The organism is Paraburkholderia caledonica (genome assembly GCF_000383275.1).
Classification (GTDB): Bacteria; Pseudomonadota; Gammaproteobacteria; order Burkholderiales; family Burkholderiaceae; genus Paraburkholderia; species Paraburkholderia caledonica.
Genome location: NZ_KB911035.1, coordinates 57,672 through 113,325, shown reverse-complemented (window position 1 = coordinate 113,325; position 55,654 = coordinate 57,672). Strand labels below are relative to the sequence as shown.

The following is a 55,654-nucleotide window of genomic DNA, read 5'->3' as shown; positions in this document are numbered from 1 at the left end:
TACTTCGTTCACGATGGCTGTCTCCTTTGCATGCTTTTCCCGTGCTGCGCGCAGGTGCGGGCAGCACGGGATCAATGTTTACCTGCTCGTCACTCAGTGCGCTTATACGCCTGAAGGCCAGGCTTGATCGATTTCTGGTCGAGGAATTGCCGCAATCCTTCTTCCCGTCCTTTCTCGGGATCGCGCAGTTGCGCCTGGTCGAGCTTCGCATACAGATAGTCTTCGTTCTGCTCCCACGTCAGTTCGCGCGAGCGTTTGAAACCGTGCTTGGCGGCGCGCAGAACGACAGGGTTTTTCTCGAGCAGCTTTGCGGCCAACGCGACCGTTTTGGCACGCAGTTGTTCGAGCGGCACGCTGCTGTTGACGAGTCCCATTGCAGCGGCTTCTTTCCCGTCGAACGTGTCGCCCGTCATGATGTAGTACAGCGCCTGACGATGCCCGACCGTATCCGCCATTGCCTTGCTGACCAGATTGCCCGGCGGAATGCCCCAGTTGATTTCGGAGAGGCCGAACACGGCTTCGTCGGCCGCGATAGCCAAATCGCACGCGACGAGCGGTGAAAAGCCGCCGCCGAAACACCAGCCGTTGACCATGGCGATAGTCGGCTTCGAGTACATGCGCAGCAGTTTCCACTGCCATTGGCATGCGTCGCGGCGAATCTTTTCCTGCAGAATCTCCGGACCTGCATCGACTTCGCGGAAGTACTCCTTCAAATCCATGCCCGCCGTCCATGCGTCGCCGGCGCCTGTCAGCACCAGTACCTTTGCGTCCGCGTCCAGTTCCAGCGTCTCCAGTACCTGGATCATTTCGCTGTTGAGCGTGGGACTCATTGCATTGCGTTTCTCGGGTCGATTGAACGTCACCCATGCAATGCCTTCCTGGACTTTCACGTCCACCGTCTTCCAGCGACCCTCATAACTTGCCATTTCGTAGCTCCAGCGCGCCTGTGCGCGTATCGATGTTTGTCGTGATGTGCGAGCACCCGACAGCGTTTGCTTTAAAGCTTCAATGCACGCGCCGTATCAGGTAGCCTGATACAAGTCTATTATCAAGCGGCTTTGGACACAATCGCCGCGTGATCGGTGAAAACCCTTGCGTTGAATGTACCTGGGGTATTCACCAAAGACGCTCACCTTGTTTTGTCAGGTCGCCTGATATTTAATATGCTCCATCGCGACTGACCGTAGCGCGTTCTCATGAACGCGCTTTTGTTCAACCATGATGTCAGGAAGCCTGATACATGAGGCGATAAGGATGCATCGGCGGCCATCGACACAATAAACAGCAATCAACTTGCATTGACCGGAGCAGGACGCGAAGCGGCGGCTCCGGCCGACAGGAGACAGACATGAAATCCACCAGAACAGCACTGCCGGCAGACGGCATGGCGCAAGCCACCGCGCGAACGGGCGCCGCCGTCACGCTGAGTCTTTGTTTTGCGGTTGCCTTGCTCGAGGGGCTCGACCTTCAATCGGTGGGCGTCGCGGCGCCTCGCATGGCACGCGAATTCGGCCTGAGCGTCGCGCAAATGGGACTTGCGTTCAGCGCGGGCACCTTCGGCCTATTGCCGGGCGCGATGTTGGGCGGAAGGCTCGCCGACCGGATTGGTCGCAAGCGGATACTGATTCTGTGCGCGTGTCTGTTTGGTCTGCTGTCTATTGCGACTGCGTTCGTCAGCAGCTTCGGCATGCTTGTCTTTGTCCGCGTGTTGACGGGTATCGGGCTGGGCGGCGCGTTGCCGAACCTGATCGCACTATCGTCGGAGGCGGTCTCGCCGAAGTTGCGCAATACCGCCGTTAGCGTGATGTATTGCGGTATTCCCTTCGGCGGAGTGATCGCCTCGATTGTCGGCATTGTCAGCATCGGCGATACGCAATGGCGACACATCTTCTATGTGGGCGGCGCGGGGCCACTCATTCTGGTGCCGCTTCTGCTCGCATTCCTGCCTGAGTCCTCCGCGTTTCGCCGCGTGTCACACGGCATGAACGCGAAGCCCGCGCCCGTCGGCGAAGTGCTGTTCGGCGGGAGCCGGGGGCTCTCAACGCTGCAAATCTGGATCAGCTACTTCTGCACGCTGATCGTTCTGTACTTCCTGCTGAACTGGCTGCCGTCATTGATGGCGGCACGCGGACTCGCGCGCGCGGAAGTCGGTTATGTGCAGATCTTCTTCAACATCGGCGGCGGCCTGGGCGCGCTTTTCATCGGCATGTTGATGGACCGTTTGCGCGGCGGTGTGGTGGTGTCAGGCATGTACATCGGCATTATCGCGTCGCTCGCGGCGTTGTCGATCGCGCCGGGTTTCGCGGCGCTGATGGTATCCGCGTTCTTCGCAGGGATGTTCGTGATCGGCGGCCAGTCGGTGCTGTATGCGCTCTCTGCTGCGTTCTACCCGACAGCGATGCGAGGCACCGGTGTCGGCGCAGCGGTCGCGGTGGGGCGGGTCGGCTCGGTGGTCGGCCCGCTTGCGGCCGGCCAGTTGCTGGCCATGGGCCGCAGTTCGTCGACGGTGATCGGCGCGAGCATTCCGGTCACGCTGATTGCCGCGGCGGCGGCTCTGATGCTGATTCGCCGTCCGCGCGCGAACGACTGATTAGACATCCTTATCAAATCAACTGAAAAAGAAAACACAACGTTTGGAGACGACAACGATGCAAACAGTCACGACCCGCCTTTTTATATCCGGCGCCCTGTGCGCGCTGAGTACGACCGCGCTCGCGCAGTCGAGCGTCACGCTGTACGGGATCATCGATACCGGTGTGGAATACGTATCGCATGCGAATGCCGCAGGCGGCCATGTGTTTCGCATGCCGGCGGTAACGGGCGAGCTGCCTTCGCGTTGGGGCCTGCGTGGTGCCGAAGATCTCGGCGGCGGCTATAGCGCCGTCTTCACACTGGAAAGCGGGTTCAACGTTCGCGACGGCAGTTCCGGCCAGGGCGGGCGGCTGTTTGGACGGCAGGCGTTTGTCGGCCTCAAGGGGCCATACGGGACCATGGCATTTGGCCGGCAATACACGATGACGTATCTCGCGCTGCAAGGCGCCGACATCATCGGCCCGGACATCTACGGCATGGGTTCGCTTGACGCATATGTGCCCAATGCGCGTGCCGATAATTCGGTGACGTACATGGGCACGTACAAGGGCTTCACGCTCGGCGCCGGGTATTCGTTCGGCCGCGATTCGGCCGGCACGGGCAACTCGCCAGGGCAGGGCACTTGCGCGGGTTCGGTAGCGGGCCACCCGACCGAGTGCCGCGACTGGTCGGTAATGCTCAAATACGACGCGCCGAACTTCGGCGTCGCAGCTTCATATGAGGAGCAACGCGGCGGCACAAATGCGCAGGCGAACTTCTTCGACGGCGTCGCTCCCACGCCGCTTGGCAACGCCGCCGACAAGGACGCCCGCACGCATGTGAGCGCCTATGCGCAGTACGCGGGCGCGAAGCTCGGCGCGGGCTGGCTTGGTCGGCGCGTCGTGACGGACTCGCCGGCGGTGCCGAACGTGCGCTCGGATCTGTTCTTCGTCGGCGCGTCGTACTTCGTGACGCCCGCGTTCCTGGTCGACGGCGAAGTGTTCCGCATCGTCAACAGTGTGCACGACTCCCGCGCGACGATGGGCGCGCTGCGCACCACGTATCTGTTGAGCAAGCGCTCGTCCGTGTATGCGCAGGCCGCCTATCTGGCCAACAGTGCGAAGGCGCGCTATTCGGTAAGCGGCGGCGGTGGCGGCACGACGCCCGCCGCCGGCATCGGTCAGACAGGTGTAATGGTCGGCATCAAGCACGCGTTCTAGGAGACATTGAATGAGAAAGTCTGTAATTGCGGTATCCGTGTGCGCGACGCTCGGAGCATGCGGCGGCTCTTCCGATAACACATTGACGTTGCCGCACCTGAGCGCGGCGACACCGGCAACGCTGGTTGGAAGCTGCGCGGCGCTGGCGAGCAAATTGTCCTTCGCCAACACCACGTTCAATTCCGTGCAGGACGTACCGGCCGGAACGCTGACCGTGGCGAGCAAGCCAATCGCCGAGCATTGTGTCGTTCAAGGGCAGATGAATCAGCGCGTGAGCGCTGTCGACGGAAAGACCTACGCAATCGGCTTCGAGATGCGTCTGCCCGTTGCATGGAACGGAAGGTTTTTCTATCAGGCCAACGGCGGGCTCGACGGCAACGTGGTGACGGCAACCGGCGAGATCGGCGGAGGCGGACCGCTCAACGACGCACTGAACATGGGGTTTGCCGTGATCAGTTCCGACGCGGGACACTCATCGTCGCAGAATCCGCTATTCGGCCTCGATCCGCAGGCGCGTATCGACTACGGCTATAACGCGGTAGCGACGCTCACGCCGATGGCCAAGCAGGTCATTCGCACCGCCTACGGCAAGGCGCCGGATCGCAGTTATTTCGACGGTTGCTCGAACGGCGGACGTCACGCGATGGTGGCGGCGGCGAGATCGTCGGCCGAATACGACGGGATCATTGCGGGCGATCCGGGCTTTCATTTGCCGAAGGCGGCCATCGGCGAAATGTGGGGCGCGCAGCAATTCGCAAAGGTTGCGACTGCGACAACCGCGAATGGCCTGCCCGACATCAAGACCGGCTTTACTGCCGCCGAACGCCAACTGGTGGCGTCGAGGATCATTGCAAAGTGCGATGCACTAGATGGTGTTGCCGACGGCATGGTGCAGGACATTAAGGCATGCCAGGCGAATTTCAACCTGGCCGCGGACTTGCCGACCTGCTCGGGCAACGTGCGTGATGGAACGTGCCTGACTACCGCGCAAAAAGAAGCGATCGGCAATGTGTTTTCGGGCGCGCGCAACAGCGCCGGCACCGCGTTGTACGCGAGCTTTCCCTACGATGCGGGCGTGAGCGGCGCGGGCTGGGCGGCATGGAAGCAGAGCAACTCCATCACGCTCGATCCCGCCGCCGCTGCATTTACGTTCACGACGCCGCCGCAAAGCGCTTCGCTGCTGAGCCAGTTGTCATCGTATGCATTGAACTTCAGCATGGACACCGACGCACCGAAGATCTTTGCGACGAGCGGCGCGTACACGGAATCGTCGTGGTCGTTCATGACGCCGCCCGACGAGGCCAATCTCAGCGCGCTCAGGCAACGCGGCGCGAAGCTGATGGTGTATCACGGCACGAGCGACCCGGTGTTTTCGTCGAACGATACGACCGACTGGTATCAACGCGTGATGGCGGCCAATGGCGGCGATGCGAGCAGCTTCGCGCGGCTCTTCACGGTCGCGGGAATGAACCATTGCTCGGGCGGCCCCGCAGCCGATCAGTTCGACATGCTCACGCCGATGGTCGCCTGGGTGGAGCAGGGCAAGGCACCGGATAACGTCATCGCGACCGCTCGCGATGCGAGCAATGCGATCCCGAATAGCGAAGTGCCTGCGCAGTGGGGAGCGGGCCGCACACGGCCGCTGTGTCCGTATCCGAAAGTCGCGCGCTATAAGGGCGGCGATGTGAATTCAGCGGCGAGCTTCTCGTGTAGTTGATGCATACGCGAGCCGCGGTTCCACGGCCCGTTACTGGTGACGACAGTAATGATGTTTGCGGTCTTGCGGCGTCGGCTGGACGCGTTGTTAAGCGTCACCGCCGTCGCCGCTATTGTCCGCACATCGCGCATGCCGCGAACGTTCCAGTTATTGCGACTCGTACCACGAGTATGTCGGAAGCGAGCTGATTGGCGGCGTGCCGATCTGCAATGTGACGTCGCGCAACGACGTCAACTCGATATTGCGCAGATCGCCCATGTAACGGCGCGAATCCCCGTTGTCGTTGATATACGCCACTACGTTCCCGGTGATGCCCGCGACGTTCGTGCTGGAGAGCGGCTGCCCCCAGATGTCGAAGAACTGACCCAGCGTGAACGTCTTGAGGGTCGGCGTTTCGATATGAATGATGCCGGTCTGGTCGTGCGTGTGCATTTCATAGTTGCACTGCGAAAGTATGCCCACGTTCGCCGGCATGGCGAGCCATTGGCCGTCCTTGATGATCGCGAGATGCGCATGCACGTGGTACAGCTCGCTCATCCCGGCGGCACAGATCAAACCGTCGACCGTGGCGCCGTTGCCGCCGGTCGCCGTATTGCCGGCTGGCCAGTACTGGCTTCCCACCACGCCCAGATAGGCGAGCGTGACCGGATTCGGGTCGAAGGGCGGCGGATCGGTCCACGTGTAGGTGGGGATCTGCGTCAACGGCGTGCCGGTCATGATGGTGACTTCGCCATGCGGCGGAAGTACGAGACTCGCGGGATCGCCCTTGTATTGCGAAAGCGTGCCGCCGTCGTTCACATAGATCGTAACGGGTGATCCGCTCAGGCCCGCGACGTTCGACGCACCGAGCGTTTCGCCCCATATCGCAAAGAACTGGCCGAGTGTGTACGACGCGCCGGTGGTCGTATCCATGCGGATTTTGCCGCTTGCGTCGACGGTGTGCAGCGGATACGCGCAACCTGTCTGCGCCGTCATGGTCGGGCCGACCGTGCCGATGTTGGCGGGCACCGAGAGCAGGCGGCCGTTCTGATAGATCGACAGATGCGTGTAGGTATAGGCATTGCTGCGCAACCCGCAGTTCAGCCCGCCGACCGGCTGTCCGAGGCCGCCCGACGATGTCGAGCCCGTGGGCCAGTTTGCATCGCCAAGCGTCGTGCCGTCGATCACAGGCGTAGCGGCGGCCAGTGTCGGTGTAGTCGCGCTCGTGCCCGATGCGCCGGATGCCGGTGCAGCGGCGCCCGTGTTCGAGGCACCCCCGCCGCCTCCGCCGCCGCAACCCGCGACGATCAGTAAAACACCAATGGCGACAAACCGTGAGCCCAGCCGTTCCAACATCGCTTACTCCATGCGGTGGTTGAAGATGAATTCGTAGAAGTAGATATCGCGCAGACTTCGCGGAGTCGCTTCGTTGCGTGGAGCAGCTGCGAAAGAAAGGCGGCGATGAAGCCGGCGCATGCTCGCGAGCCCGCACGAAATCGGCAGGTTGAGGGTAGCAGATGCGGTTAAAAAACGAATCCGATGAATCACAACGTTTTGCGACTATTTCTGTCGCATTTAGGGGTGTCGGGCGATGCATCGATGCGATTCACTTGAAATGCACTTATGGTTCAGCGGCACTTCGTCGAGTGCTTTTTAGGCGCAGTGGTTAATGGCGCATTGAGTTATCGGCAAGCTCCCAGAAAAGAGTGCATGCCTCCATTAGCGGAGCACTTCGTTCCGATACAAGTAAAATGCCGCAGTCGCCGCATCCTGCCGGCGTGGAACTGTCCGGTCAGCGATGCATGTCGATCTCCTCACCCTTTACCTGCTTTTAATCGGAACGCTATTCGCCAGTTCCGGAATGACGCTTTGGGAACACCAAAGCCATCCGCGGCGAAGCCGGGAGTTGCGAGTACTGGCAGCGGGATATGCGACGCTCGCAACCGGTTGCGCAGCGGCCGTGTTTCGTCACGATCTGCCCGCCCCGTGGGGCTCCGCGCTGAGCAATCTGGTCATTCTGACGGGCTACCTGCTGGTCCTGCACGGTGCCGCGTTGCTAAACGGGCGTCGATACCCGGCCGGTTCGCTCGCGTTGCTCCTTGTCATGGCGCTGACATGGGCAGTGGGCGGTGCGCGCTGGGAGAGCACCGTGTGGGCTTACGTGAGCGCGGTCGCAATCGCGGTGGCGAGCGGCATGACGTCCCGCGAGTTCCTTCGAAGCGACGACTTCAAAGCCTTCCAGTCACGGCGTATCGCAGTGGCGGTGACGGCTATCCACGCGCTTTTCTATGCCTTTCGGGCTCTGGTTCTGCCTTGGCTCGTGACGCGGTACGGAATGGGCCTGCTGCCCACCATCGGCGCAATCACGATGTACGAGGGCGTCCTGTATTCGGTCATTCTGCCGATGACCGTGCTGAAGATGATCCGCGAGGAAACGCATGGCCAACTCCTGCACGAATCGCAAACTGACTACCTGACCCGTCTCGGGAATCGCAGATGGTTCTTCGAGGAAGGGATGCGTGTGCTCGGTGAGGGTCATGAAAGCGGTTCCGTGTCGCTGCTTGCGCTCGACCTCGACCACTTCAAGAAGCTCAACGATCGCTACGGTCACAAGACCGGCGATGAAGTGCTCAAATCATTCGCGGATGTCGCGCGCAGCGTGGTGGGGCGCGAGGCTGTGCTTGCCAGAATCGGCGGAGAAGAGTTCGCTGTGCTGTTGCCGCGCCATGACGAACGCCGCGCGCGCGAGGTGGGCGAGGCTATCGTCAGGGGTTTTGCACAGACCGTTTCGCACAGGGTGGATGGCATTGATATTCAGGCTACGGTGAGCATCGGCCTCGCGCATTCCGGCGACGCGGGGCAGTCGCTTGCCGAACTGCTGGCCGCAGCCGACGAGGCGCTATACCGCGCCAAATCGTTGGGCGGCAACCGGCTCGAATCGGCACAGAATGCTGCGCGCCTCAGAGTGGTTAGATAGCGATCTTTCCCCAACGGCAACGTGCGTTTCACCGAGCACGAGGTCTTTCCACCGACGCCCAGTCAGCCTGCCGCCTTTGACCGGCTGAGCCATTCTTCCAGCCCGATGCGGCCGAGGCGCGCCTCGCCCAATGGCACCAGCGAAAGCTCCTCGACGCGACCGCCGAAGTAGCGCGCCTCCGGATCGCGCACCACTTCGCGTGGATCTCCGATTGCCTTCAGGTAGCTCGCGACGATTTCGTCGAATGGGGCTCGTTGCGGACCCGCGATCTCGACAATGCCGTTGCGCGGCGCAGCAAGCGCGACATCGGCCACAAAGGCCGCGACGTCGTCGGATGCAATGGGCTGGAAGAGTCCGGGCGAGAGCCTGACCGTGTTGCCCTCGGCGCTCGACGCGGCAATGCCGCCCAGAAATTCCAGGAACTGCGTCGAGCGAATGATGGTGTAGGGAATGCCCGAGGCCTCGATCAGCTTCTCCTGTGCGACCTTGGCGCGGAAATAGCCGTTCTCCGGCGTCCTGTCGGTTCCCACGATAGAAAGGGCGACATGATGGCCGACGCCGGCAGCGGCCTCCGCGGCGTGAAGGTTGCGACCGGAAGTCTCGAAGAATTCGAGCACTGCGCTGTCTTCGAACGACGGCGAATTGGCCAGGTCGATGACCACTTGCGCGCCTTGGAGCGCCTCCTGAAGGCCTTCTCCTGTGAGCGTGTTGATACCGCTTCTGGGCGACGCAGCGAGCACGTCGTGACCGGCGTCGCGCAGAATCGTGACGGTCTTCGAGCCGATCAGGCCGGTGCCGCCGATAACAACGATCTTCATGATCGAGACCCCTCGTAATTGACGGCAAGACGCCGCATAGCTTCATGGTAGGCGGACGCCGGGCGTGACGCCATGCGCGTGCAGGCACTCACGGTGTTGTCTTTCCCGCACCAATCGCGATCTGGCACCGCGCGCATCCGTCTGACGAACTTGCGGTTCACTCGACCGTCGATAAAGCCGGCGCCGACGTCACCGTCGTGTCGCATGGCGGGTTCATCGCGCGCGTTTGCTCGATCATGTAGTCGACGAACACGCGGATGCGGGCCGGAAGATGCTGGCGGCTCAGATAGCAGATGTAGTGACCTTCGTCGTCGGGCGCATATTGCGCGAGGCAACTCAGCAACTGGCGGTCGCCAAGCAGATCACGCACCTGATAAGCCGGCAATTGTGCGATCCCGAGACCGTCGAGCACCGCCTGCAGGATCAGGTCAGGGTCGTTGTACGTGTGCTGCGCGGCGGGCTGATGCCGCAGCGGGTTGCCGTCCACCTTGAACTGCCAGTCCTTGACGCGGCCCGAGGCGTTGCGAAGGTTGATGCAACGATGATCCGCAAGGTCGTCGACGTGGCGCGGCAGACCGTGCTGGCGCGCATAGGCGGGCGATGCGCAGACGATCATCTGCATCGCAGTGAGTTGCCGCGCGACGATCCCGCTGTCTTCCATGCGCCCGTCGCGAAACGACACGTCCACGCGGTCGGCGGTGAAGTCGGCGGGGCGATCGTTCAGTAGCAGTTCGAGCGTGATGCCGGGATAGCGTGAGTGGAAGTCTCGCAATAACGGCGCGACGATCTTGCGCCCGAAGCCGGAGGTCGACGCAATGCGCAAATGCCCGCGCGGCGGCCCGCTGCGCAGATCGCGCATGCCGTCGAGCGCCGCCACGATACGCTCGATGCCAGGCTGGCAGCTCTCGTAGAAGAGTTCGCCCTCGCGTGTGAGCGACGTGCTGCGGGTCGTGCGCAGGAACAGGCGCACTTCGAGTTGCGCCTCGAGCTTCTGCACATTGCGGCTAACCGAGGAGCGGCCGATGCCGAGGCGATCGCCCGCGCGGGCGAAACTGCCTTCATTGGCGACGGCCAGGAATGAAACGACGCCGGCATAGGTGGTCGCAAAGCTGCTCGCGAACGGGTCCTGGCTGCCGGCTACAGGGCGAGGTGATCGGTAATCTGACATGCGGCGCGACTCGTGAGGTCTAAAACCGGCTAGACGTATCAGTCGCGCCGTTTGTGACATCGCCCGCGGTTTTGCGTCGCCGGCGCCGCGCGCCGCATGTGGATTCAACCGTTCGGACAGGCCGCGGCAAGGCGCGCGAGCTTCTCGGGATTGCGCTGCACGAGGATGCGGACAATGCGCTCATTGTCCGTTTCGACCGCTTGTGCCGATTCGAGCTTGCCTTCGAAAAAGCGCAGCAGCGCCCACTCACCGTTGAGCACCACGAGCCTCATACTGAGCTCGCTGCCATAGCGGCGCGACGACGCGTAGAACAGCTGCGCGATTCTACGGCCGCCGAGCATCGGCTGGGGCGCGCTCGGCACTTTGCCGCCGCCGTCGCCGATCAGCATGGCGTCCTCGGCGAGTAACGCGTTGATCGCGGGGAAGTCGCCGCGCTCGACGGCCTGCGCGAACATCCGCAAAAGCCGATGATGCGTTTCCTGCGGCACGGCATTACGCGGACGCTCTTCGCGAAGTTGGCCTTTGGCACGGCTCACGAGCTGGCGGCAGGCCGCCTCGCTCTTGCCGATTGCGCGGGCCACTTCGTCGTAGTCGGCATCGAAAACTTCGCGTAACAGGAAGGCGGCGCGCGCTTCGGGCGTCAGCCGTTCCAGCAGCATCAGGAACGCGACGGACACGTCGTCGCTGCGTTCGACCGCCTCCTCGGGCGTGGCGGGCGAGCCGGTCATTTGCGGTTCGGGCAACCAGATGCCCGTATAGTGCTCGCGCTGCGTTTTGGCAGCGCGCAAACGGTCGATGGACACGCGCGTCGTGACCGCGACGAGCCATGCTTCCGCGTTGTCGATTTTTTCGCGCGCGGCCGCATGCCAGCGCAGCCAGACGTCCTGCACGATGTCTTCGGCTTCCGCTACGGAGCCGAGCATTCGATAAGCGATTTTCTGCAAGCGCGGGCGCAGGCCGTTGAAGGCGCTGACGTCGTCGTCCATGGAGGTTTCCTGTTGCGTTGATACAGGCCTCGCTCGAAGAGCGGGCCGGCAACCGAATATTGCCATGGACGATCTGTCTTGCGAGCGACAGCCTTAAACGCCTGGGCGGCTCGACGGGAATCCGGGCAGGATCGGACTCCGGCGCGTGAGCGATGCAGCAGTCGCGCTCACGTGCCGCCTCTCGACCGGTTTCAGCCGAGCGCCACCACGGCGATCTCCACCAGCAATTCCGGCGCGGCAAGCTGCGCTTGCACGGTGGCGCGCGTGGGCGCGCAGCCTTGCGGAACCCACGCGTCCCATACCTCGTTCATGCCGCCGAAGTCGCGCGCAATATCCGCGAGCCATACCTGGGCGGAAACGAGTCTCGTTTTGTCGATGCCGGCCTTCTCCAGGAAGCCGTCGATCTTCTCCAGCACCTTTGCGGTCTGCACTTTCACGTCCGGCGCGTGATCCGCGGAAGTCTGGCCGCCGATGAACACGAGGCCGGCAGCCTTAACGACGCGGCTCATACGTTGATTGGTTTCGATGCGAACAATATCGGTCATGACAATGTCTCTGGTTGAGGTCGAACGAAGCCGCCGCGCGCGCTCATGAAACGCGCGACGGAGCAAAAAGGGAACCGCTTATTGCGTAACGAGATGCGCCGCGCTTGCAGACGAAGCCGCAGACGAAGAAGAAGCCGCGCCGCGCTCGAACCGGTCGATTCCGAACGCATCCAGCGAAATGGACGGCGTGCCGTCGAGCATCAGCTCGGACACGAGCTTGCCGCAACCGGGTCCTAGCTGAAAGCCGCTGCCGCAATAGCCGAACGAGTAGTACAGGTTCGACGCCTTGCGGCTTGCCGAAATGACTGGCAGTTCGTCTTCGGTGAAGGCCTCGACGCCGGCCCACGCACGGTTCACGCCGAGATTGCGCAGATGAGGAAAGAGGTCGGTCACCGTCCGTGCACTGCGCACGAGCCGCGCGAAGTCGACTTCGCCGTGACGGTTCGACAGATCGGCGATACCGATCAGCTTGCCGCCGATCACCACGGTACCGTTGTCGAACTGCTTGAACGACAACGGACGGCCGGTTGCGCCGAGCGTGGCACGACAGAACGGCGCGACGCGATGCGTGACCATCAGCATCAGACCTTCCGGGTGCACCGGCACGGGCTCGCCCACCTGCTTCGCCAGTTCGCCGGACCACGCGCCCGCGGTGACGAGCAGCTTCTCCGCGCTGAAGGTGCCGCGCGGCGTGAAGGCGAGCCAGCGCGCGCCGCGTTGTTCGATGCGTTGCACGGCCGTGCCTTCCAGAAAACGGGCGCCGAGGCGCTGGGCCGCAAGGCGGAATGCCGTCGTGGTTCGAAAGGGCAGTGCATAGCCGTCGCGCTCGACCCAGATTCCGCCTGTGACGTGCCGCGCGAGCGCCGGTTCGAGTTCGAGCACGGTGTCGCGGTCGATCACTTGCTCGTGTGTGAATCCGTGCGATTCGAGCAGCGCAACACGCTCGCGGCATGCCTGCAGTTCGTCGTCGGTCTCGGCGATCTTCAACTGGCCTGAAGGCACGAAGCCGCCGTCCTCGCCGAGCAGGTCGGTCATGCCATGCCAGATTTCGCGCGACATCAGCGCAAGCGGAATCTCGGGCAAAGGACGGCCCAGCGTTCGCACGCCGCCCGCGTTGACGCCCGACGAATGACGCGCGACGTAATCGGCTTCGAGCACGATCACCTTCGCGCCGCGGCGCGCGAGATGAAGCGCGCTGCTCGTGCCGTGCAGCCCGCCGCCGACCACGAGCACATCGGCTTCCTGGATGACGGTCGTGTCATTCACCGGCCAGTTCTCCAAGCGTGAGCGGCTTGATCGGCGGACGGATGCGGTAGTAGCCGACTTCGGCGGGCGAGACGCGGCGCGCATCGGCGATCACCTCCGTCACCGTCAGGCCGCACATGCGCCCCTGGCACGGACCCATGCCGCAGCGTCCGAACGACTTGGCCTGATTCGGCCCGACGCAGCCCAACTCGACGAACTTGCGCAACTCGCCTGCGGTGACTTCCTCGCAACGGCACACAATCGTCTCGTCGCGCGGAATACGGTTGATGTCGCGAGGGCGGTACAGGCTGTCGAGAAACGGCCGGATACGCATGACGCCCGCGAGGTCGCGGCGGTGCTCGACGGCTTGCGCATCGCGTGCGGCGGCGGTGATCGCGCCGAGTTGCGCGGCTGCCGCGAGGCCGGCGAGTGCGCCCTGCAAGGCTGCCGCCTGCGCGCCGCCAATGCCCGCGCCATCGCCCGCGATGAAAATGCCGGGCACGTCCAGTTCGCCCCACGCGTCCACTTTCGGGGTGAAGCAGAGTTGGTCGTTGTCCCAGCGGTGCGACGCGCGCAGCGCCTGCGTGAATTGCGTGTTCGGCACCACGCCCTGATGCAGAAGAATCACGTCGGCTTCAAGACGATGCGCGTTGCCTTGGGTCGTGAAGTGCAGCGCGGCGGCGCGCTCCACATGATCTGCGCCGACGCGCGCTTCCACGCGCAAGTCGTCGGCCGCCTCGAAAATGGGCACGCCGGCATTGCGCAGCGTTCGGATCAGTTGCAGGCCTTTGCTCAGGAACGGCCACGCGCGCAGCGCCGAAAGCATGTGACGTTTCGCGCGCCAGCGATCCTCGTGGCGCGTGGTATCGACGAGCGCTCGAATCGGCACGCCGGCGCGGACGTATTGCCAGCCGAGCAGATACAGCAGCGGTCCGCAGCCCGCCAGCACCGGCGGTGCGGCAGGCACTTCGCCCGCGCTCTTCAAAAGGATCTGCGCGGCGCCCGCCGTCAGCACTCCCGGCAGCGTCCAGCCGGGAATCGGAAACGGGCGCTCGAGTGCGCCGCTCGCGAGAATCACGCGCTGTGCGTCGAAGCTGCCGATCTTGCCGTCCTTCAGATAATTGACGCCCCGCTCGCGCGTGACTTGCCACACGGTTGCGTTGGTCACGTGACGCGCGCCGGAGGCGGCGAATGCATCGGCGATCGCCGCGCCCGCCGCGTAATCGGGTCCGAGTATCTCCTTGCGGCGCGCATCGGCGCGGCCGATGCCGCGATAGATCTGGCCGCCCACGGCGTCCTGTTCGTCGATCAGCACCGTCTTCAGTCCGGCGCGCGCCGTGCGCGTGGCCGCGCTCATGCCGGCGGGACCGGCGCCGATCACGACGACGTCCACCGCTTCGGAAACAAAATCAGCGGCCATGGGCGTTCTCCAGAGGTACATCTGTCAGATCTGCGGGCGGCAGATCGCGCGCGCCTTCCTGCGAGCGGATTCGCATGCCCGCCTTGACCTCGACCATGCAGGCCTGGCGGCTCGGCACCCCGTCTATCTCGACGAGGCATTCGAAGCACGCGCCCATCATGCAGAACGGTGCGCGCGGAGCGCCCGACACCGGCGTCGCGCGAAACCGCGAAACGCCCGCGGCAAGCAGCGCTGCCGCGACGGAGCGGCCATCCGGCACGGTCAGCGGCTGATCGTTGAACCAGATTGCGACGGGTGTGGCGGCCGCGCCTTGCGCGCCGTCGAGCGGCTTGAAAAGGGCGTGAGTCGGCATTTGAGTCGATTGAGTAGTCATGTCGAATTCAATGTGCGGGAATCAGCTCTCGCGCGTGCTCGAAGCGTCGCGCGGAGAAGGTGGGCAGTTCGCCGGGCATCGGCGCGCCCATGATCCACGGCGCGACCCGCAGCGCATGCGCGGCTGCCAGCGTCACGCCGCTATGGCAAGTGACGACGAACGCGCCGGGATGCGCCTCGGACTGGTCGTAGATCGGAAAGCCGTCGGGGCTGTAGACGCGCAACGCGGCCCACATGCGCACGAGCCGCACGTGTTGCAGCATCGGGAATGCACGCACGCCACGCCGGGCGATGTCGGCAAGCACATGGGTAGTCGTGAAATCGTCGAAGCCGACTTCTTCCATCGAATCGCCGAACTGCAGGCTGCCCTCGTCGGTCTGGCGCACGTTGAGCGTCGGATAGTGGAGAAACGGCGCAACGCGCTCGCTCACCAGCACCTGGCCGCGATTGGGCGCGACCGGCGCGTCGAGCCCGACGAACGGCGCGAGCACGCGATTGCCGAGTCCCGCCGCAAGCACGACCTTTGCAGCACGATAGGTCCCGCGTTTTCCGTGCACGACGAAGCCGTGCGCTTGCGGTTCGATGCGCTGCGCCCGCTCGCTCGACACGAGGCGCACGCCGCGAGCCTGCATTGCGGTGTGCAGCGCGCGCAACAGCTTGAGCGGGTTCACGTGGCCGTCCATCGGCGTGTAGCTCGCGCCGATTACTGCAGGCCCGACTTGCGGAATGCGCGCACGGACTTCGGCGGCATCGAGCATCTGATACGGGTAATCGCCCAGTTCGGCTTGCAGGGTAGAGAGGCGCTTGTCGCGTTCGGCGAGTTCGTCGTCATTGAAGCAGAAGTGGAAGCCGCCCGGCTGCTTCAGGGCGACGTCTATGCCGCTCTCCTCCAGCAGCGCCTGCGCGAGTTGCGGCCAGCGCGTGGCCGAACTGCGCGACCAGCGTGCGTATGGAGACAGGCCATAGCCCTTGCCCTGGATCCAGACGAGGCCAAAATTGCCGCGTGACGCGCGAAAGCCGCCGTCGTCCTCGTCCAGCACGGTTACGCGAGCGCCTTCGCGGGCAAGTCCGTAGGCCACGGCCGAACCCACGAGGCCGCCGCCTATGACGACCACGTCCGCGAGCGTATCGGGACTCGCGGCGGTGCTTGTCAATGTCATTGCGCTTCTCCGATCAGAATGCGGTCCAGTCCGACCATGCGGTCGAGCAGAACCATCAGCAGGACCGTGCCCACGATCAGCACCGCCGACACCGAAGCGACGAGCGGATCGATCGTCTGCGCGATCTGGTTGTACATGGCGACGGGCAGGGTGGTTGTGCCCGGAGTTGCGACGAAGATGGTCATCGTGAGTTCGTCGAAACTCTGGATGAACGAGAGCACCCAGCCGCCCGCTACGCCGGTGCGGATCATCGGCAGGACCACGCGGCGAAACGCGGTAAAGCGGCTTGCACCGCAGGAGAGTGCGGCGCGTTGCGCATCGCGATCGAGTCCGACTGCCGACGACAACGCGAGACGCAGCGCATACGGCAGCACGATGACCACATGCGCGCACACCAGCGACCAGAACGAGCCCGACAGATGCAGCAGCGACAGAAAGCGCAGGAACGCGATGCCGAGCACGACGGCGGGAATCATCATCGGTGAGAGAAAGAAGCTCGTGAGCGCGGCGCGGCCAGGAAAGCGATAGCGCGCGATGGCGAGCGCGGCGGGCACCGCGAGCAACACGCCGATGGTCGCGGCCGCGAACGCAAGCCGCACCGATAGCCAGAAGGCCGAGACAATGTCGCCGTTCTCGATGATCGCGCGAAACCAGCGCAGCGACGCGCCGTCGAAAGGCATCGAGATAAAGCCCTTGTCGGTGAAAGCGACGAGCATCACCACGACGAGGGGCGCAAGAATGAAGCTCAGGAAAAACGCGTTGTAGACGAGCCCGAGAATGCCGTTCTGTTTCATGATCGCTCTCCTTCGCTCAATCGAAGATGTGCCGGAAACGGCGTTCGGCGACTCGACTGCAGCCCATCACGATGGCCACGTTGGCGATCAGCAGCAGCACGGCGATGCTCGCGCCGAGCGGCCAGTTGAGCGTGCCGAGGAATTCGTCGTAGGCGGCGGTGGCGACCACCTTCAGGCGCCGCCCGCCGATCAGCGCAGGCGTGGCGAAAGCGGATGCCGACAGCGCGAACACGATGATCGAGCCCGACAGCACGCCCGGCATGATCTGCGGCAGCACCACGCGGCGAAACACCGCGAACGGAGAGCCGCCGAGCGAGCGGCCGGCCCATTCCACTTGCGGATCGAGCTTCTGCATGGTCGCCCAGACCGACATCACCATGAACGGCACGAGCACATGGGTGAGCGCGATGATCATGCCCGTCATGGTGAATACCAGACGGATCGGCTCGCTGGTGACATGCAGCGACTGGAGAACGTTGTTGAGCACACCGTTGTTGCCGAGCAGAATCTGCCAGCCGAGCGTGCGCACCACCACCGAAATGAGCAGAGGCCCCAGTACGACCAGCAGACACAGCGACTGCCACGGACGCTTCATCCGCGCGAGCACGATGGTCTCGGGCACGCCGAGCACGATGGACAGCAGCGTGACGGCGAAGGCCAGCCCCGCGGTGCGCAGGAAGATCGTGCCGTAGTACGGGTCGCTGACCACCTCCCAGTAGTTCTTGAGCGTATAGGCTGCGGTGACGCCGGCCGTATCGCTGAACACGCGGAACGACAGCATCAGTGTGAGCAGCAGCGGCACCAGTAAGAGACCGACAAAGAGCAGCAGCGCCGGCCCCGACAGCAACCACGGCGCGGCGCCGGGGCGATCGTCGTCAAGCGTGGCCATGAGCGCCCTCCGGACGGTCTTGCGTCAGCACGCGCAGGTCGTCGTCGGTCCATGCGAGGCCCACTTCATGGCCTTCCTCGGGCGGCGGCACACCGTGATTCGGCTGCGCGACCCGCAGTTTGCCGAGTTCGGTGTCTACCTCGAGCAGCCACTGATTACCGACGAACACACGTGTTGCGATGCGCCCGCGCAGCCGGGCATCGCCGTTGGCAAGGTGCACTTTCTCCGGCCGGATATACACATGCACTGCGCCGTCCACATGGCGGCCTTCGTGCGGCACATGCAGTGTCGTGCCCGCGACGTCGACCTCCGCGCAACGTGGATTACGGCGCAACACCTCGCCGGAGAACGCGTTGGTGCGGCCGAGAAACGTGGACGCAAAAGGCGTGGCGGGGCGCTCATAGGCGTCGTAGGGCGTGCTCAGTTGCGCAATGACGCCGCGATGCATGACGGCGATGCGATCGCTCATGGTCATTGCCTCGACCTGGTCGTGCGTGACCAGAATCGTCGTGATGCCGAGGCGCTTCTGGATCGCGCGCAGTTCGATGTGCATCTCTTCGCGCAGCTTGGCGTCGAGATTGGACATCGGCTCGTCGAGCAGCAGCAGTTCGGGTTCCATGGCAATGGCGCGTGCGATTGCGACGCGTTGCCGCTGGCCGCCCGACAGTTCCTTCGGATAGCGATGCCCGAGGCCCTTGAGGCGCACGAGAGACAGCGCTTCGGCAACACGCTCTTCGCGTTCCTTGCGCCTGACCTTGCGCATCTCGAGCCCGAAGCCGACGTTGCCTGCCACCGTCATGTGCGGAAACAGCGCGTAGCTCTGGAACACGACGCCGATGCCGCGCTTCTCAGGACGCTCGTTCGTGATGTCGCGTCCATCGAGCAGAATGCGGCCGGTGGTCGGCGAGACGAACCCGGCGACCATCTGCAGCGTGGTGGTCTTGCCGCAGCCGGACGGGCCGAGCAGCGCAAGCAGCTCGCCGCGTTCGACGTCCAGATCGATGTGCTCGATCGCGGTGAAATCGCCGTAGCGTTTCGAAATGCCTTGCAGAGTCAGGAAGGCCATACGCCTCGCTCCTTCATCAGATCGCGCGCCGCGCGAGGGACTTGCCGGTGCCGCGCATCAGCGCTCGACCGAACGGTTCCAGCGCTCCGTCCATTCCGTGCGATGCTGGTTGATGGTCGCCCAGTCCATCGAGGTCAGCTTCGAGATCTGATCGGGACCATAGGGCACGCGGGCAGCGATTTCCGGCGTCAGCTTCACTGTCTTGTTGACCGGACCGAGACCGATGCCTTGCGCCTGCACGGTTTGCACTTCCGGGCTCAACAGGTATTGCACGAACTGTTGCGACAACTGCGGCTGCGCATTCTCGGCGACGACGCACGCCGCTACCTGCAACGCGACCGCGCCTTCCTTCGGGTAGATGAATTTCAGCGGGAAGCCGGTGTTCTGCAATGCCACCGCGCGGCCACTGCCATACGGCGCGAGAATCACGTCGCCGGATTGCATATGGCCGTCCATCTCGCCGGGCGTCGGCGCCCAGGACAGCACGTTCGGCGCGACCTGTTTCGTCATTGCGGCAAAGCCCGGATCGATATTCTTTTCGCCGCCGCCGGACAGACGCGCGAGCATCACGAGCGTGTGCAGGCCGTATGTGTTGGTGATCGGCGGCACGCCAAGCTTGCCTTTGATGCGACTGTCCGTGAGCGACTTCCACGAGTCGGGCGGCGGCAGGCCAGCCTTTTTAAATGCTTCCTCGTTGTAGCCAATGCCCGTTGCGACCATGCCGACGCCTATCGCCGTGGGGCCGAGCCTCGCGAGCGGGTAGACGTCCTGCATCACGGGCGCGTCGTCGAGCTTCGCGCACAGATTCAACTGCATCGCCTGATACATGGGGCCGTCGTCCATTACCGCGACGTTGATCTGCTGGTGGCCTTTCTGCGCCTGGAGCTTGGCGAGCGTATCGCTCGAATTTCCCGCGACGTAGACGATCTTGACGTTATGCGCCTTTTCGAACGCCGGAATGATTTTTTGCCGGTAGACCTGCTCGTTCGAACCGCCAACGTTGGCGACATAAAGAGTGGTCTCGGCTTGCGCGAGAAGCGGCGCGGCGAGGCTCAAGGCGAAGGAAACGGCCGCGATTGCGGTGTGGGACGGGGCGGACAGACGGCGATGCAACGCTCTTTTCATGACGACGATCTCCAGTTCCGATGTGTGGGGGCGGGCTTCGCTGCCCTCGGTGAAAAGCAGTGTCGCGCCGGCTGGTCATGTCGTCCAATACGAATAAAATACCTATCCATGCATGGATGATATGGATTGGCACGCATTAGCCTGGGGAAAACACGCATGAATCTGAAGCATATCGAGGCGTTTCGCGCGGTGATGGTGTCGGGGTCGATGACCGCCGCGGCCAAGGCTCTTTTCACGTCGCAGCCGAACGTGAGCCGCCTCATCGCACAACTGGAACGGGATACCGGCTTGCAACTTTTTCAGCGCAGCGGCGTGCGTCTGATTCCGACGAGCGAGGGCGAGGCGTTCTTTCGGGAAGTCGACCGCGCTTTCGTCGGCTTGCAGGGGTTGGCGAATGCGGCCGCGCAGATTCGCAACCTCGGCAGCGGACGTCTGCGCATCGCAGCCATGCCTTCGGCGGGCATGACGCTGGTGCCGCATGCGATCAAACGCTTTGTCGAGCTATTTCCCGACGTGACCGTGTCGCTTCATGTGAATACGTCGGCCACGGTCAATCATTGGACGGCTTCGCAGTTTTGCGACCTGGGGGTGGCTGTGTACGTGAGCGAGGCATCCGATTGCGAGGTCGAGCAGCTTTCGGACGTGGCCGCCGTTTGCGTGATGCCGGCTGCGCATCGGCTCGCGGCAAAACGCATCATCAAGCCGGAGGACCTGGAGGGCGAGTCGTTCATTTCGCTTTGTCACGGTGACGGCACGCGCGCGTTGATGGACGAAGTGTTCCTGCGTGCGGGCGTGCAGCGCGTGCTGGCAATCGAGGCGCAATACACGGCAATGTGCTGCGAGATGGTCCGTCACGGCATGGGCGTGACGCTCGCGCATCCGATCGTCGCGCGCGACTATGCCGGGCCGGACATTGCCATTCGCCCGTTCGTGCCGGCCACGCGCTTTCAGACCTATCTGCTGTTTCCTCCGCACAGGCCACGGGAGCGGCTCGCGTTGGCGTTCGTGGAAGTCTTGCGTGGACTGCATGACGAGCTGCTCGCGGAGGTTGTGCCGCCGGCGCGCAGCGGCGCGCCGCGCGCTCGGGCAAAGCAGCGAGTGGGAGTTTGACGGGCTTCGCCTTCAGGGGCGCGGGTCAACCGTTCGTGTGACAAAGACTAAAACAGCTTGCGCCACTGATCGTCCTGCATGTCCGCGCGAGTGTTGACCTCGATCAGCAGGCCGCCAGGCGCGCGGCAGAAGAACCGCGATCCGCGTGTGTTATTGAACACGCCCGTTTCCATTTGCACGCCGCCTTGAAGGAATTCGTCATGCAAAGTGTGGAGATCGTCCAGACTGGCAACCTCCAGCCCGAAATGGAAGTTGTTCGGCCAGACGGGTGCTTCGCCGGTGGTGTGCTCCAGAACAATGTCGAAACCATTGCGCTTGAGCAGACGGTGCTCGCCGGCGGCGACGACTTCGCAGCCCAGGTATTTTTCGAAAAAGGCAGCGGTTTCGGCTACGTCGGTAGTGGGAAAGCTCAGGTGGTTGAGCTTCGCTTCTTTGTGGAGATTCATGATGGCGCTCGCAGAATACGTTGAAGATGTCGTGGATAACGCGGCGTCCGGCCTATAACCGGCAGCCCCGACTGTGTTGCTCCCACGGAATCTATTTTGCGAGTGATCGCTCGGTTTTGAAACTCGCATTGCGTTGCGCGTTTTCACGTCTGCTACGGCCGGCACTGGCAAGGGCTGCGCAGTGTTAAGACGTTTTCAATCCGAGCGTTTGCTCGTATTTGAGCGCGTTGTTCATTTACGGGATCGCGGCTTCTCAGGCTGTCGATCCACGATACCCAAATATCCGCTCAATGCCCGGCCGACCCGTGCTTCCAAAGCCGCACGATCCGACTCTCCACGTTCGCCCGCACCGTCCACGATTGCACGGATGATCGCAACGAGATCGTCCGTGGCGATCTGCATGTCGGTCTGCGGCGGAATATCGTCGCGCGCCAGAATCTGCTCGATCACCTCGCGAAACGCTGCTTTCGACTTGGCGAGTTCTCTTGCGATAGCAGGGCGGTTTTCTTCGAAGTCGAGCACACGGGCCAGCGCGGGGCGACGTAGCTGCTGGCGCACGGAGACGGTGACCAGGTGCTTCAACGCGCTCTGCCCCGTCGGCTCGTGCAACGCGCTTGCGCTTCCGCAAAGAAGACAGCCAGCTCCCGTTTGCTCAGCGCAACGATAAGCGCGTCCTTGTTGGGGAAATACTGATACAGCGTGCCGACACTGACGCCCGCGCGCTGCGCGACGAGATTGGTATTCAGACCGTCCGAGCCTTTGACTTCGAGGACGAGCGCTGCCGCTTCGAGAATGGTGGCGACGGTTTGCTGGGCGCGGGATTGCTGCGGAACCTTGCGCGGTTTGAGTGACTGGCGCCTGCTTGTCTTCACGATGCGGCCTGGTAAAAGCGAGTGTAGGCTCGGATTTTACCGTGCAGCAGTCCGCGTGCAAGTTGACCCCGGACCGCTGGCGGCTTTCCAATTGCTCGCGCCGCGTGTTGACGAAGCGCGCGTTGCCTACGTGAGTTCGGCTTCTGTCGATACGGGCTCGAAACGGCGCGATCCGTCATGCAGCGGGTTCTCGGCCGGCGCGAACGCGTGGAGCGTGAGCCATTCGCCATACCCGGCGACCAGAAAACCTCCGGATCGCTGGATGTATTGATCGCGTGACGCTTGATAGACTGTTTTCAGCGCGAACCACGGCACATGCGGCAAGTCGTGATGGACCAGATGAAAATTGTTATTCAAAAAGAGCAGCCGCCAGAAGAGGGCCGCCTCGTTCAAAACCGTGCGATGTTCAATATCGTTTGCGGCACGGTGCTCGCGAAATGAACGAATCGAGCCGAGCGACATCGACCCATACCCCACGCCGACGATGAACACCCACGCCGGAATAGAGCACACGTAGTGCAGCCACGCGGTGAGCGCGGCCAATGCGATGACGTGCGCGAGCCAGGCGGGCACGTCGCGCCAGTCGCCGAGCTTTACCTTGCGCAATGCATCGACGCCGGTTGCCGCAATCGCAAACGCCGGTCCCACGACCAGGCGGCCTACAAACGTATTGCGCCAGATGATCAGCGCGCGCATCGCCCAGCCTGCGCGGTGCCACACACGAGCATCGACGAAATAGCTCTCCGGATCGCGCCCGGGCTGCGTCAAATGCGCGTCGTCATGATGCTGAAGATGCGACTCGCGATACACGCGATACGGGAACCACACGGCCAGCGGCGCGAAGCCAAACAGTGCATTCACTCGAGGTGAGCATGTCGGGTGGCCGTGGAGCAGTTCATGTTGCAGCGACATGTACCACGCGCTGACCAACGCGAGCAGGGCTGCGGTCAGTGGCAAGCCCAGTACGCGCGCATGGGTTGCAACGCCGAACCATGCGCTGTAGATCGCGACGATCAGTAGCCATGTGGGCCATTGCGTGCGCCAGGTCCAACTCGTTGCCAGCCTTGCGATGGCTTTGCGTTGCGTGTCGTCGAGGTAGATCGCCATCGGCTGAATCGGTCGGATGCATGTTTGAAGCGATCCTACCGAGCCATGCGCCGCCTCAGAACCAATTTGTTCAGGATTGCATTTTCGCCGCGACGGGTAAGGGCGGCCAGGGTCGGGCCCGACTGCGACCGGGCAACGACCGGGGCAAATTCACTTTGTCGCAATAGTGAACGATCCTTCTGGATACTGGCTGCACATGAACTCCACGAAGGCCCGCACTTTGGGGCTTTGCAAACGACGGGACGTGTGCAGGACCCAAAGCTCGACGTCGTTGCCCGCGATTCCCCATGTCACCAGTTTGCCGCCCTCAAGCAGACCGCCGATGATCGACTCCGGCAACATGGCCGCCCCGGCGCCGGCGGCAATGGCGTCGCGGACCATCAACAGCGAAGATAGCCGAAGAACAGGTTGCGGCTCGACGGTGAATTGACCATTGCCGACAGACCAGACATCTCCGTCGCGATAGCTCGGCATGACGACGGCCGGAACCGGGACAGGTTTATCGCCGCTGCCTTGCGGCATTTGAACCGATGGTGCAGCGGCAAGTACCAGCCGGTCCTTGGCGAAGCACCTGCCGACCAAGGTGCTGTCGCTGTGTGGATTGATGCGGATGGCCGCGTCGAAATGTTCGTCGACGAGATCGACGGGGCGATCGTCCGCAACCACTTCGAGTTCCACTTCGGGATAGCTGGCAATGAACTGAGCGGCGAGGTGTCCCAGCGCCATCTGCGAAAACAGCAACGGTGCCGCGACGCGTAGGCGGCCTCGCGGCGTGGCGAGCCCGTCTCGTGCCGCCGCGACTGCTTCGGCTACCTCGTGCATCGGCCCTTCGGTTCGGGTCAGCAGCAACTGGCCGGCCTCGGTCAACTCCAGGCTACGAGTGCCTCGCTCGATGAGCCGAACGCCCAACGCTTCTTCGAGGTCGGCGACGCGGCGCGACAGCGTGGCTTTGGAACGGCCGCTGGCGCGGCTCGCTTTGCCAAAACCGCCGCGAGCGGCCACGAGTTGAAAGTCGTCTAGCGCGTTCAGGTCCATGGTGTCTCAATTGTGATACGAGGAGTCTCGATTTTATGGTCTTTGTTTTGAATGTGAAACTCCTTATTGTTGGGGTGTACGGCAACCAAACGCTCAAAGGAGTTTCTTATGAACAACGTTCGCGCAGTCGTCCTGACTAGATACGGCGGCCCCGACGCCATCACGATTTCTTCCGTCGCCGCACCGGTGGCGGAAGCTGGCCAGGTTCTCGTCCGTGTGCATGCCGCCGGTGTCAATGGACTGGATTGGAAGGTTCGGGAGGGTTACGTGAGGGACGCTTTTCCGCTGGAGTTGCCGACCGTTCTCGGCATCGAGCTGGCCGGCGTCGTGGAGGCAGTGGGCCCCGGCGTCACCCGGTTGCGCAAGGGCGACCGCGTCATGGGCGCGCCGGGCGCGCTGGGCGCCTACGCCGAGTGGGTGGCGGTGAACGCGGCCAACCTCGCCACGATGCCCGACTCGATGAGTTTCGTGGAGGCAGCAGCGTTACCGGTCGCAGCGGTGGCGGCATGGCAAAGCCTTAACTTCGCCGGACCGATACGTGCCGGACAGCGCATCCTGATTCAGGGCGCGGCCGGCGGTCTGGGCGGATTCGCGGTGCAGTACGCGCATCAGGCCGGCGCCGAGGTGTTTGCGACCGCCCTAAGCAGCGATGTGGACTATGTCCGCAGCCTCGGCGCGGACCATGTCATCGCCTACGACCAGCAGCAGTTCGAAACCTTGGTAAGCGGCGTAGATCTTGTTCTCGACTATGTCGGCGGCGACGTGCTTGCCCGCTCGTGGTCCGTGCTTTCTGCAGATGGGGTCGTGGTGAGCACTGCGTCGCCGGACATTCTGAGGAGCGCCCCGGCCGGGCGTCGCGGCTTGTGGTTCGTGAACACGCCGGATGCCGCGCGGCTGCAACAGATCGCCGACGACGTGTCGCACGGGCGTTTGCAGTCCAAGGTCAGTGCCGTCGTGCGCTTCGAAGAGTTGCCCACGGCGATCGAACGCAATCGGACCCAGCCACAGGTCGGCAAAACCGCGGCGGATTTTTTCCTTTAAATCGACTTTCCAGAATTGGAGCAAATCATGAGTATTCTCGTCACCGGTGCATCGGGCACCGTAGGTATGCAGATCGTCCAGCGCCTCGCTTCCAGCGGGGTCGAAGTCAAAGCGCTGGTTCGAGCGCCGGGTAAAACGGCGCTTCCGTCGGGCGTGGCGGAAGTCGTCGGCGACATGAGCAATGTGAGTTCGATGCGCGCGGCGTTGTCGTCGGTGCGCACGCTGTTTCTGCTCAACGCGGTCGTCCCGGACGAAGTCACGCAGGCATTGGTCACGTTGAACCTGGCGCGAGATGCGGGCATCGAGCGCATCGTCTATCTGTCAGTGATTCACGCCGACCTCTATACCAATGTGCCTCATTTCACAGGCAAGCACACCGTCGAGCGGATGATCCAAAGCCTCGACATGCCCGCGACCATTCTGCGTCCCGCCTACTTCATACAGAACGACGAACGCATCAAGTCCGTCGTCGAGAGCCACGGCATTTATCCGATGCCTATCGGCCACGCTGGCGTGAACATGGTCGACGTGCGGGACATTGCCGACACCGCCGCGGCCGAACTGCTGGCGCGGCACCGCGCAGCCGATGCACTGCCCGGCCGCACGCTCGAAGTTGTAGGCCCCGAAGCGTTGACCGGCGAGTCGGTCGCGCGCATCTGGAGCGAAGCGTTGCAGCGCGAAATCCGCTACGCAGGCGATGACCTGGACGGTTTCGAGCAGCAACTGGCGGGAAATGGGCCCGACTGGATGGCCTACGACATGCGCCTGATGATGGCTGGTATCCAGCGCCACGGTATGCGCGCGGATGACAATGCAGTGGATGAGCTCTCGAAGATGCTGGGACGGCCATTGCGGACCTATCGTGATGCCGTGCACGAGATGCTTGGCTCGAGTGAGTAGTCGGCGGGTGACGGAGCGTGATGAGTGGGCGGTGGAACGGCCGACGGGGCGGGTAGTGGCGAAACGCGTTAGCGAACCGGTCGCACAGCGCATATCGTTATGTGATGGACACGCGTCCGTTAGCGAGCCCGCCTCCCGGCGTATCGTGCAGTACGCCGGCCTGCTGCTCATCCGGCGAATGGGCGCGACCAAACGTGTGAAGAGAATGCCGATGATAGGCAGCTAGCGTCCGCGACGGGGCATCGACCGGAAACACATCATGTTAGTCGAATGGAAGCAACGCCTCAGGCTCTTCGTCCGGCGATTCTGGCAGCCGACCAGTGCATGTATGACGTGCATGCCCGGGAGTTGGGGCAATCTGCTGAGCCTCGGGCATTGGGCGATTGCACTGCAGACGGGGCTGTTCACCGGCGTGCTCGCCGTACTGCTGACTTTCACGCCGGCGAGGAAACTCTATGCGCACCGATACGGCAATGCATTGGTTGTCGGCTGCCTGACAGCGATTGGCGATGCCTATTCGCATCCGAGTCACTACCGCATCCCCGTCGTCGAGCACGTGTTGACCGGCATCATTTCAGGTCTATTCGCGCTGGGCGGCTCATATCTCTTCGAAGATCGCGGGCGGCGCATCCGCGCGGCCTGGGCGCGGTTTTTTGGTTAGCTCGTGCGCGGCCTGCGTGCTTCGCAGGGTAAGACGTCGAGGCAATTTCTCCACTGATCATATAAACGCGGCGCGCAATGCTGGCCTACACAGCGCCGCGCAACGACCACGCGTGGCCGCCCACAACCGTAACGGCCCCCAATTTTCACGTTGCACCGCATCCAAAAGAAGCCTATAACCATCCCATTGGATGGTATTCGGATGGAAACATGGAAAACTCGACAGCGAACCTCGCGACTCGTCCGAAGGGCGGTGAGTCGGAAAAAATCACGATCAACCTTGGCCCCGTTGACTTGGGGCAAATCGATCTGCTGGTACAGGAAGGTTTCTATTCGAACCGGACCGACCTGATCCGCACGGCTATTCGCAACCAGCTTGCGCTGCACGCGCAGGTTGTTCAGGAGACCGTGAGCCGCCGCGCGCTCGTGCTCGGCCTACAGCATTTTTCGCGAGAGGATCTCGAGGCGGTTCGGGCGGCGCATCAGCGTCTCACGATCCAGGTGCTCGGACTGGCCAGCATTGCTGCCGACGTTACCCCTGAACTTGCGCTTGCGACCATTGACAGCGTTGTCGTGCTCGGAGCGTTTCACGCATCCGCTGCGGTCAAGACGGCGCTCGCCGGCAGAATCCGCTAACTGCCGACGCACGACACTCAACACTCAACACGTTTACCGGACAAAACAGATGAAACTCGATGAAGGTTTTTTGACCTCGATGCGCGAAGCAATGACCTTGCTGCGCACCCGTGGGCCCGCCGAAGCGACTGAAGCAATACAACGTGCTCTGGGCGGCAACGCCGAGGGCTCTTCGCATGGAACAGCGTCCTGGCATGCCACGCCGGAAGCGTTCACCGTTCCGTTCGAGCGGCCGGCGGCAAAGCACGCCGAGACGGTCAATGCGCGCGAAGCCCGCGCCGATATCCAGGACCGGGGACACTTCAGCACGCACGCGTTTTCGAACGCCGCCGGTCGCCGGCAATATCGGCTGTATGTGCCGGCGGAAAGCCAGGGCGAGCCGCTTCCGTTGATCGTCATGCTGCACGGTTGCACACAGAACGCCGACGATTTCGCCGCGGGCACACAGATGAACGCACTTGCGGAGCGGCATCGATTTCTGGTCGCTTACCCGGAGCAGCCGCAGCAGGCCAATCCGTCGAAATGCTGGAACTGGTTCAAGCCCGGTGACCAGCAATGCGAACGCGGCGAGCCCTCGTTGATCGCCGGCATCACGCGCGAGATCATTGCGGAGCAGAACGTCGATCCCACGCGCGTGTACGTCGCGGGGCTCTCGGCCGGTGGCGCAATGGCGGCGATCATGGTTGCCGAATATCCGGAACTCTATGCGGCGGCCGGCGTGCATTCGGGTCTTCCGGCACGATGCGCGCACGATCTTCCGTCCGCACTCGCAGCGATGAAAGGCGGCAAGCGTCCGGTACAGGCGCGGCGCGGCGCGCACGGCACCGCTTCGTTACCGAAGCGGCCGGTGATCGTCTTTCACGGTGACGCCGACGCCACGGTTAACATACGCAATGCGGCGCAACTCGTCGACGGCTTCTCAGCGCGGCCGCAAGGCGACGGCGAGCAGCGTCGGACCGATGCAGGCGGACGCGCGTGTACCGTCTCGCGGCTCGTGTCGGCGGACGGTATCGACGCAGAACTGTGGACCATTCACGGCGCCCCGCACGCATGGGCCGGCGGCAATGCGCGGGGCAGCTATACGGATCCCGCAGGTCCTGACGCGAGCGCGGAAATGCTGCGATTCTTTCTTGAACATCCGCAGCGGCGATAGTGCGGTTGGTTTTCGGTTGGCGCGCGGTTGGCGTGCGGTTGGCGCGCGATGGGCGATCGCGCCGACCGATGAATTGCTGTCACTCTGGATAAAGGCAACATGAGACGACTACTAGTTGCTGCGCTCGCAGCCACCTCTTTAGCCACTGGCGTTCATGCGCAAAGCAACGACTCGGGCCCGCTCGATACGCCGTCGGGCAAGCTGCAATTCGTTCGCGCAGGGCATGATTTCACGGCGATGCTCGACAACGAAGTATTCGATCGCTTCGGTGCGAATACGCTCACGCATTTCGACGACGTGGGCAACGCCGATGACGCGGTCAGACGCATGCTCGTGCAGACCGATTCGGGTCCGGTGCTTTACGACTTTCGCCACCGTCCTGCACTTGTGCAGCGCGTTGGCGCGCGTATGACGGTCAAGCGCGTGTTCTGGCAAGGCGAGGAAGTCGTGATGCAAGGTTCCCAAGGCTGGTTCGCGTTCAGACGCGGCGTGCTGACGAAACTGCAGTCGTCCACGACTACTTACCACTGATACCCGCAGCAGCAAACAACACAGACGCAAAGGTACTTCGATCCTTTAGCACAGAACGTCTCTAGCTTTTCACTAAACCTTGGTTGGGCGGCGAATTACCGGTTGCTACCATCTCGCGCTCAGACAACCACGGCCGATACAACAATGAAGAGCTCGAGTTCGCATCCGGCGGCGTTCCCCACCATTCCCAGGCTGCGGGCACTCGGTGCCGCCGTTGCCAGTATCGTTGCGCTCGCATCGTGTTCCGGCGAGGTTTCTCCAACACCGCCGGCTGCTACGCCGGTGGCCGCGAAACGCCCGAACATTCTGTACATCATGGCGGACGATCTCGGCTACTCGGACATTCACGCGTTCGGCGGCGACATCGACACGCCGAATCTCGATGCGCTCGTGCAATCCGGACGCATTCTCACGAACCATCACACAGGCACGGTTTGCGCGATCACGCGAGCGATGCTGATTTCGGGCACCGACCACCACCTGGTCGGCGAGGGCACGATGGGTGTGCCGACCGACGAACGCAAAGGTCTGCCCGGCTACGAAGGCTATCTGAACGATCGCGCGCTGTCGGTCGCACAGCTACTCAAGGACGCCGGCTATCACACGTACATGGCGGGCAAGTGGCATATCGGCTCGGGCATTGTGGGCAGCGCGACGGGCAGTGGACAGACGCCGGACCAATGGGGCTTCGAGCACAGTTACGCGCTGCTCGGCGGCGCCGCCACGAATCACTTCGCACACGAGCCCGCCGGCTCGAAGAACTACACCGAAGACGGGCAGTACGTTCAGCCCGGTCAGCCGGGACAACCGGGTGGCGCGGGCGGCAGCCCGGCCGTGTTCTATTCGACCGATTTCTATACGCAAAGACTGATCTCGTACATCGATTCGCACAGAGGCGACGGCAAGCCGTTTTTTGCGTATGCGGCGTACACGTCGCCGCATTGGCCGCTGCAGGTGCCTGAACCGTATCTGCACAAGTATGCGGGCAAATACGACGCCGGCTACGACGCGGTTCGGGCGGCGCGCATCGCGCGACAAAAGGCGCTCGGTATCATTCCCGCCGATTTCAACCCGTATGCAGGCGCGCCTGAAACGCTCGCGGCTACGCCGGCGACCGCGGGCAACGGCACCGTCAACGCGAGATACGTCAGCGCCGTCCATAGCGCCGCGCAAGGTTATAGCGACTACGGTCCGGGCAATGTGAACAAGTCGTGGGCCAGTTTGTCAGCCGATGAAAAGAAAGCGCAGGCGCGCTACATGGAAATCTATGCCGGCATGGTCGACAACCTCGATCACAACATCGGCCTGCTGATCCAGCATCTGAAGGACATCGGCGAGTACGACAACACGTTCATCATGTTCCAGTCGGACAACGGGGCCGAAGGCTGGCCGATCGACTCCGGCGCGGACCCGACGGCGACGGATACGGCGAACGCGGCGGAGCCGGTCTACTCGACGCTCGGCACCGACAACGGGCTGCAGAACGCGAAGCGCTTGCAGTACGGCTTGCGCTGGGCCGAAGTCAGCGCGGCGCCGTTCCGTCTGACCAAGGGCTATTCCGGCGAGGGCGGCGTATCGACGCCGTTGATCGTGCATTTGCCCGGGCAGACCGTGCAGAAACCAACCTTGCGTGTCTTCACGCACGTCACCGACAACACGGCCACGTTCCTCGCCGTCGCGGGCGTGACGCCGCCGACGCAGCCCGCTCCGCCGCTGATCAACTTGCTGACGGGCGTCGATCAGAACAAGGGCAAGGTGGTCTACAACAACCGCTACGTGTATCCCGTCACGGGGCAATCGTTGCTGGCGGTTCTGAGCGACCAGTCGAACAGCGCCGTGCATACCGCGTCGTTCGGCGATGAAGCGTACGGTCGCGGCTATCTGCGCAGCGCCGACGGCAAATGGAAGGCGTTGTGGACGGAGCCGCCGCTCGGTCCCGTCGACGGGCACTGGCAGCTGTACGACATGACGTCGGACAGAGGCGAGACGACAGACGTGGCGGCGCAGAATCCGTCGATCATCGACGGACTCGTGCAGCAGTGGAACGCATACATGTCCACCGTCGGCGGCGTCGAACCGCTGCGGCCGCGCGGCTACTACTGAGCGGAATTGCCACGGTCATGAGCATCAGAGCAAGAACGCTTGCCGGCTTTGGCGGCCTGTTCGCCGCCGTTTTCTGCGTCGCGTTCGCGGTCGCGGCGTGGCCCGCGCGAACGGCGGGCTTCGACGATATGAACCGCGCGCGCCCGCTTGCGCCGCTCGGCTCAGAAGCGCAGTGCGAGCGCTACGCGGGTCTGCCCGCCGGCTGGCGCGATGACGCGAAGGCCGGCATGGTGCATCTGCACGGCGGCACCTTCGTGCTCGGCAGCACACGCGGTTATGCAAACGAGCGGCCGGTGGGCGACGGTCTTACGCGCGTCGGCGGTTTCTGGATCGATCAGACCGATGTGACGAATGCACAATTCGCCGAGTTCGTCCGCGCGACCGGCTACGTCACCGACGCTGAAAAGCAGGGCGGCGCGGCGGTCTTCCACATTCCGACGCGGGAAGAAATGAACGCACGCGACCTTGCGTGGTGGAGCTGGGTCAAGGGGGCATCGTGGCGGCATCCGACGGGCGAGGGCAGCAACATCGACGCGCAGATGAGTCAACCGGTGACGCTCGTCACGCAAGCCGATGCGTTCGCGTATGCACGGTGGCTCGGCCGCGACTTGCCGACCGAGGCCGAATGGGAATACGCGGCGAAGGGCGGGCAGGAGGGCGCGGACCTCGACACGGCGCCGCGCGACGCGCAAGGCAAGCCCGCCGCAAATTACTGGCAAGGCGTGTTCCCCGTTCTCAATACGAACGAGGACAAGCATGTGGGTCTGTCGCCCGTCGGCTGTTATGCGGCCAACGGGTTCAAGCTGTACGACATGATCGGCAATGCATGGGAGTGGACCAGGGACGTCTACACGGGCGAACACCAATCGCATACGAATGGCGATACCGCGGCAATCGCACCAGCCGCGCGCAGACACGACACGCCGATGGTCATCAAGGGCGGCTCGTTCCTGTGCTCGCGAGATTACTGCGTGCGCTACCGGGCGTCCTCGCGCGAGCAACAGGAAGCGGATCTGCCGGCATCGCATATCGGGTTCAGGACCATCTTGCGGGACACCAAAGGATGAATCCGCGACGTGTTGTTAACGCAGCGATCAGCGCGGTATTGATCGGCGCGGCGGCTATGTGCGGATCGGCAGTTTTCGCGGATGCCGCGCAGCCGGCCGTGAAAGTAGGCGTCAGGCGCGGCACGCATGCCGAAATCATGAACGAAGTGCGGCGCGTCGCAACCGCTCGCGGACTCGACATCGACGTGGTGACGTTCGATAGCGGTGCGCAGATCGACGCGGCGCTTGCCGCGCATCGTATCGACGCCGCAAGCTTCGAAGACGGCCCAGGTTTTGAAGCGTCGCGCAGAAAACACGGCTTTCCGCTTTATGAAGTGGCGACGACGGTCACCCTGCCCATGGCGCTCTACTCGCGCCAACTGACGAGCCTCGCGCAAATCCGGCGCGGCGCGAGTGTCGTCATTCCTGACGACCGGGAAGGCATGGCGCGGGCGCTAGTCCTGCTGCAGAACTACACGCTGCTAACGTTCGACGACAGCGCCGGCCTTCACGCGACGTTGCGAGATGTGACGGGCAATCGCCTGAACCTGACGCTGCGTGCGCTGCCCCGCAACCGGCTCGTCGCGGCGTTGAATGCGGCAACGATTGTCGTGATGGACAGCGAGAGCGCGCAACGGGCCGGACTTTATCCTGCACGCGACAGCATCGGCATTGAGGACGCCCGCTCACCGTACGCCGGCGTGCTGGCGGTGCGCGAGGCCGAGCGGGGCGAGCCGTGGGTCGCGCAACTGGTGTCGGCCTATCACTCGAACGATGTAGCGCATTTCATTCTGACGCGCTATCAGGACTCGGTGCGCCGGCCATGGTGAGCGCGATCCCGCTCGCATCCTGCGCTGGCCCGGGATCGCCCCTCGAATCCGCTGCTGCTATGAGGCGTCGGCGACGTGGCATGAGTGATCGAGCAGACCTTCGGCGGACCCGCTGCCATTGTCTGCATCGAGGCCGCTGTTCACGACTAGCCAGCCATCTTTCTCTGCCGATGGTCCCGCACCCGTGACAAGGATGGTTTGCAGCGCCATTGCATCGGCGTTACGGTTGTCGCGCGAAACAAGGCGAAACGGATCGCTCGTGCCGTTCAGCGCGGTAATTCGCATGATCCGGTAACGGTTGCCGTCGAGCGTGTCCCAATGCCATTCGCCGGGCGCGTCTTTCGCGTGGCGCGCGAGCGCGTCGCTGATATCGCGGCGCATGCAATCGATATGAATATGCAACTGGTTTTGCGAGCGGCGGAACTGGGAGTTGATTTCGAGCCCCAACTGATCGTCGCGCAGCGTCCGCTTGACCGAGCGATTCACGTAGTCGCGTGAGGTCCACGCGTCGGCCCAATAGCTCTGCGCATGTGGCGCGAGCAAGAGCGGACTTTCAATGCCACTGATACGGTCGGTCGGAATCAGCAGATACTGCGAGCGGCCGACGATATCCTTCAGGATTGCATAGCGTTTGTCGAGATCCACGAACGTGCATTGACCGGGCGTGCCGGTGGCCTGTTGCGAAGGCACGCAGCGCATGTCGACGATCTTCCATAACGCATTGGAATCGACGGCCGCAAGACGCGCGCATCCGGCGGCGGCAAGCGCGATGCCCAGCGCCGCAACGACGCGCCGGAAGTAACGTGTGCGTGCCTCCGTTGGTCGGCGACCATCGGATCCGGAAAATCGAGGCGTATCTGGAGGTGTTCTTATCGGCGCTTGAGCCTGAACGTGAGCATGATCTTGAGCGTGAGCTTGAGGGCGAGTTATTTCTATCGGCATGTTTTATTTTGCTTAAAGCACGGGCGGCGGCAATGTGCCCAGTAACTGTTCGAACGCCACGCCGATGGCGAGCAGACGCCTGTCGCTGCCAAGCGGTCCATCCAGTTCGAGACCGACCGGCAAACCGTGTGCGCTCATTCCCGCGGGCAAGGACAGTCCGGGAATGCCTGACGTGCTGGCCGGATCGGTATTGCGCAGGAACGCTTCCATCGTATCGATGGGCGGCGCGCCGTCGATGGAGACTGTCGATGAACCGTTGATCTCGTCCATCGGCACCGCAGTGAGCCGTGTGGTGGGAAACAGCAGCGCATCGAGACGTTCGTCGGCGAAAGTAGCAGCGATATAGGCCTGCAGCAATGGCCGCCAGTGATTAAGCGCCGCCTCGTAGTGCGCGTCGAGCGAGCCTGCGATCACCACGTCATAAATTGCACGCACATCGGGGCTCGCGATGCGAGCCGCCAGTTCGCTGACGGTCTGCACCGGCGCCTGGTTGGCGACGAGCCAGGCGTTCACATCGTCGCGCGCTTCGTGAATAGCGATCGGGCCGCCGACCATGCCGTTGAGGTCGTTCAGTTCGCTCATCGCCACCGGCACGAAAACAACGCCCGCTGCTTCGAGCCGATTCAGCGCGGCGCGCGCCACGTCCTCGACCTGCTGCGCGAGACCTTCCCACAGCGGCGCCGGCAAGCCGATGCGCAAGCCGTTCAGCGCGACGGTGGGCAACGCACCCTCGCCGGTAATCACGCCGTCGAGCAGCGCGATATCGGCTACTGTGCGCGCCATCGGTCCGACGGTGTCGCGGGTATGGCTGATCGGCACCACGGCGTCAGGGTCGTGATAGCGCCGCTCGGTGCCGCCATTGCCAACCGACGGACGAAATCCCGCGGTGCCGGTCAACGCGGCGGGGATGCGAGTCGAGCCGCCGGTGTCGGTGCCGAGCCCCGCGGGCGCAATGCGTGCAGCGATTGCCACCGCCGTGCCGCCCGACGAGCCTCCGGGAATCAGCGTGGGATCGTACGGATTGCGCACCGGCCGGGCATGCGTCGCGAGATTGGTACTCGTTATGCCGAACGCGAGCTCGTGCATGTTGGCCTTGCCGAGAATGATCGCGCCGGCGTCGATGAGACGTTGCACCGAACGCGCGTTGGTGCTGGGCACGAAACCTTCGAGAGCGGGCGTGCCTGCGGAGGTCTGCAGTCCCGCGGTATTGATGTTGTCCTTAACGACGATCGGCAGTCCGGCAAGCGGCAGTTGCGCTCTCGCCGACGCGGGCAGCGCGTCGATGCGCCGGCCGGCGGCAAGTGCGCCGTCGAGATCGATCACGGTCAGCGCGTTGAGCGTGCCGAGCGCCGCCGCTCGCGCGAGAAGTGTCGCGACGTAATCTGTTGCCTTGAGCCTGCCCGACTGGATCGCGGCGACTGCGTCGGTTGCACTCAACGCAAGCTGTTCATCGACGGTCCATGTCATGGACGTGCTCCTTATCATGCAGTGTTTGTTCGACGCGAACGGGTGATGAAACGCAACGCGAATCGCGCGAGCGTGGGCACGAGCCGCGGACGCAGCAGCCGCACGTCATAGCCGCTCATGCGGCGCTCGTTCTCCGCGAGGCATAGCTCGATGAGTTCGGGCGTTTCGAGCCCTTTGCCGATCACACTGCTGTTCGCGGGCAGGAAGTTCGAGTCGTGCGCGACGCCGTTCGCGTCGATGCCTCTCGCAATGGCTACGCGCTCCCAGATCAGCACGGCCCAGATCGCGGCCACGCGCAACGCGTGCCACGGCCTGCGCCACAGCGGCATGTTATGTCGATGCCACGCGACCCAATTAACGAAAAACAGGATGTGGCGCGCTTCTTCCTGGATCACGGGCTCGAAAGTTTCGACGAGCGCTTCGGGAAAATAGCCTGACTGCTGCGCGGCGCGAAACAGGCCGAACGCAAAGAAACTGTCGATGCACTCGCTGTAGCCCGTGCGCATCCATGCCCATTCGGGATCGCGCGGCGGCGGATAGTGCGGTTCGGGCGCGATCTCGATGCCGTATGCCGCAATCAGTTTTGCAAGCACGCGTTTGTGACGGGCCTCTTCGTCGCCGTCCATCGTGATGGCTTCGCGAAGCAGCGGGTCGCTCAGTCGCTCGGCGTAAGTGTGAACGTTGATCGACGCGCGGCCTTCGGTCTGCACCGCAATGTCCCAGATGGGCAGCGAGCACAGCCGCTCGAGGGCATCGGGCGACAGCGCAGGCCAGTCGATCACGGCGGGTTTGTAGGGATCGTGAGTCTCGAGCAACATGCGGCAGAACATGTGCTTGTGCGCCTCGGAGCCGATCTTCACGCGGGCGGTGCCGGTGAAGGTCCAGTGGCGCAGGCTGTGGTCTTCGGCTACATCTATCAATGAGTCGGACATGGCAAGCGTACAGAGAGCGAACTCGATGTGTCGCCTATTCTGTCACATTGCCCCGGGATACGGCGCCTGCGGTGCACTGCAGGCGCCCGATGATCGTGGCCACTGGGCGGCACTGCGGGTCACTGCGGGGTCACTGCTGATTATCGACCCACATGCGTCCCCAGCGAAACGCGTAGTCGAGCGCGTGTTCTTCGTCAAAGAAATAATCGAGCGCGTCGAAACAGTATGCCTGGCTGCGGCTCGCGCTGGCTTTTTCGATGGTCAGGTTGGCGGCGAACAGCCCATTGGGCAAACGTTGCGCGGCCGGTGCAACTTCGTAGCCCTTGTAGCGAATATGTGAATTCATAGTTGTGGCAGTGAAGATGCCCGCTTATGTTGCAAGGAGCCGGTGCATATGACGCCACGCGTTTGCGTGGGCATCAGGCGGCGGATGAGTCGGCGGGCAGGCTCAAGCGTAGGCCGCACTGAAGGGCCCGTGAACCAATCTTTCTTCGCAAGCAAATTAGCGGAGGTCCGGAACGCTTGTCAGAAGACCGGGTAACGGCATGTTTGCCGGGTTCGGACACACTATCCCGCGCGCAACGTTATTAGTCTGTTATGTGGCGCACGGTTCGTACAAGCGCGAGTGCCCCCGGTCCGCGAATGCGGCCCAGGGCGTCGTAGGCGAGGGATTAAACCGCGTGCAGCAGACGTGCGGGTTGCGCGTGCTGCTGTGAGGTACCCGATGCATTCGGGCTTGCCGCGCGATGCGCGTTGAAGGCCAGCGCGAATTGCGCGGCTTGCTGGCCGACGGTAGCGAGTTGATCGACCACCTTTGCGTCGGAACAGGTGTCGACACTATCGAAGCGTGTTTCGAGCGTGTTGATGCCGGCCCCGAATGGCGTCGGCCAGCCGCGCAACGCGTGCACGATCGAGCGCAGAGACGTCAGCACAGAACCCGCGGCTTGCCAGCCATAGGCGGTCACGATGCAGCCGACCGCGCGGCCGTCCAGATACGGACGCTCGTCGGCGCGTAGTTCCTCCAGCGTGTCGAGCGCGTTCTTGACGAGTCCGGAGACGCCGCCGTGATAGCCCGGCGTCGCGATGATCAGCGCGTCGGCGTGGCGCACGGCTTCGATCAGTTCGAGCTGTTCGTCGGTGCGTTCGCTGTGTTCCGGCGCGTAATGCGGCAGGCTATGCAGGAACGTGCCGCCGAACAGCCGGGTGGTGGCACCCGCCGCCTGAGCGCCGCGCAGCGCAAAGCCGAGCGCTCGCTCGGTCGACGAGGCCGCCCGCGTCGTGCCGCCAATGCCGACAACGAGCGGCCGGCGGTTATGGTCGAAACTGGTCAACGAAATGCTCCTTCTGTAGCGGATCACGGCGCTTTCGCGCGAGTCCGCGCTGAGGCGGGCCGGGCTAAACCGGACTTTGAAGCACCATCTTAATGAGCGCGAGGCCCCGCACGAAGCGACTTTTTGTTCTAACCATATAACCGCGAGCCGTGGGTGTGCGCTTGGGTGGCTCCGCCCGTGTCGATTTGCGCCGATCGCATCTGATTGTCCGCACTTCACGGGCCCCGATAAGCATATGGCGAACAATTGGTTGGGGGCGCAAGTGGTGGCCGCTATGATCGAAGCGTCTCCTCCATGACACTCCTTGACATGGGACTCGGCCTCGCCACGTTAGTGGCGGGGCTTTTTTTTGTCCGTCGGTTCGCACGACGCGCAGACGCCGCGCGTTCACGGTCCAGCCGTTTATCGCGTGCTACGATGGTCCGCGACACGATACCCGGCGAGTTCGAGCAGGCAAATGGCAACCCTCTATGACACCCTCGGCGTGCCCATGCACGCCACCGGCGAAGAAATCAAACGCGCGTACCGCAAGGCCGCGATGAAGTGGCATCCCGACCGCAACGTGGGCGCCGAGGAAGTTGCGCGCGCCACCTTCCAGGAGATTCGCGACGCCTACGCGATTCTGTCGGACGCGCAGCAACGCAAGGTGTACGACGCGGTCTACGCCGAGCAGATGCGGGAATGGGAGCGGCAGCGCTCGCGTCATCAACAGGCACAGGCGGAGCGCGAGGCAGCGGCACGCGCGGCAGAAGAGGCGGCTTACGCCAGAATGGTCGCACTTGCAATGCGTTTCGCCGACGAAGGCCATAACCGCGATGTCGTGTTCGGCGTACTGCTCGGGCGGGAATGCGATCCCGCGCGCGCCGCGCAGATCGCGGATAGCGTGGCGGCGTTGCAGGCTTCGCGGCGCGAGACAACGGTCAACCCAACTGCTACTGAGGCCGCGTCCGTCGAAGCGGGCGCCGACAGGTCATTTGAACCGGCAACGGCGGGCGCTCATAGCGAAGAACCTGCCGATCGCGACGCGCATGCCGCTCGCGCAGCCCACGGCAAACGCGAGGAAGCGGCAGGGGAGACACATCCGGCCGGAGGCTTGGGCGGGCTGTGGTTTCAGTTCCTCAATGGGCTGAAGTTCTGATTATCTGGCTTCGCTCGCCCACTTCAGGGCGTTTCCAGGGGCAAATTCCCGTAGCGCGCGGATTAAAGACATCGTACTGTCACGGGGGCGCAAGACTCAGCGGGCACAATCGCACCTAGAAGATACAAAAACAGAGTACGGGGTAAGCGTGACCAGGAAATATAAAGTGCTGTTTCTCTGTCGTGAGAATTCAGCACGCAGCATCATGGCGGAAGCTTTGCTTCGGGAACTGGCCGGGCACCGGTTCGAGGCATTCAGCGGAGGGCCCGAGCCGGCCTTGCGGGTTCATCCATTGACGGTCGCGCAACTGCGGCCCGGCGTGTCGGACCTCGGCGTGCTATGCCCGAAAAGCTGGCTTGAATTCACCGGCGAATGGGCGCCCCGCATGGATCTCGTGGTCGCGCTCGACGCGAGCGTTGCGGTTCCGCATGCGCCCGCCTTTCCGGGAGACCCCGAACTCGCTGCCTGGCATTTTGCCAATCCGCTCGCCGACGGTATATCCGAGTCAGAGCGCGTTCGCGTGTTTCAAAAGGTGTTCTGGCAAATCGTGCGTCAGTTAAGCGCCTTTATTGAAGCGCCGCAAGATGCGCTGCTGTCGCGAGCGATGTCGGCCCGCGGTGCACGCACTCGTGCTCCTGCCAGTTTGCCCAACCTGTAACGTATAGCGATAGCGCGGCGCCGGCCACTCAGTGCTCGTTCGAGCGCGCGAGCGGACTGCCTGCAAATGGATCGTTCTTCCAGTCGACGCGCTTTTTCGGCTGCGGCGCGGGTGCGGGCGGAGCCGATAATTCAAAATGGTCGATTGATTGGCCTGCGCTGATTGCCTGCTTGAGCCATTGGGGCATTTCCCCCTGGCCGTCCCAGCTGTCTCCTGTCGCGCTGCGGTAGCGTGCGTTCTTTTGCGCGGCAGGTTCGGATGCTAGCAGGGCGGCAAGGTCTTCCGGTTTGATGCCAAACTCTTCCATGCGATGGCGGAGATACGCAATCATGCTATCTCGCTTCCTTTCGTCCATAAGATATTAGTCCTTCTAAAGCGTCCAGCGTTCTGTCAAATGCAGATTGCGAGGAAAACCCGCGAGAGCTTCGAGTCCAATTAAATGGCGCCGGTCCGCGGTGAGGTTATTGATCGAAATTGGAAACAACGATGATGACGATGCACTGATTTGGGCGGCTGGTCTCGCGTCCACGCACTGTCTTACGACGGCGTTCCGCGCGCGGCCCTTTCTTGTGGTTATGACAGCATCATAACGCACTGCGCGCGCAATGCACGCACCGTTTTAACTGATTTTGTCGCATTTGAACGCTCATGCGAAGGTTGTTCGCTCCGCCCCCAGTATTGTTCACCCTTTCCGTGCGCCAATTTGAATTCCGTGGCGGCCGAACTATAAAAGAATAGCGGAGAGAACAATCCGTGTTTTCCAGCCTGAGGCGCCTGATCCCGCATCGTACTAGCGTAGCCGGCGCCGGCCAGGGCGCGGGCGACTCGTTGCTGGTTGCATTCGACGGGTCGACGCAGCGGGCCCGCGTCGCTATTGGCACTTGCGTCGGCCTCCATCGGCCAGAAAGTTTTTTACGCAGATCGATTATTGGGGAGGGGCGATACTGCTGCGCCGGATTCAAGGAGTCTGGACCATGAAACTTCGTTTATTGATGGCGGTGGTGACCGCCATTCTTTTCCTCGCGCCGCGAGCCGCAAACGCCGACGACGCGCCAACTCAGCCGGGCGCCGGCACAACTTCCGGCCACAGGCTGATGCAGCACGCGAACGAATCGGCACAGGCAACGACCGACATGTCGTTGATAGAACCCGCGGGAACGGCTTCTCAGTCCGTTCAGAATGTCTCTTATGGCGGGACGGCGGCAGGGCGCTCAGAATCGGGAACCCGGCAAAATATGCCCTGTTCGGGCGGCCCGCAATGCAGGATTTACTTCGGGCGGTAAGCCGCGCAATACGTCGAGGTGGCACGCTCCCAGCGGGCGCACCGCCTCGCGTTTCCGTTCATGCCAGCGCGGGTTGCGCGGTTGTGTCTTCGGAGCTTTCGACGATGCGGCTCACCATCGCCTCGACTCCCGGTCCTTGCATCGCGGCGCGCTCGCCGAAGCGGCGAAACTCGTCGAGCAGCGAACGCCACGACGCATGCCAGCGCGTTTCCTTGATACATGTACCCGACGGATCGGCGATCCGCAATATGCCGCTGTCGGGATAAAAGGTCAGGGTGACCGGCATGCCGTCGATGACGCAGGTCGCGGTGCAGGGGCGGGTGCTAACCATGTTCGAATTCCTTTGAGTGAGCGATGAGTGCGCTAGATGCTGTCCGCGCATTCAGCAAGCGTCATGCCCAACGCTGCCGTGCGTCGCCGTCGCAGGAAAGGTGAGCGCACAACGACGCTCGATTCGCTCGAATAACCCCACCCGCAACTGCAATTTTTCGCAGGGCTCAGCGAGCGATTTAATACGATGTTAAGGTGTGTTCCGTCCAGCATGCACCCACCACTTCGTCGATCGAAATTCAGAGCAGGCCAATATGGCCTGCTTTTTTACTCGTGCCGTACAGCTTGCGAGTCGATCTTCGAAGGTGATTAGCAATGTGCAGTTGCTCTAATCCCATTCGTTGTTAATAACTCGCAAACAATACTATGTTAAGAGAAGATAATCTGCCGGCGAGCGCCGTCGCGCCCGGCGATGCGCCATCGTCGTCGCTACGTTCGTGGCTCGCAGTCGTGGCCGTTGCGATCGGCGCCTTCGCGTTCGTCACCACGGAGTTTTTGCCGGTTGGCCTGTTGCCGCGCATCGCCGCGGATCTCGGCGTGTCTGCCGGTACGGCCGGTTTAATGGTCACTGTGCCCGGCGTTATCGCCGCGATCTCGGCGCCCGGCTTGATGCTGGTCGCCGGTCGAATGGATCGGCGGCTCGTGTTTCTGTTACTCACGGCCTTATTGCTTGCGTCGAATCTGATTTCCGCGTTTGCGCCGAACTTCGGTTTGATGCTGGTGGGCCGCGCATTGCTCGGCGCCGCGCTGGGCGGTTTCTGGACACTCGCGACTGCGGCGTCCGGGCGCCTCGTGCAGCCGAAAGATTCGGCCCGCGCAATGGCCACCATTCTCACCGGCGTGACCTGTGCGACGGTGATCGGCGTGCCGCTCGGAACCTTCATTGCCAGCTTCGCGTCGTGGCGCGCGTCGTTTATGGCAACGGGCGGTCTCGTCGCGGCTGCGCTCATCGCACAGTTCCTGTTCGTGCCGTCTTTGCCGTCGAGCGTCGCATTGCGGCTGAACGATCTGGTTTCGCTGCTGCGCAGGCCCTATCCGCGCCGGAGCATGGTGATGGTCGGGCTTGTGTTCGGCGCGCATTTCTCGTCGTACACGTACATCACGCCGTTCCTGCTGCGCAATGCAAATCTCTCGATGGCGACTGTCACCTGGTTGTTGCTTGGCTTCGGCATCATCGGGTTCTTCTCGAACTTTGCGGTTTCGTCGACGGTCACGCGCAGCCTGAAAATCTCGCTCGGCGCAATGATCTCGCTGCTGATGTTCGCGCTCATTCTGCTGCCCATGTTGCAGCATTCGTCGATCGGCGTCGTCGCGCTCGTGCTCGCGTGGGGCGTTTCTTTCGGCGCGTTGCCGCTATGCTTCAGCATCTGGATTCAGCAAGCCACGCCGGATTCACCGGAAGCGGGCTCTGCGCTTTTTGTGAGCATCATTCAGGTGGCGATCGCGGTGGGCTCGCTAGTCGGCGGTATCGTGGTCGATCAGGTCGGCATTTCCACCGACTTTCTGTTCGGTAGCGGCCTCGCGTTGCTCGGCCTGGCGGCGCTCGTGAGCTTCGGCCGAAGCGGCGCGGGCAAACTCGCGCCGAAAGCGGTAGCTTGCGCCGAGTGCAGTGCGGCGTGTGGAGACTAGTCACGCAATCAGGTCTGCGGGCGTCGATGTGGTATTGATTTTCAAGCGCGCGCCCGCAATTTCGTTTGCTGACTATCTATACATTTGACACGCCCGGCGAGTGCTGATGAACGAAGCACAAGCCGTAAGCCAGGCGAAAGCCGGACGCCACCCACGCAAAAGACAAGCGGATGAAACACACGGAATCGACACGACCCTCTGCCACGCGCGCGGAACTGCTGTGCTTTCTCGTAGCGATCGCAGCGGCCTCCTATGCACTCAGTGCGGACTGGCGTGTGGATCACGTCGTCCAATGCTGCCGCCAGTGGCTCGCGAAAAACAACATGAGCATGGACTGGCTCGAACGCGTGAACATCGGGCAGCTCGCTTTGAAGATCGCGAGCCGGGATCTGAAGGACGCGGGCGTTGCCGTGCGACTGTCGAATGTACAGGCGCTCTTCACCAGCGAAATGGAGCTGAACGAAGCAAGCACGATGGTTCAGCGAATGATGGCGCTTTGCCAGGAAGCGCTTTGATGTGGCCTTATTGATTCACGGTCGCGACGGCGCTCGGCCAGACCTCGCAGTTGCCGTAACCTTTCCCCCAGTCCTTTCCCAAAGTCCTGTCGCATTGGCGCCTTGTGCGCCGCCACGCCCCGATCCGCTTTTGTTATCGACCTTTCCAATTCTCGGATTGTTGAGGCATCGCGTCGCTCGTATATTGGCGTGAAGCGCAACACGGACGCTAACGGCTACAACAACTTGGGCGCGCGTGAACCGTGCGACAGGAGACACAAATGAATCGAATCGATCTGGACGGACGCGTTGTCGCCATTACTGGTGGCGCTCGCGGCATCGGCTACGCGGTGGCGCAACGGGCGCTGCAATCGGGCGCGTCGGTCGCCCTATGGGACGTCGACGCCGAACGTCTCGCGCGCAGTCAGCGCGAACTCAGCGAATTCGGCAAGGTGACGGCAGTGACCGTCGAGCTCACACAGGAATCGGCGGTGGCGCAAGCTGTCGAACGGACCGTCGCCGATCACGGCGCGATCGACGTACTCGTCAACTGCGCGGGCATTACGGGCGGCAACGGCACCACGTGGGAACTGGAGCCTGATGTCTGGCGCCGCGTGATCGACGTAAATCTGATCGGCCCGTACCTCACGTGCCGCGCGGTCGTTCCGCAGATGCTGAAGCAGGGCTATGGACGCATCGTTAACATCGCGTCGGTGGCGGGCAAAGAGGGCAACCCGAACGCCTCGCATTACAGCGCGTCGAAGGCGGGGCTGATCGGTCTAACAAAATCGCTCGGCAAAGAGCTTGCGACGAAGAACATTCTCGTCAACGCGGTCACGCCCGCTGCGGCCAAGACCGAGATTTTCGATTCGATGTCGCAGCAGCACATCGACTACATGCTCTCGAAGATTCCGATGAACCGTTTTCTGTTGCCCGAGGAAGCGGCGTCGTTGATTCTGTGGCTCGCATCCGAAGACTGCGCGTTCAGCACCGGTTCGGTATTCGACCTTTCGGGCGGACGCGCCACTTACTGAGCATTCGCGCGGGCGTCGCGCGGATATACGGCGCCCCGAAAAATACGAGCCGCAAGCAGCACGATATACAAGAACCGCGCAGCCACCAACGCGAGTTGCGCGAAGGAGACGACATGGACCCGCATGCGAGCGCTTCACTGGAGGCGATCAACAGCAAGGTAATGCGCCGGCTGTTGCCCTTCCTGCTGCTGATGTACGTGCTGGCGTTTCTCGACCGCGCGAACATCGGCTTCGCGCAAAAAGCGCTGCAACACGACACGGGGCTCTCGAACGCGGCGTTCGCATTCGGCGCGGGCGTGTTCTTTGTTGGCTATGCATTGTTCGAAGTGCCAAGTAATCTGCTGCTGCATCGTGTCGGCGCGCGTGCGTGGATGTGCCGCATCATGGTGACATGGGGACTCGTATCGGCAGCAATGTGTCTCGCTCATACCGCCACCACGTTCTACACACTGCGCTTCTTGCTGGGCGTTGCCGAGGCAGGCTTTTTCCCCGGCGTGATCTATTACCTGACGCACTGGTTTCCGCAGCGCGCGCGTGCACGCGCCGTCGGCATGTTTTATTTCGGCGCACCGTTGGCGTTTATTTTCGGCAGTCCATTGTCGGGCTTGCTGCTCGAACTGAATGGCGCGCTGGGTCTCGCGGGCTGGCAGTGGCTTTTTCTCGTCGAAGGCATTCTGGCAACGCTCGTCGGCGTCTGGGCGTTCTGGTACCTCGACAATCGTCCGGAAAACGCCCGCTGGCTTAACGAGCAGGAGCGCACAAGCCTGCGCTCGGCTCTCGACGAAGACGCGCGTGCGGCGTCCGCGCATGGGCCGCATCGCCTTCTCGCCGCGCTAGTAGATCGTCGCGTGCTGCTGCTCTCGCTGATCTATCTGCTGATTCAAATGAGCGTGTACGGCGTGATCTTTTATCTGCCGCAACAAGTCGCAGCTCTGTTCGGCACGACAGTGGGATTTCATGTCGGCCTCGTCGCGGCATTGCCCTGGCTCTGCGCGCTCGTGGTGACCTGGTATGTGCCGCGCCGCGCGGATCGCACGGGCGGACACCGTCTGTGGGCGTCGGCGTTGCTTGTCGTCGCGGGCCTTGGCATCGGCGTGTCGGGTCTCGCTCATGACCCCGCGATCGGGCTTGTTGCGTTGTGTTGCGCGGCGAGCGGTTTCATCGCGGCTCAACCGCTTTTCTGGACCTTCCCGACACGCCTGCTAACCGGTGCGGCCGCCGCGGGCGGCATCGCGCTGATCAACTCGCTCGGCAGCCTCGGTGGCTTTATTGCGCCCAGCTTGCGCACCGCTGCGGAACACGCGTTTTCCTCGACATCTGCGGGACTGGTCGTGCTGGGCGCGTCGAGCCTCATCGCCGCGCTGCTGATCGGCACGCTGCTGCGTGGTCACGCACAGGCACCAGGCAAAACCCACGACTTGCTGCACCGCGCCCGCTAAGGGCACATTTCCGGCGACACGTTCGACGCCTATCACGGAGCCCCTCTCTCATGGCCATGCCTACTATCCGGCACGTGCGTGCCTTCATCGTCCGCGGCGGCGGCGCGGACTATCACGATCAGCCCGGCGGACACTGGATCGACGATCACATCTCCACGCCGATGGCGCGCTATCCCGAGTATCGCCAGAGCCGCCAGTCGTTCGGCATCAATGTGCTGGGCACGCTGGTGGTCGAGATAGAAGCAAGCGACGGCACGGTCGGCTTCGCGGTGACGACGGGCGGCGAAATCGGCGCGTTCATCGTCGAGAAACACCTTGCGCGTTTTCTTGAAGGTCAGCTCGTGACCGACATCGAGAAGATGTGGGATCAGATGTACTACGCCACGCTTTACTACGGGCGCAAGGGCGTGGTTCTCAATACGATCTCCGGCGTCGATCTCGCCTTGTGGGATCTGCTCGCAAAGGTGCGCAAGGAGCCTGTGTATCAGCTATTGGGCGGTCCCGTGCGCGACGAACTCATGTTCTATGCGACCGGCGCACGTCCCGACCTGGCGAAGGAGATGGGTTTCATCGGCGGAAAACTGCCGTTGCAGCATAGCCCGGCAGAAGGGGAAGCCGGGCTCAAACTCAACCTCGAAAAGCTCGCGGACATGCGCAGCCGCGTGGGCGACGACTTCTGGCTGATGTACGACTGCTGGATGAGTCTCGACGTGCCGTACGCAACGCGCCTCGCGCACGCCGCGCACGAGTACGGGCTCAAATGGATCGAAGAGTGCCTGTCGCCCGACGACTACTGGGGTTACGCCGAACTGCGCCGCAACGTGCCGCGCGGCATGATGGTGTCCACGGGCGAACACGAGGCGACGCGCTGGGGCTTTCGCATGCTGCTTGAAATGCAATGCTGCGATCTGATCCAGCCGGACGTGGGCTGGTGCGGCGGCATCACCGAACTGATCAAGATATCGGCACTTGCAGATGCTCATAACGTGATGGTGGTGCCGCATGGTTCGTCCGTGTATAGCTACCATTTTGTCGTCACGCGTCATAACTCGCCTTTCTCCGAGTTCCTGATGATGGCGCCCAAGGCCGACGAAGTGGTGCCCATGTTCACACCGCTCCTGCTCGACGAACCGGTGCCCGTCAATGGACGAATGAAGGTGCCGGACACACCGGGCTTCGGCGTGAGGCTCAATCCGGAATGTGCGCTGGTGCGGCCTTATCCGCGTTGAGGGGCCGCAGTCAGGGATCACCCAGCATAGGAGAATGACGTGCTTCTCAAGGACAAGGTCGTGATCGTCACAGGCGGCTCACGCGGCATTGGCGGCGCGATTGCCGTCGCGTGCGCAACGGAAGGCGCGGATGTGGCGATCAACTACTGGGGCGATAACGACGCGTCGTACGGACGCCGTTCCGCGGTCGCCGAAGTGGTCGAGCAGATCGAAGCGCTCGGGCGGCGCGTGATCGCAGTGGAAGGCAACGTTGCCGCGCGCGAAACGGGTCAGCTACTCGTGCGCCAGACCGTCGAAGCGTTCGGCAAGGTCGACGTGCTCGCAAGCAACGCGGGCATTTGTCCGTTCCATGCGTTTCTCGACATGCCGGCGGAGGTGCTGGAGTCGACAGTCGCGGTCAATCTGAACGGCGCGTTCTACGTCACGCAGGCGGCCGCGCAGCAAATGAAAGCGCAAGGCACCGGCGGGGCGATTGTGGCGACCAGTTCGATCAGCGCGCTAGTGGGCGGCGGCATGCAGACGCATTACACGCCGACCAAGGCAGGCGTTCATTCGCTGATGCAGTCATGCGCGGTTGCGTTAGGACCGTACGGCATCCGCTGCAATTCGGTCATGCCCGGCACGATCGCAACAGATCTGAACGCCGAAGATCTCGCCGACGAAGCGAAGAAGGCCTACTTCGAAAAGCGCATTCCGCTGGGCCGGCTGGGCCGTCCCGAAGACGTGGCCGAATGCGTGGTGTTCCTCGCGTCCGACCGCGCGCGTTATGTGACGGGCGCGTCGTTACTGGTGGACGGCGGCCTGTTCGTCAATCTGCAATGACGCGCGATGCCGAAATCAACTGACCGGAGCGGAGGCAGCAGCGGCTTGCGCGGACGCAGCGGTATCTTCGCGTGCGAGAAGCCGCGAGAAGCCGCGCAGCAGTTCGATGAAGCGCAGCGCGGGTTCGGCGAGCGTTTCTTCCTTGCGCGTAAGAATACCGAAGCCCGCAAGGCTCTTGCCGATCTCGAGCGGCAGCGCAACGAGCAGCTTGCCGCGCAAATGATCGCGCACTACCGACTCCGGCAGCATCGCCACGGCATCGTAGTTTTCCAGCAATTGCAGTGTGGCGAAGATCGACGCGCATTCGGTGAGATTGACCGGCGTGGCAAGTCCTGCACGCGCGAGTTCTTCCTCGAACAACACGCGCGCCGGACTGCTTACCGGCTGTGCAACCCAAGGCCAGTCGATCAGTTCGCGCAGCGTCATGCGCGCCCGGCTCGCAAGCGGATGCACCGAACGCACGACGAGCAGCAAGGTCTCGCGCGCGAGGGGCTCGAAACTGAAATCGTTGTGTTGCAACGGACTCGTCAGTCGTCCAAGCGCAAGGTCGACTTCGCGGCGATGCAGCAATTGCACCACCTGGTCGCTGGTCTCGCCGAGAATGCGGACGTTCAGCAACGGGCTTTCGGTTTTCAACGCGGCGACGGCCATTGCCAACAGATCGGGCGCCGCGCCCATGATCGCGCCAACGGTCAACTGTCCATGTCCGCCGCGTCGTTTGACTTCCAGGTCTTCGGCGAAACGCGTGAGTTCGGCGAGCGCACGCCGTGCGTAGGCCAGCGTGACGACGCCCAGCGGCGTGGGCGTCATGCCGCGCGCGTTGCGCTCGAACAGCAGAAAGCCGAACGCCTCTTCGATATCGCCCAACATGCGGCTGGCGCTCGGCTGTGCAACGTTCACTGCTTCGGCGGCCTGGTGGAGGTTGCGCGCGTCGTCGAGCGCGACGAGCAGCGCAAGGTGCTTGAACTTGAGCCGATTGACGAGTGCGACAGTTGCTGAGAGTTGGCTCATGGTTGCCGTGCGATTCGGTTTGTGGATCGCCCAATCCCAACTACGGATTGAGATGCTATCGACGCACGAATTATAGTCTTTGCAGGCGCTTCGCCGCGAAGGCGCCAATAACGACGAGACAGCCGCAATGGAGACAATCGCTTTCCGGATGGTGCTCAACCCCGGCATGCGCGAGGAGTACGAGCGCCGTCACGCCCAGATCTGGCCAGAGCTTGTTGACGCGTTGCACAACGCGGGCGTGCGCGAGTACCGGATTTTCTTCGACCCCGGCACCGATCATCTATTCGCCGTGCTCACGCGAACCACGCATCACACGATGGACGCGCTCCCCGAACTCGAAGTCATGCGCAAATGGTGGGATTACATGGCCGACATCATGCATACAGCGCCGGACCACACGCCGCATCAGCAACCGCTCGAACAGGTGTTTCGTCTGAGTTCGCTCGGCTGACGTTCACGCTGAATTGCACGCTTGAAACGACGGAGGCATCGCATGCAGGTTGTCGATTCGCATATTCACTTGTGGGACCTGAAGACGCATCGCTATCCGTGGCTTGAAAATCCCGGCGTGTCGTTTGTTGGCGATGCGCGCGACCTGAAGCACGACTATCTGCTCGCCGATCTGCTCGGCGAAGCCGGGGATATCGATGTGAAGAAAGTCGTGCACGTGGAAGCGAATCACGATCCCGCCGACCCCGTCGAGGAAACGCGCTGGCTGCAAGGCATTGCGGATCGTCATGAATCGCGCGGCATGCCGAACGCGATTGTCGCCGCGGTGGATCTTTCTTCAGCGGATGCGCCCGCGTTGCTCGAAGCGCATGCGTCGTTTGCCAATACGCGCGGCATCCGGCAGATTCTCAACGTGCACGAGAACAGGCTGTTCGACTATGTGGGCCGCCATTTCATGCGCGAGCCGCAATGGCGTGAGAACTTTGCGTTGCTGCGCCGTTACGACATGTCGTTCGACCTGCAACTTTATCCGTCGCAAATGGAAGAAGCAGCGGCGTTGGCGCGTGCGCATGGCGACACGCACTTCGCTGTCAACCATGCCGGCATGTTCGTCGATCGCGACAGCGTCGCCGGTTACCGGGCATGGCGCGACGGCATGGGCATGCTGGCGGATTGCGAGAACGTCTGCGTGAAGATCAGCGGACTTGCGATGTTCGATCATCACTGGACTGTGGAAAGCTTGCGGCCCTACGTGCTCGAAACGATCGACACGTTTGGAGTCGAGCGCGCAATGTTCGCGTCGAACTTTCCCGTCGATCGCTTGTTCGGCTCCTACGCGGGTTTGTGGCATGCGTATGCAACGATTGTCGAAGGTGCGAGCGCTGCAGAGAAAGAGGCGCTGTTTTGCGGTAACGCCGAGCGTTTCTATCGCATCTGAAGCGGGTCGCGTGGACACAAGCAGGACGGGCACGCCATAACGTAAAAGAAGGAGACACGCAGTGCAGCAACCTACATCCGCCGTGCCGAGGCTCGAATTGCGGCACGCGAGCAAATCGTTCGGCCGGGTCCGCGCGCTATCGGACGGCGATCTCTCGTTGTGGCCGGGGGAAGTGCACGCGCTGCTCGGCGAGAACGGCGCGGGCAAGTCGACGCTCGTGAAGATTCTTGCGGGCGTGCATCAGCCGGATAGCGGGGAACTGCTGGTGGACGGCGTCGCGCGCCGCTTCGCCACGCCTGCTCAAGCGCGCGATGCCGGGCTCGCGGTGATCTATCAGGAACCTACGCTGTTCTTCGACTTGTCGATCGCGGAAAACATTTTCATGGGACGGCAACCGGTCGACCGGTTCGGGCGCATTCAATACGACGCGATGCGCCGCGAGGTAGACGGACTGCTCGCCTCGCTCGGCGTCGATCTGCGCGCGGATCAACTGGTGCGCGGCTTGTCCATTGCAGATCAGCAAGTCATCGAAATCGCAAAGGCGTTGTCGCTGAACGCCAATGTACTGATCATGGACGAACCGACAGCGGCCTTGTCGCTGACGGAAGTGGAACGTCTTTTTGCAATCGTGCGCAAGCTACGCGAGCGCGATGTGGCGATACTCTTCATCACGCACCGTCTCGACGAAGTCTTCGCGCTGACGCAACGCGTTACGATCATGCGCGACGGCGCGAAGGTGTTCGACGGCATGACTGCCGATCTGAACACCGACGCGATCGTGTCAAAAATGGTCGGCCGCGATCTGGAGACGTTCTATCCGAAAGCGGAGCGACCGCCTGGCGAAGCGCGCCTGTCGGTGCGAGGGCTCACGCGCGTGGGCGTTTTCAAGGACATTTCTTTCGACGTGCGGGCAGGCGAAATCGTGGCGCTGGCGGGGCTGGTCGGCGCGGGTCGCAGCGAAGTCGCGCGTGCGATTTTCGGCATCGACCCGCTCGACGCCGGCCAAATCCAGATAGGCGGCAAACCGCTCGCGGACGGCAGTCCCGCTGCCGCCGTGCGCGCCGGCCTCGCGCTGGTACCGGAAGACCGCCGGCAGCAAGGACTCGCGCTGGAGTTGAGCATCGCGCGCAACGCGTCGATGACAGTGCTCGGCCGTCTCGTCAGACACGGTCTCATCACGACACGCAGCGAGACGCAGCTCGCGAACCAGTGGGGCACGCGCCTACGGCTGAAAGCGGGCGATCCCAACGCGCCGGTCGGCATGCTGTCGGGCGGCAATCAGCAGAAAGTTGTGCTGGGCAAGTGGCTCGCCACGAACCCGAAAGTTTTGATCATCGACGAACCCACTCGCGGTATCGACGTCGGCGCGAAAGCGGAGGTGTATAGCGCACTTGCCGAACTGGTGCGCGACGGCATGGCAGTGCTGATGATTTCGAGCGAATTGCCGGAAGTACTGGGCATGGCCGACCGCGTACTGGTCATGCACGAGGGGCGGATCAGTGCGGACATTGCACGGGCCGAGGCCGACGAAGAACGCATCATGGCCGCGGCGCTGGGACAACCGATTCCACCGTTAGGGAACGCGGCATGATGCGCCATTCTTCGACTCACCCCGCGCCGGTCCAGGCGCCGCCGCCTTCCAAGCGCCCGCCGGCCACAGCGGGTGGCTTCGCAGCGAACCTCGCGAAGAGCCGCGAGACGACGCTGTTCGTCGTGCTGATTCTACTGATCGTGGGCACCGCTCTCGCGAGGCCGCAGTTCCTGAATCTGCAGAATCTGCGCGACGTGCTGCTCAATGTGTCGATCATCAGCCTGCTGACCGCGGGCATGACGGTGGTCATTCTGATGCGTCATATCGATCTGTCGGTGGGCTCGACGGTCGGCATCAGCGCCTATGCCGTGGGCAGCCTGTACGTCGCATATCCGCAGATGCCGGTGGTCGTCGCCCTCGCGGCGGGGCTCGGCATCGGTCTCGTGGCAGGCGGCATCAATGCGCTGCTCGTGGCGGTGGGGCGCGTGCCGTCGCTCGTTGCAACGCTGTCCACACTTTATATATTTCGGGGTGCAGACTATGCGTGGGTGCACGGCGGACAGATCAACGCCACCAGTCTGCCCGATGCCTTTTCGCGGCTTGCGACCGGCACCTTCTTCGGCATACCGACGCTTGCGCTGATCGCGCTCGTCGTGCTGCTTGCTCTCGCTATTTACCTCAAGCAGTTTCGCGGCGGCCGTGAGCATTATGCGATCGGCTCGAATCCCGAGGCGGCGCGTCTCGCGGGCGTCAACGTCGAACGACGGGTCATGGCGGGTTTTCTGCTGTCCGGTGCAATTGCTGGCTTCGCGGGCGCGCTGTGGCTTGCGCGTTTCGGCACCGTCGACGCCAGCACCGCAAAGGGCATCGAGCTGCAGGTCGTCGCGGCTGCCGTGGTCGGCAGCGTCGCGATCACGGGCGGCGTCGGCACGATACTCGGTGCGACGCTCGGCGCGCTCGTGCTGGGCGTGATCAGCATTGCACTGGTCGTGCTGCACGTCTCTCCATTCTGGGAGCAGGCGATCGAAGGCGCGCTGATCGTCGCGGCTATTACCGCCGATACGTTGCTCGCCCGCTCCGTCGCCAAACGCATGATGAGGAAACGCGATCATGGCTAAACCCGATTCCGCGCTGCTCACGCGCAAACGCGAAACGCCGCTGCAATGGGAAGTATTGCTCGTGATCGTACTGATTCTGTCGATCGCGCTCGGGCGAGTGCTGTCGCCGGTCTTTCTGACCGGTGCGAATCTCAGCAACGTGCTGGCGGATCTCACCGAGATCGCGTTGATGGCACTGCCGATGACGTTGATTATCGTTGCCGCTGAAATTGACCTGTCGGTGGCTTCGGTACTCGGTGCATCCAGCGCGTTAATGGGTGTGCTGTGGCACATGGGCTTGCCGATGCCTGTCGTGATCGCGCTCGTACTGGTTGCCGGCGCTTTGGCGGGCCTGCTGAACGGGCTTGTGATCGTCAAGCTGAACCTGCCATCGCTCGCGGTGACCATCGGCACGCTCGCACTCTTTCGCGGGCTTGCCTACGTGCTTCTCGGCGACCAGGCCGTCGCCGATTTTCCCCCGGCCTATACGGCGTTCGGCATGGATACGCTCGGCGGCACTTTTGTCCCGTTGCCGTTTGCGATCGTGATGGTCGGCGCAGTGCTGTTCACCGTGTTGCTGCAGTCCACAGCGTTTGGCCGCAGCCTGTACGCAATCGGCGCCAATCCGACTGCCGCCGCGTTCTCCGGCATCGAAGTCACGAAGATCAGATTGCGTCTTTTCGTGCTGTCCGGTCTGATGGGCGCGCTCGCGGGCGTGGTCTACACGCTGCGTTTCACCAGCGCGCGAGGCGACAACGGCGAGGGCTTCGAGTTGTCGGTGATCGCAGCGGTACTGTTCGGCGGCGTGAGCATTTTCGGTGGGCGCGGCTCGATGATCGGCGTGCTGCTGTCGCTGCTGATTATCGGTGTGCTCAAGAACGCATTGACGCTCGACGACGTTTCGAGCGAGACGCTCACCATCGTCACCGGCGTATTGCTCCTTGCATCGGTGCTGATACCCAATCTGGTTGCGCGCTGGCGCGCGGCACGTGACCGGCGCTTCATCGCGAGGTCCGCTTCTTCTCAATAACGTCATCATCAAACCCGGACAGTACAACGTCCAACTACACGGCAGGAGACACGTCATGTTCAAACCACTACGTCACACCGGCGCGGCGGCGCTCTGCGTTGCGTTGCTCGCGATCAGTTGCGCGGCGTCCGCCGCGGGCCTGAAAAACGGCCTGAAGATCGCATTCGTGCCGAAGCAGATCAACAACCCATACGAAGTGATTGCCGACGACGGCGGCCTTGCCGCAATCAAGGAGTTCGGAGGCGTGGGCAAGGTGGTAGGGCCGTCGGATGCCGGGGCGTCGTCGCAGGTGCAGTACATCAACACGCTGATCACCCAGCGCCAGGATGCAATCGTGATTGCCGCCAACGACGCCAACGCGGTCGTGCCCTATCTGAAGAAGGCGATGTCGCAAGGCATCAAGGTCGTCACCTTCGATTCGGACACGGCACCCGAGGGTCGTCAACTGTTCGTGAATCAGGCGAACGCGGAAGGCATCGGCCGTGGTCAGATTCAACTCGTGTCGAAACTGATGGGCGGCGAGGGCGAATTCGCGGTGCTGTCCGCGACGCCGAACGCGACCAATCAGAACACGTGGATCAAGTGGATGCAGGAGGAGTTGAAAAAGCCCGAGTACTCGAAGATCAAACTGGTGAAAATCGCTTACGGCAACGACGACGATCAGAAGTCGTTTGTCGAAACGCAGGGTTTGCTGCAGGCATATCCGAACCTGAAGGCGATTGTCGCGCCCACCACGGTCGGCATTGCGGCGGCGGCGCGTTACATCTCGTCGTCGTCGAGCAAGGGCAAGGTCGCGGTAACGGGCCTCGGCACGCCGAACCAGATGCGCGCGTTCGTGAAGAACGGCACGGTCAAGGCATTCCAGTTGTGGGACCCGAACGAGTTGGGCTATCTCGCCGGCTACGCGGCGGCAGCGCTTGCGTCGGGAACGATCAACGGCAAGGAAGGCGAATCGTTCGATGCGGGCAAGCTCGGCAAGCGCACCATCGGTCCGCAAGGCGAGATCATTCTCGGACCGCCGACAACGTTCGATGCGAGCAATATCGACAAGTTTAATTTCTGAAGGGGCGTTCGGGGCGGAGAGCGAGGTGCGCAGGAAGCGGGGCGGTAGACCGCTGGTGCGCCTCGCGCATTGTTTGATGACACCGACCTGAGTATCCGCGTCTATCGCCTTTACCTTGCTCCGGATCGAAGTCCGCGCCCGGCACGCAAGCTTATCGTCGAACTTCGAATGCACGCGCAAAATCAGCCGACGGCGTCGCGCTGTCCCACACCTTGCCGTCCATGAACGTTCGCGCGTTCTCTTGCGCGGGCACCGCCACCTTGACCTGCGCGGCGGCTTCGCGAT

Annotated in this window: 58 protein-coding genes (2 of these 58 only partly in view); 29 read left to right on the top strand and 29 right to left on the bottom strand. The window is 62.8% G+C overall.

What is annotated here, in order from left to right; genetic code table 11:
* Together H281_RS0106645 and H281_RS0106640 are read right to left on the bottom strand one after the other, a co-directional pair.
* Positions 1-12, bottom strand: the 5' portion of a protein-coding gene (locus H281_RS0106645) for an aldehyde dehydrogenase (RefSeq protein WP_027804348.1). It extends 1,440 nt beyond the left edge of the window; only the first 12 of its 1,452 coding nucleotides appear in the window; its start codon is at positions 10-12; the stop codon falls past the left edge of the window.
* A gap of 77 nt (positions 13-89) precedes the next feature.
* The gene (locus tag H281_RS0106640; RefSeq protein ID WP_020066301.1) at positions 90-926 is read right to left on the bottom strand and encodes a p-hydroxycinnamoyl CoA hydratase/lyase; all 837 of its coding nucleotides are present in this window, start codon (positions 924-926) and stop codon (positions 90-92) included.
* Between the two features lie 422 nt (positions 927-1,348).
* Between H281_RS0106640 and mhpT the strand changes: the two genes are divergently transcribed.
* The 3 genes from mhpT to H281_RS0106625 are packed head-to-tail and all read left to right on the top strand — an operon-like array spanning position 1,349 to position 5,508.
* Positions 1,349-2,590: a 3-(3-hydroxy-phenyl)propionate transporter MhpT gene (gene mhpT / locus H281_RS0106635; RefSeq protein WP_020066300.1), complete on the top strand. Its 1,242-nt coding sequence runs from the start codon at positions 1,349-1,351 to the stop codon at positions 2,588-2,590.
* 58 nt (positions 2,591-2,648) lie between these two features.
* Positions 2,649-3,791, top strand: a complete 1,143-nt coding sequence (locus H281_RS0106630; RefSeq protein ID WP_020066299.1) for a porin — start codon at positions 2,649-2,651, stop codon at positions 3,789-3,791.
* A gap of 10 nt (positions 3,792-3,801) precedes the next feature.
* Entirely contained in the window at positions 3,802-5,508 is a 1,707-nt protein-coding gene (locus H281_RS0106625; RefSeq protein WP_020066298.1) for a tannase/feruloyl esterase family alpha/beta hydrolase, read from the top strand.
* 147 nt (positions 5,509-5,655) lie between these two features.
* Here H281_RS0106625 and H281_RS34390 read toward each other — a convergent pair whose 3' ends face one another.
* On the bottom strand, positions 5,656-6,843 hold the full coding sequence (locus H281_RS34390) for a hypothetical protein (protein ID WP_020066297.1): 1,188 nt from the start codon (positions 6,841-6,843) through the stop codon (positions 5,656-5,658).
* Positions 6,844-7,285: 442 nt separating this feature from the next.
* Between H281_RS34390 and H281_RS0106610 the strand changes: the two genes are divergently transcribed.
* Positions 7,286-8,464 carry a GGDEF domain-containing protein gene (locus H281_RS0106610; protein WP_020066295.1) on the top strand — a complete coding sequence of 393 codons (1,179 nt, stop codon included), beginning with the start codon at positions 7,286-7,288 and terminating at the stop codon, positions 8,462-8,464.
* A 62-nt stretch (positions 8,465-8,526) separates the two neighbouring features.
* Here the strand turns inward: H281_RS0106610 and H281_RS0106605 are convergent, their stop codons facing one another.
* The 12 genes from H281_RS0106605 to H281_RS0106550 form a co-directional block, all read right to left on the bottom strand.
* Positions 8,527-9,282, bottom strand: coding sequence for an SDR family oxidoreductase (locus H281_RS0106605; protein ID WP_020066294.1), 756 nt, complete (start codon positions 9,280-9,282; stop codon positions 8,527-8,529).
* A 157-nt stretch (positions 9,283-9,439) separates the two neighbouring features.
* Entirely contained in the window at positions 9,440-10,450 is a 1,011-nt protein-coding gene (locus H281_RS0106600) for a LysR family transcriptional regulator (protein WP_020066293.1), read from the bottom strand.
* Between the two features lie 104 nt (positions 10,451-10,554).
* Entirely contained in the window at positions 10,555-11,436 is an 882-nt protein-coding gene (locus H281_RS0106595; protein ID WP_020066292.1) for an RNA polymerase sigma-70 factor, read from the bottom strand.
* Between the two features lie 191 nt (positions 11,437-11,627).
* Positions 11,628-11,981 (bottom strand): RidA family protein, encoded by a 354-nt coding sequence (locus H281_RS0106590; protein WP_020066291.1) that lies wholly within the window; start codon positions 11,979-11,981, stop codon positions 11,628-11,630.
* A 78-nt stretch (positions 11,982-12,059) separates the two neighbouring features.
* The gene (locus tag H281_RS0106585; protein ID WP_020066290.1) at positions 12,060-13,247 is read right to left on the bottom strand and encodes an NAD(P)/FAD-dependent oxidoreductase; all 1,188 of its coding nucleotides are present in this window, start codon (positions 13,245-13,247) and stop codon (positions 12,060-12,062) included.
* Positions 13,240-14,646 (bottom strand): NAD(P)/FAD-dependent oxidoreductase, encoded by a 1,407-nt coding sequence (locus H281_RS0106580; protein ID WP_020066289.1) that lies wholly within the window; start codon positions 14,644-14,646, stop codon positions 13,240-13,242. Before H281_RS0106580 ends, H281_RS0106585 begins: the two co-directional genes overlap by 8 nt.
* Positions 14,636-15,019, bottom strand: a complete 384-nt coding sequence (locus H281_RS0106575; protein WP_027804346.1) for a (2Fe-2S)-binding protein — start codon at positions 15,017-15,019, stop codon at positions 14,636-14,638. The genes H281_RS0106580 and H281_RS0106575 overlap by 11 nt, the downstream gene beginning before the upstream one ends.
* Before the next feature lie 7 nt (positions 15,020-15,026).
* Positions 15,027-16,178, bottom strand: a complete 1,152-nt coding sequence (locus H281_RS0106570) for an NAD(P)/FAD-dependent oxidoreductase (RefSeq protein WP_020066287.1) — start codon at positions 16,176-16,178, stop codon at positions 15,027-15,029.
* A complete protein-coding gene (locus tag H281_RS0106565; protein ID WP_020066286.1) occupies positions 16,175-16,972 on the bottom strand; it encodes an ABC transporter permease in 798 nt (265 codons plus the stop codon). The genes H281_RS0106570 and H281_RS0106565 overlap by 4 nt, the downstream gene beginning before the upstream one ends.
* Before the next feature lie 16 nt (positions 16,973-16,988).
* Entirely contained in the window at positions 16,989-17,861 is an 873-nt protein-coding gene (locus H281_RS0106560) for an ABC transporter permease (RefSeq protein ID WP_020066285.1), read from the bottom strand.
* Positions 17,848-18,927, bottom strand: a complete 1,080-nt coding sequence (locus H281_RS0106555) for an ABC transporter ATP-binding protein (RefSeq protein WP_020066284.1) — start codon at positions 18,925-18,927, stop codon at positions 17,848-17,850. The genes H281_RS0106560 and H281_RS0106555 overlap by 14 nt, the downstream gene beginning before the upstream one ends.
* A gap of 57 nt (positions 18,928-18,984) precedes the next feature.
* Positions 18,985-20,052, bottom strand: coding sequence for an ABC transporter substrate-binding protein (locus tag H281_RS0106550; protein WP_020066283.1), 1,068 nt, complete (start codon positions 20,050-20,052; stop codon positions 18,985-18,987).
* 156 nt (positions 20,053-20,208) lie between these two features.
* On the opposite strand from H281_RS0106550, the gene H281_RS0106545 reads away from it, so the two are divergent.
* Entirely contained in the window at positions 20,209-21,162 is a 954-nt protein-coding gene (locus H281_RS0106545) for a LysR substrate-binding domain-containing protein (RefSeq protein WP_020066282.1), read from the top strand.
* Between the two features lie 47 nt (positions 21,163-21,209).
* On the opposite strand, the gene H281_RS0106540 is transcribed toward H281_RS0106545, so the two are convergent.
* The 5 genes from H281_RS0106540 to H281_RS0106525 form a co-directional block, all read right to left on the bottom strand.
* Positions 21,210-21,608 carry a VOC family protein gene (locus tag H281_RS0106540; protein ID WP_020066281.1) on the bottom strand — a complete coding sequence of 133 codons (399 nt, stop codon included), beginning with the start codon at positions 21,606-21,608 and terminating at the stop codon, positions 21,210-21,212.
* A 231-nt stretch (positions 21,609-21,839) separates the two neighbouring features.
* Positions 21,840-22,166 (bottom strand): hypothetical protein, encoded by a 327-nt coding sequence (locus H281_RS37230; RefSeq protein ID WP_241077853.1) that lies wholly within the window; start codon positions 22,164-22,166, stop codon positions 21,840-21,842.
* Positions 22,167-22,186: 20 nt separating this feature from the next.
* Positions 22,187-22,480: a TetR/AcrR family transcriptional regulator gene (locus tag H281_RS37225; RefSeq protein WP_241077842.1), complete on the bottom strand. Its 294-nt coding sequence runs from the start codon at positions 22,478-22,480 to the stop codon at positions 22,187-22,189.
* Between the two features lie 126 nt (positions 22,481-22,606).
* A complete protein-coding gene (locus H281_RS34380) occupies positions 22,607-23,587 on the bottom strand; it encodes a fatty acid desaturase (RefSeq protein ID WP_020066280.1) in 981 nt (326 codons plus the stop codon).
* A 150-nt stretch (positions 23,588-23,737) separates the two neighbouring features.
* A complete protein-coding gene (locus H281_RS0106525; RefSeq protein ID WP_020066279.1) occupies positions 23,738-24,622 on the bottom strand; it encodes a LysR family transcriptional regulator in 885 nt (294 codons plus the stop codon).
* A 108-nt stretch (positions 24,623-24,730) separates the two neighbouring features.
* On the opposite strand from H281_RS0106525, the gene H281_RS0106520 reads away from it, so the two are divergent.
* The 9 genes from H281_RS0106520 (at position 24,731) to H281_RS0106480 (ending at position 33,522) form a co-directional block, all read left to right on the top strand.
* Positions 24,731-25,663, top strand: coding sequence for an NADP-dependent oxidoreductase (locus H281_RS0106520; RefSeq protein WP_020066278.1), 933 nt, complete (start codon positions 24,731-24,733; stop codon positions 25,661-25,663).
* 27 nt (positions 25,664-25,690) lie between these two features.
* Positions 25,691-26,563 carry an SDR family oxidoreductase gene (locus tag H281_RS0106515; protein ID WP_020066277.1) on the top strand — a complete coding sequence of 291 codons (873 nt, stop codon included), beginning with the start codon at positions 25,691-25,693 and terminating at the stop codon, positions 26,561-26,563.
* Positions 26,564-26,822: 259 nt separating this feature from the next.
* Positions 26,823-27,224 (top strand): hypothetical protein, encoded by a 402-nt coding sequence (locus H281_RS0106510; RefSeq protein ID WP_020066276.1) that lies wholly within the window; start codon positions 26,823-26,825, stop codon positions 27,222-27,224.
* A gap of 209 nt (positions 27,225-27,433) precedes the next feature.
* Positions 27,434-27,859, top strand: a complete 426-nt coding sequence (locus H281_RS0106505; RefSeq protein WP_020066275.1) for a CopG family transcriptional regulator — start codon at positions 27,434-27,436, stop codon at positions 27,857-27,859.
* A 49-nt stretch (positions 27,860-27,908) separates the two neighbouring features.
* The gene (locus H281_RS0106500; protein ID WP_020066274.1) at positions 27,909-29,012 is read left to right on the top strand and encodes an extracellular catalytic domain type 1 short-chain-length polyhydroxyalkanoate depolymerase; all 1,104 of its coding nucleotides are present in this window, start codon (positions 27,909-27,911) and stop codon (positions 29,010-29,012) included.
* 99 nt (positions 29,013-29,111) lie between these two features.
* Positions 29,112-29,543, top strand: a complete 432-nt coding sequence (locus H281_RS0106495) for a hypothetical protein (RefSeq protein ID WP_020066273.1) — start codon at positions 29,112-29,114, stop codon at positions 29,541-29,543.
* 144 nt (positions 29,544-29,687) lie between these two features.
* The gene (locus H281_RS0106490; RefSeq protein ID WP_020066272.1) at positions 29,688-31,646 is read left to right on the top strand and encodes an arylsulfatase; all 1,959 of its coding nucleotides are present in this window, start codon (positions 29,688-29,690) and stop codon (positions 31,644-31,646) included.
* 17 nt (positions 31,647-31,663) lie between these two features.
* The gene (locus H281_RS0106485; protein WP_020066271.1) at positions 31,664-32,713 is read left to right on the top strand and encodes a formylglycine-generating enzyme family protein; all 1,050 of its coding nucleotides are present in this window, start codon (positions 31,664-31,666) and stop codon (positions 32,711-32,713) included.
* Between the two features lie 56 nt (positions 32,714-32,769).
* Positions 32,770-33,522, top strand: coding sequence for a MetQ/NlpA family lipoprotein (locus H281_RS0106480; protein ID WP_241077852.1), 753 nt, complete (start codon positions 32,770-32,772; stop codon positions 33,520-33,522).
* Positions 33,523-33,579: 57 nt separating this feature from the next.
* On the opposite strand, the gene H281_RS0106475 is transcribed toward H281_RS0106480, so the two are convergent.
* The 5 genes from H281_RS0106475 to H281_RS0106450 form a co-directional block, all read right to left on the bottom strand.
* Complete coding sequence (locus tag H281_RS0106475; RefSeq protein WP_084690043.1) at positions 33,580-34,464, bottom strand: CDP-diacylglycerol diphosphatase; 885 nt, start codon at positions 34,462-34,464, stop codon at positions 33,580-33,582.
* Between the two features lie 12 nt (positions 34,465-34,476).
* Positions 34,477-35,931: an indoleacetamide hydrolase gene (gene iaaH / locus H281_RS0106465; protein ID WP_020066267.1), complete on the bottom strand. Its 1,455-nt coding sequence runs from the start codon at positions 35,929-35,931 to the stop codon at positions 34,477-34,479.
* A 14-nt stretch (positions 35,932-35,945) separates the two neighbouring features.
* Positions 35,946-36,863: a hypothetical protein gene (locus tag H281_RS0106460; RefSeq protein WP_020066266.1), complete on the bottom strand. Its 918-nt coding sequence runs from the start codon at positions 36,861-36,863 to the stop codon at positions 35,946-35,948.
* 130 nt (positions 36,864-36,993) lie between these two features.
* Complete coding sequence (locus H281_RS0106455; RefSeq protein WP_020066265.1) at positions 36,994-37,209, bottom strand: hypothetical protein; 216 nt, start codon at positions 37,207-37,209, stop codon at positions 36,994-36,996.
* Positions 37,210-37,534: 325 nt separating this feature from the next.
* Positions 37,535-38,194: an NADPH-dependent FMN reductase gene (locus H281_RS0106450; protein WP_020066264.1), complete on the bottom strand. Its 660-nt coding sequence runs from the start codon at positions 38,192-38,194 to the stop codon at positions 37,535-37,537.
* Positions 38,195-38,651: 457 nt separating this feature from the next.
* Between H281_RS0106450 and H281_RS0106445 the strand changes: the two genes are divergently transcribed.
* Together H281_RS0106445 and H281_RS0106440 are read left to right on the top strand one after the other, a co-directional pair.
* A complete protein-coding gene (locus tag H281_RS0106445; RefSeq protein WP_020066263.1) occupies positions 38,652-39,332 on the top strand; it encodes a J domain-containing protein in 681 nt (226 codons plus the stop codon).
* 205 nt (positions 39,333-39,537) lie between these two features.
* Positions 39,538-39,990, top strand: coding sequence for a low molecular weight phosphatase family protein (locus tag H281_RS0106440; RefSeq protein WP_408735235.1), 453 nt, complete (start codon positions 39,538-39,540; stop codon positions 39,988-39,990).
* Positions 39,991-40,018: 28 nt separating this feature from the next.
* Here the strand turns inward: H281_RS0106440 and H281_RS0106435 are convergent, their stop codons facing one another.
* Positions 40,019-40,345, bottom strand: coding sequence for an H-NS histone family protein (locus H281_RS0106435; protein WP_027775861.1), 327 nt, complete (start codon positions 40,343-40,345; stop codon positions 40,019-40,021).
* Positions 40,346-40,964: 619 nt separating this feature from the next.
* Between H281_RS0106435 and H281_RS37620 the strand changes: the two genes are divergently transcribed.
* Positions 40,965-41,273: a hypothetical protein gene (locus H281_RS37620; RefSeq protein WP_020066260.1), complete on the top strand. Its 309-nt coding sequence runs from the start codon at positions 40,965-40,967 to the stop codon at positions 41,271-41,273.
* Positions 41,274-41,331: 58 nt separating this feature from the next.
* On the opposite strand, the gene H281_RS0106425 is transcribed toward H281_RS37620, so the two are convergent.
* Positions 41,332-41,604 (bottom strand): hypothetical protein, encoded by a 273-nt coding sequence (locus tag H281_RS0106425; RefSeq protein WP_020066259.1) that lies wholly within the window; start codon positions 41,602-41,604, stop codon positions 41,332-41,334.
* 365 nt (positions 41,605-41,969) lie between these two features.
* Here H281_RS0106425 and H281_RS0106415 point away from each other — a divergent pair, with 365 nt between their 5' ends.
* From H281_RS0106415 to H281_RS0106385, 6 genes are all read left to right on the top strand, one after another.
* Positions 41,970-43,232: an MFS transporter gene (locus H281_RS0106415; RefSeq protein WP_020066257.1), complete on the top strand. Its 1,263-nt coding sequence runs from the start codon at positions 41,970-41,972 to the stop codon at positions 43,230-43,232.
* A 170-nt stretch (positions 43,233-43,402) separates the two neighbouring features.
* Positions 43,403-43,747 (top strand): hypothetical protein, encoded by a 345-nt coding sequence (locus tag H281_RS0106410; RefSeq protein ID WP_020066256.1) that lies wholly within the window; start codon positions 43,403-43,405, stop codon positions 43,745-43,747.
* A gap of 260 nt (positions 43,748-44,007) precedes the next feature.
* Positions 44,008-44,760: an SDR family NAD(P)-dependent oxidoreductase gene (locus H281_RS0106405; protein ID WP_020066255.1), complete on the top strand. Its 753-nt coding sequence runs from the start codon at positions 44,008-44,010 to the stop codon at positions 44,758-44,760.
* Positions 44,761-44,873: 113 nt separating this feature from the next.
* The gene (locus tag H281_RS0106395) at positions 44,874-46,199 is read left to right on the top strand and encodes an MFS transporter (RefSeq protein ID WP_020066253.1); all 1,326 of its coding nucleotides are present in this window, start codon (positions 44,874-44,876) and stop codon (positions 46,197-46,199) included.
* Positions 46,200-46,249: 50 nt separating this feature from the next.
* Positions 46,250-47,428 carry an L-rhamnonate dehydratase gene (gene rhmD / locus H281_RS0106390; protein WP_020066252.1) on the top strand — a complete coding sequence of 393 codons (1,179 nt, stop codon included), beginning with the start codon at positions 46,250-46,252 and terminating at the stop codon, positions 47,426-47,428.
* 39 nt (positions 47,429-47,467) lie between these two features.
* Positions 47,468-48,250 carry an SDR family NAD(P)-dependent oxidoreductase gene (locus H281_RS0106385; RefSeq protein ID WP_020066251.1) on the top strand — a complete coding sequence of 261 codons (783 nt, stop codon included), beginning with the start codon at positions 47,468-47,470 and terminating at the stop codon, positions 48,248-48,250.
* A 15-nt stretch (positions 48,251-48,265) separates the two neighbouring features.
* On the opposite strand, the gene H281_RS0106380 is transcribed toward H281_RS0106385, so the two are convergent.
* Positions 48,266-49,261: a LysR family transcriptional regulator gene (locus H281_RS0106380; protein ID WP_020066250.1), complete on the bottom strand. Its 996-nt coding sequence runs from the start codon at positions 49,259-49,261 to the stop codon at positions 48,266-48,268.
* A 127-nt stretch (positions 49,262-49,388) separates the two neighbouring features.
* Here H281_RS0106380 and H281_RS0106375 point away from each other — a divergent pair, with 127 nt between their 5' ends.
* From H281_RS0106375 to rhaS, 6 genes are all read left to right on the top strand, one after another.
* Positions 49,389-49,712: an L-rhamnose mutarotase gene (locus tag H281_RS0106375; RefSeq protein WP_027798380.1), complete on the top strand. Its 324-nt coding sequence runs from the start codon at positions 49,389-49,391 to the stop codon at positions 49,710-49,712.
* A 42-nt stretch (positions 49,713-49,754) separates the two neighbouring features.
* Positions 49,755-50,648, top strand: a complete 894-nt coding sequence (locus H281_RS0106370) for an amidohydrolase family protein (protein ID WP_020066248.1) — start codon at positions 49,755-49,757, stop codon at positions 50,646-50,648.
* 61 nt (positions 50,649-50,709) lie between these two features.
* The gene (locus H281_RS0106365) at positions 50,710-52,239 is read left to right on the top strand and encodes a sugar ABC transporter ATP-binding protein (RefSeq protein WP_020066247.1); all 1,530 of its coding nucleotides are present in this window, start codon (positions 50,710-50,712) and stop codon (positions 52,237-52,239) included.
* Positions 52,236-53,297, top strand: coding sequence for an ABC transporter permease (locus tag H281_RS0106360; protein WP_020066246.1), 1,062 nt, complete (start codon positions 52,236-52,238; stop codon positions 53,295-53,297). Before H281_RS0106365 ends, H281_RS0106360 begins: the two co-directional genes overlap by 4 nt.
* Complete coding sequence (locus tag H281_RS0106355; RefSeq protein ID WP_020066245.1) at positions 53,290-54,306, top strand: ABC transporter permease; 1,017 nt, start codon at positions 53,290-53,292, stop codon at positions 54,304-54,306. The genes H281_RS0106360 and H281_RS0106355 overlap by 8 nt, the downstream gene beginning before the upstream one ends.
* 55 nt (positions 54,307-54,361) lie before the next feature.
* Positions 54,362-55,369, top strand: a complete 1,008-nt coding sequence (rhaS, locus tag H281_RS0106350; RefSeq protein ID WP_020066244.1) for a rhamnose ABC transporter substrate-binding protein — start codon at positions 54,362-54,364, stop codon at positions 55,367-55,369.
* Between the two features lie 151 nt (positions 55,370-55,520).
* On the opposite strand, the gene H281_RS0106345 is transcribed toward rhaS, so the two are convergent.
* On the bottom strand, positions 55,521-55,654 hold the final stretch of the coding sequence (locus H281_RS0106345) for a CmpA/NrtA family ABC transporter substrate-binding protein (protein WP_027804345.1). It continues 1,015 nt past the right edge of the window; only the last 134 of its 1,149 coding nucleotides appear in the window; its start codon lies off the right edge, out of view; it ends in the stop codon at positions 55,521-55,523.

What these genes read in the sequence shown, in the direction of transcription:
- H281_RS0106395 (WP_020066253.1), top strand. Translation starts at nt 44,874, where the DNA reads ATGGACCCGCATGCGAGCGCTTCACTGGAGGCGATCAACAGCAAGGTA.
- H281_RS0106370 (WP_020066248.1), top strand. Translation starts at nt 49,755, where the DNA reads ATGCAGGTTGTCGATTCGCATATTCACTTGTGGGACCTGAAGACGCAT.
- H281_RS0106630 (WP_020066299.1), top strand. Translation starts at nt 2,649, where the DNA reads ATGCAAACAGTCACGACCCGCCTTTTTATATCCGGCGCCCTGTGCGCG.
- H281_RS0106505 (WP_020066275.1), top strand. Translation starts at nt 27,434, where the DNA reads ATGGAAAACTCGACAGCGAACCTCGCGACTCGTCCGAAGGGCGGTGAG.
- H281_RS0106440 (WP_408735235.1), top strand. Translation starts at nt 39,538, where the DNA reads ATGGCGGAAGCTTTGCTTCGGGAACTGGCCGGGCACCGGTTCGAGGCA.
- H281_RS0106485 (WP_020066271.1), top strand. Translation starts at nt 31,664, where the DNA reads ATGAGCATCAGAGCAAGAACGCTTGCCGGCTTTGGCGGCCTGTTCGCC.
- rhmD (WP_020066252.1), top strand. Translation starts at nt 46,250, where the DNA reads ATGGCCATGCCTACTATCCGGCACGTGCGTGCCTTCATCGTCCGCGGC.
- rhaS (WP_020066244.1), top strand. Translation starts at nt 54,362, where the DNA reads ATGTTCAAACCACTACGTCACACCGGCGCGGCGGCGCTCTGCGTTGCG.
- H281_RS0106540 (WP_020066281.1), bottom strand. Translation starts at nt 21,608, where the DNA reads ATGAATCTCCACAAAGAAGCGAAGCTCAACCACCTGAGCTTTCCCACT.
- H281_RS0106410 (WP_020066256.1), top strand. Translation starts at nt 43,403, where the DNA reads ATGAAACACACGGAATCGACACGACCCTCTGCCACGCGCGCGGAACTG.
- H281_RS0106520 (WP_020066278.1), top strand. Translation starts at nt 24,731, where the DNA reads ATGAACAACGTTCGCGCAGTCGTCCTGACTAGATACGGCGGCCCCGAC.
- H281_RS0106610 (WP_020066295.1), top strand. Translation starts at nt 7,286, where the DNA reads ATGCATGTCGATCTCCTCACCCTTTACCTGCTTTTAATCGGAACGCTA.
- H281_RS0106640 (WP_020066301.1), bottom strand. Translation starts at nt 926, where the DNA reads ATGGCAAGTTATGAGGGTCGCTGGAAGACGGTGGACGTGAAAGTCCAG.
- mhpT (WP_020066300.1), top strand. Translation starts at nt 1,349, where the DNA reads ATGAAATCCACCAGAACAGCACTGCCGGCAGACGGCATGGCGCAAGCC.
- iaaH (WP_020066267.1), bottom strand. Translation starts at nt 35,931, where the DNA reads ATGACATGGACCGTCGATGAACAGCTTGCGTTGAGTGCAACCGACGCA.
- H281_RS0106405 (WP_020066255.1), top strand. Translation starts at nt 44,008, where the DNA reads ATGAATCGAATCGATCTGGACGGACGCGTTGTCGCCATTACTGGTGGC.
- H281_RS0106515 (WP_020066277.1), top strand. Translation starts at nt 25,691, where the DNA reads ATGAGTATTCTCGTCACCGGTGCATCGGGCACCGTAGGTATGCAGATC.
- H281_RS0106425 (WP_020066259.1), bottom strand. Translation starts at nt 41,604, where the DNA reads ATGGTTAGCACCCGCCCCTGCACCGCGACCTGCGTCATCGACGGCATG.
- H281_RS0106360 (WP_020066246.1), top strand. Translation starts at nt 52,236, where the DNA reads ATGATGCGCCATTCTTCGACTCACCCCGCGCCGGTCCAGGCGCCGCCG.
- H281_RS34380 (WP_020066280.1), bottom strand. Translation starts at nt 23,587, where the DNA reads ATGGCGATCTACCTCGACGACACGCAACGCAAAGCCATCGCAAGGCTG.
- H281_RS0106580 (WP_020066289.1), bottom strand. Translation starts at nt 14,646, where the DNA reads ATGGCCGCTGATTTTGTTTCCGAAGCGGTGGACGTCGTCGTGATCGGC.
- H281_RS0106445 (WP_020066263.1), top strand. Translation starts at nt 38,652, where the DNA reads ATGGCAACCCTCTATGACACCCTCGGCGTGCCCATGCACGCCACCGGC.
- H281_RS34390 (WP_020066297.1), bottom strand. Translation starts at nt 6,843, where the DNA reads ATGTTGGAACGGCTGGGCTCACGGTTTGTCGCCATTGGTGTTTTACTG.
- H281_RS0106460 (WP_020066266.1), bottom strand. Translation starts at nt 36,863, where the DNA reads ATGTCCGACTCATTGATAGATGTAGCCGAAGACCACAGCCTGCGCCAC.
- H281_RS0106480 (WP_241077852.1), top strand. Translation starts at nt 32,770, where the DNA reads ATGTGCGGATCGGCAGTTTTCGCGGATGCCGCGCAGCCGGCCGTGAAA.
- H281_RS0106560 (WP_020066285.1), bottom strand. Translation starts at nt 17,861, where the DNA reads ATGGCCACGCTTGACGACGATCGCCCCGGCGCCGCGCCGTGGTTGCTG.
- H281_RS0106510 (WP_020066276.1), top strand. Translation starts at nt 26,823, where the DNA reads ATGTTAGTCGAATGGAAGCAACGCCTCAGGCTCTTCGTCCGGCGATTC.
- H281_RS0106495 (WP_020066273.1), top strand. Translation starts at nt 29,112, where the DNA reads ATGAGACGACTACTAGTTGCTGCGCTCGCAGCCACCTCTTTAGCCACT.
- H281_RS0106375 (WP_027798380.1), top strand. Translation starts at nt 49,389, where the DNA reads ATGGAGACAATCGCTTTCCGGATGGTGCTCAACCCCGGCATGCGCGAG.
- H281_RS0106605 (WP_020066294.1), bottom strand. Translation starts at nt 9,282, where the DNA reads ATGAAGATCGTTGTTATCGGCGGCACCGGCCTGATCGGCTCGAAGACC.
- H281_RS0106550 (WP_020066283.1), bottom strand. Translation starts at nt 20,052, where the DNA reads ATGAAAAGAGCGTTGCATCGCCGTCTGTCCGCCCCGTCCCACACCGCA.
- H281_RS0106475 (WP_084690043.1), bottom strand. Translation starts at nt 34,464, where the DNA reads ATGCCGATAGAAATAACTCGCCCTCAAGCTCACGCTCAAGATCATGCT.
- H281_RS0106555 (WP_020066284.1), bottom strand. Translation starts at nt 18,927, where the DNA reads ATGGCCTTCCTGACTCTGCAAGGCATTTCGAAACGCTACGGCGATTTC.
- H281_RS0106455 (WP_020066265.1), bottom strand. Translation starts at nt 37,209, where the DNA reads ATGAATTCACATATTCGCTACAAGGGCTACGAAGTTGCACCGGCCGCG.
- H281_RS37620 (WP_020066260.1), top strand. Translation starts at nt 40,965, where the DNA reads ATGAAACTTCGTTTATTGATGGCGGTGGTGACCGCCATTCTTTTCCTC.
- H281_RS0106380 (WP_020066250.1), bottom strand. Translation starts at nt 49,261, where the DNA reads ATGAGCCAACTCTCAGCAACTGTCGCACTCGTCAATCGGCTCAAGTTC.
- H281_RS0106565 (WP_020066286.1), bottom strand. Translation starts at nt 16,972, where the DNA reads ATGAAACAGAACGGCATTCTCGGGCTCGTCTACAACGCGTTTTTCCTG.
- H281_RS0106590 (WP_020066291.1), bottom strand. Translation starts at nt 11,981, where the DNA reads ATGACCGATATTGTTCGCATCGAAACCAATCAACGTATGAGCCGCGTC.
- H281_RS0106415 (WP_020066257.1), top strand. Translation starts at nt 41,970, where the DNA reads ATGTTAAGAGAAGATAATCTGCCGGCGAGCGCCGTCGCGCCCGGCGAT.
- H281_RS0106625 (WP_020066298.1), top strand. Translation starts at nt 3,802, where the DNA reads ATGAGAAAGTCTGTAATTGCGGTATCCGTGTGCGCGACGCTCGGAGCA.
- H281_RS0106570 (WP_020066287.1), bottom strand. Translation starts at nt 16,178, where the DNA reads ATGACATTGACAAGCACCGCCGCGAGTCCCGATACGCTCGCGGACGTG.
- H281_RS0106355 (WP_020066245.1), top strand. Translation starts at nt 53,290, where the DNA reads ATGGCTAAACCCGATTCCGCGCTGCTCACGCGCAAACGCGAAACGCCG.
- H281_RS0106525 (WP_020066279.1), bottom strand. Translation starts at nt 24,622, where the DNA reads ATGGACCTGAACGCGCTAGACGACTTTCAACTCGTGGCCGCTCGCGGC.
- H281_RS0106600 (WP_020066293.1), bottom strand. Translation starts at nt 10,450, where the DNA reads ATGTCAGATTACCGATCACCTCGCCCTGTAGCCGGCAGCCAGGACCCG.
- H281_RS0106490 (WP_020066272.1), top strand. Translation starts at nt 29,688, where the DNA reads ATGAAGAGCTCGAGTTCGCATCCGGCGGCGTTCCCCACCATTCCCAGG.
- H281_RS0106500 (WP_020066274.1), top strand. Translation starts at nt 27,909, where the DNA reads ATGAAACTCGATGAAGGTTTTTTGACCTCGATGCGCGAAGCAATGACC.
- H281_RS0106545 (WP_020066282.1), top strand. Translation starts at nt 20,209, where the DNA reads ATGAATCTGAAGCATATCGAGGCGTTTCGCGCGGTGATGGTGTCGGGG.
- H281_RS0106595 (WP_020066292.1), bottom strand. Translation starts at nt 11,436, where the DNA reads ATGGACGACGACGTCAGCGCCTTCAACGGCCTGCGCCCGCGCTTGCAG.
- H281_RS0106435 (WP_027775861.1), bottom strand. Translation starts at nt 40,345, where the DNA reads ATGGACGAAAGGAAGCGAGATAGCATGATTGCGTATCTCCGCCATCGC.
- H281_RS0106575 (WP_027804346.1), bottom strand. Translation starts at nt 15,019, where the DNA reads ATGACTACTCAATCGACTCAAATGCCGACTCACGCCCTTTTCAAGCCG.